The 55822-nt window shown below is 62.0% G+C and carries 55 protein-coding genes (2 of these 55 cut by a window edge); 24 read left to right on the top strand and 31 right to left on the bottom strand.

The genetic code is table 11. The annotated features are described in order from the left end of the window. The 4 genes in view from PSH57_RS25440 to PSH57_RS25455 are tightly spaced (at most 9 nt apart) and all read left to right on the top strand, a layout consistent with a single transcriptional unit that may run on beyond the window. Positions 1 to 575, top strand: the 3' portion of a protein-coding gene (locus PSH57_RS25440) for a phosphatase PAP2/dual specificity phosphatase family protein (protein WP_305386070.1). Its footprint begins 769 nt before the window's first position; the window shows 575 of its 1344 coding nt (coding positions 770-1344); its start codon lies off the left edge, out of view; its stop codon occupies positions 573 to 575. Continuing rightward, positions 565 to 1020 (top strand): hypothetical protein, encoded by a 456-nt coding sequence (locus PSH57_RS25445; RefSeq protein WP_305386071.1) that lies wholly within the window; start codon positions 565 to 567, stop codon positions 1018 to 1020. Before PSH57_RS25440 ends, PSH57_RS25445 begins: the two co-directional genes overlap by 11 nt. Before the next feature lie 9 nt (positions 1021 to 1029). Next, on the top strand, positions 1030 to 1650 hold the full coding sequence (locus PSH57_RS25450; RefSeq protein WP_305386073.1) for a lysophospholipid acyltransferase family protein: 621 nt from the start codon (positions 1030 to 1032) through the stop codon (positions 1648 to 1650). 1 nt (position 1651) lies between these two features. Further along, positions 1652 to 2584, top strand: a complete 933-nt coding sequence (locus PSH57_RS25455) for a phosphatidate cytidylyltransferase (RefSeq protein ID WP_092459493.1) — start codon at positions 1652 to 1654, stop codon at positions 2582 to 2584. A gap of 140 nt (positions 2585 to 2724) precedes the next feature. On the opposite strand, the gene PSH57_RS25460 is transcribed toward PSH57_RS25455, so the two are convergent. From PSH57_RS25460 to PSH57_RS25490, 7 genes are all read right to left on the bottom strand, one after another. Beyond that, positions 2725 to 3882 carry a glutathionylspermidine synthase family protein gene (locus tag PSH57_RS25460; RefSeq protein WP_305386076.1) on the bottom strand — a complete coding sequence of 386 codons (1158 nt, stop codon included), beginning with the start codon at positions 3880 to 3882 and terminating at the stop codon, positions 2725 to 2727. Positions 3883 to 3894: 12 nt separating this feature from the next. Next, positions 3895 to 4614 carry a DUF1190 domain-containing protein gene (locus PSH57_RS25465; protein WP_305386078.1) on the bottom strand — a complete coding sequence of 240 codons (720 nt, stop codon included), beginning with the start codon at positions 4612 to 4614 and terminating at the stop codon, positions 3895 to 3897. A gap of 18 nt (positions 4615 to 4632) precedes the next feature. Further along, on the bottom strand, positions 4633 to 5061 hold the full coding sequence (locus tag PSH57_RS25470) for a DUF350 domain-containing protein (protein ID WP_092394735.1): 429 nt from the start codon (positions 5059 to 5061) through the stop codon (positions 4633 to 4635). Positions 5062 to 5076: 15 nt separating this feature from the next. Next, positions 5077 to 5751, bottom strand: coding sequence for a DUF2491 family protein (locus tag PSH57_RS25475; protein ID WP_305386080.1), 675 nt, complete (start codon positions 5749 to 5751; stop codon positions 5077 to 5079). Continuing rightward, positions 5738 to 6775 (bottom strand): ion channel, encoded by a 1038-nt coding sequence (locus tag PSH57_RS25480; RefSeq protein WP_305386082.1) that lies wholly within the window; start codon positions 6773 to 6775, stop codon positions 5738 to 5740. The genes PSH57_RS25475 and PSH57_RS25480 overlap by 14 nt, the downstream gene beginning before the upstream one ends. A gap of 377 nt (positions 6776 to 7152) precedes the next feature. Further along, positions 7153 to 7851: a PspA/IM30 family protein gene (locus PSH57_RS25485; RefSeq protein WP_305386084.1), complete on the bottom strand. Its 699-nt coding sequence runs from the start codon at positions 7849 to 7851 to the stop codon at positions 7153 to 7155. 24 nt (positions 7852 to 7875) lie between these two features. Next, the gene (locus PSH57_RS25490; RefSeq protein ID WP_107323242.1) at positions 7876 to 8562 is read right to left on the bottom strand and encodes a YjfI family protein; all 687 of its coding nucleotides are present in this window, start codon (positions 8560 to 8562) and stop codon (positions 7876 to 7878) included. 382 nt (positions 8563 to 8944) lie between these two features. Between PSH57_RS25490 and PSH57_RS25495 the strand changes: the two genes are divergently transcribed. Continuing rightward, positions 8945 to 9184 (top strand): type II toxin-antitoxin system RelB/DinJ family antitoxin, encoded by a 240-nt coding sequence (locus PSH57_RS25495; RefSeq protein WP_212798781.1) that lies wholly within the window; start codon positions 8945 to 8947, stop codon positions 9182 to 9184. Beyond that, positions 9174 to 9467, top strand: a complete 294-nt coding sequence (locus PSH57_RS25500) for a type II toxin-antitoxin system RelE family toxin (RefSeq protein WP_305386088.1) — start codon at positions 9174 to 9176, stop codon at positions 9465 to 9467. The genes PSH57_RS25495 and PSH57_RS25500 overlap by 11 nt, the downstream gene beginning before the upstream one ends. A gap of 59 nt (positions 9468 to 9526) precedes the next feature. On the opposite strand, the gene PSH57_RS25505 is transcribed toward PSH57_RS25500, so the two are convergent. Genes PSH57_RS25505 through PSH57_RS25530 form a run of 6 tightly spaced genes read right to left on the bottom strand, consistent with a single transcriptional unit; the run spans position 9527 to position 19709 of the window. Next, a complete protein-coding gene (locus PSH57_RS25505) occupies positions 9527 to 10342 on the bottom strand; it encodes a YfaP family protein (protein WP_305386090.1) in 816 nt (271 codons plus the stop codon). Positions 10343 to 10345: 3 nt separating this feature from the next. Then, positions 10346 to 11965: a DUF2300 domain-containing protein gene (locus PSH57_RS25510; RefSeq protein ID WP_305416206.1), complete on the bottom strand. Its 1620-nt coding sequence runs from the start codon at positions 11963 to 11965 to the stop codon at positions 10346 to 10348. Position 11966: 1 nt separating this feature from the next. Further along, positions 11967 to 16535: an alpha-2-macroglobulin family protein gene (locus tag PSH57_RS25515; protein ID WP_305390474.1), complete on the bottom strand. Its 4569-nt coding sequence runs from the start codon at positions 16533 to 16535 to the stop codon at positions 11967 to 11969. Then, positions 16532 to 17191 (bottom strand): DUF1175 domain-containing protein, encoded by a 660-nt coding sequence (locus PSH57_RS25520; protein WP_422766059.1) that lies wholly within the window; start codon positions 17189 to 17191, stop codon positions 16532 to 16534. The genes PSH57_RS25515 and PSH57_RS25520 overlap by 4 nt, the downstream gene beginning before the upstream one ends. Continuing rightward, positions 17176 to 18885 carry a DUF2138 domain-containing protein gene (locus PSH57_RS25525; protein WP_305386091.1) on the bottom strand — a complete coding sequence of 570 codons (1710 nt, stop codon included), beginning with the start codon at positions 18883 to 18885 and terminating at the stop codon, positions 17176 to 17178. The genes PSH57_RS25520 and PSH57_RS25525 overlap by 16 nt, the downstream gene beginning before the upstream one ends. Before the next feature lie 35 nt (positions 18886 to 18920). After that, on the bottom strand, positions 18921 to 19709 hold the full coding sequence (locus PSH57_RS25530) for a YfaP family protein (RefSeq protein WP_305386093.1): 789 nt from the start codon (positions 19707 to 19709) through the stop codon (positions 18921 to 18923). A gap of 269 nt (positions 19710 to 19978) precedes the next feature. Here PSH57_RS25530 and PSH57_RS25535 point away from each other — a divergent pair, with 269 nt between their 5' ends. From PSH57_RS25535 to PSH57_RS25555, 5 genes are all read left to right on the top strand, one after another. Continuing rightward, entirely contained in the window at positions 19979 to 21115 is a 1137-nt protein-coding gene (locus PSH57_RS25535) for a Fic family protein (RefSeq protein ID WP_305386095.1), read from the top strand. 125 nt (positions 21116 to 21240) lie between these two features. Beyond that, on the top strand, positions 21241 to 21483 hold the full coding sequence (locus tag PSH57_RS25540) for an exodeoxyribonuclease VII small subunit (protein ID WP_047229733.1): 243 nt from the start codon (positions 21241 to 21243) through the stop codon (positions 21481 to 21483). Next, positions 21480 to 22367, top strand: a complete 888-nt coding sequence (gene ispA / locus PSH57_RS25545) for a (2E,6E)-farnesyl diphosphate synthase (protein ID WP_305386097.1) — start codon at positions 21480 to 21482, stop codon at positions 22365 to 22367. Before PSH57_RS25540 ends, ispA begins: the two co-directional genes overlap by 4 nt. 104 nt (positions 22368 to 22471) lie before the next feature. After that, positions 22472 to 24373, top strand: coding sequence for a 1-deoxy-D-xylulose-5-phosphate synthase (gene dxs, locus PSH57_RS25550; protein ID WP_305444786.1), 1902 nt, complete (start codon positions 22472 to 22474; stop codon positions 24371 to 24373). Positions 24374 to 24521: 148 nt separating this feature from the next. After that, positions 24522 to 26402, top strand: a complete 1881-nt coding sequence (locus PSH57_RS25555; RefSeq protein ID WP_305386101.1) for a TonB-dependent receptor domain-containing protein — start codon at positions 24522 to 24524, stop codon at positions 26400 to 26402. A gap of 110 nt (positions 26403 to 26512) precedes the next feature. On the opposite strand, the gene PSH57_RS25560 is transcribed toward PSH57_RS25555, so the two are convergent. From PSH57_RS25560 to nrdR, 12 genes are all read right to left on the bottom strand, one after another. After that, positions 26513 to 27310, bottom strand: coding sequence for a cobalamin-binding protein (locus PSH57_RS25560; RefSeq protein ID WP_305386103.1), 798 nt, complete (start codon positions 27308 to 27310; stop codon positions 26513 to 26515). Further along, a complete protein-coding gene (locus PSH57_RS25565) occupies positions 27310 to 27729 on the bottom strand; it encodes an MFS transporter (RefSeq protein WP_305386105.1) in 420 nt (139 codons plus the stop codon). Before PSH57_RS25565 ends, PSH57_RS25560 begins: the two co-directional genes overlap by 1 nt. Further along, positions 27726 to 28343 carry a GTP cyclohydrolase II gene (gene ribA, locus PSH57_RS25570; protein ID WP_305386106.1) on the bottom strand — a complete coding sequence of 206 codons (618 nt, stop codon included), beginning with the start codon at positions 28341 to 28343 and terminating at the stop codon, positions 27726 to 27728. Before ribA ends, PSH57_RS25565 begins: the two co-directional genes overlap by 4 nt. Before the next feature lie 109 nt (positions 28344 to 28452). Then, positions 28453 to 29211, bottom strand: coding sequence for a substrate-binding periplasmic protein (locus tag PSH57_RS25575; RefSeq protein WP_305416208.1), 759 nt, complete (start codon positions 29209 to 29211; stop codon positions 28453 to 28455). A gap of 11 nt (positions 29212 to 29222) precedes the next feature. Beyond that, on the bottom strand, positions 29223 to 29726 hold the full coding sequence (locus PSH57_RS25580; protein WP_092394784.1) for a phosphatidylglycerophosphatase A family protein: 504 nt from the start codon (positions 29724 to 29726) through the stop codon (positions 29223 to 29225). Next, a complete protein-coding gene (thiL, locus tag PSH57_RS25585; protein WP_305386109.1) occupies positions 29723 to 30688 on the bottom strand; it encodes a thiamine-phosphate kinase in 966 nt (321 codons plus the stop codon). The genes PSH57_RS25580 and thiL overlap by 4 nt, the downstream gene beginning before the upstream one ends. A gap of 18 nt (positions 30689 to 30706) precedes the next feature. Continuing rightward, on the bottom strand, positions 30707 to 31207 hold the full coding sequence (gene nusB, locus PSH57_RS25590) for a transcription antitermination factor NusB (RefSeq protein WP_047229742.1): 501 nt from the start codon (positions 31205 to 31207) through the stop codon (positions 30707 to 30709). Then, entirely contained in the window at positions 31204 to 31680 is a 477-nt protein-coding gene (gene ribH / locus PSH57_RS25595; RefSeq protein ID WP_047229743.1) for a 6,7-dimethyl-8-ribityllumazine synthase, read from the bottom strand. Before ribH ends, nusB begins: the two co-directional genes overlap by 4 nt. Positions 31681 to 31927: 247 nt before the next feature. Then, positions 31928 to 33019, bottom strand: coding sequence for a bifunctional 3,4-dihydroxy-2-butanone-4-phosphate synthase/GTP cyclohydrolase II (gene ribBA, locus PSH57_RS25600; protein WP_256231924.1), 1092 nt, complete (start codon positions 33017 to 33019; stop codon positions 31928 to 31930). A 16-nt stretch (positions 33020 to 33035) separates the two neighbouring features. Next, positions 33036 to 33698 carry a riboflavin synthase gene (locus PSH57_RS25605; protein ID WP_123343996.1) on the bottom strand — a complete coding sequence of 221 codons (663 nt, stop codon included), beginning with the start codon at positions 33696 to 33698 and terminating at the stop codon, positions 33036 to 33038. A gap of 46 nt (positions 33699 to 33744) precedes the next feature. After that, positions 33745 to 34878, bottom strand: a complete 1134-nt coding sequence (gene ribD / locus PSH57_RS25610) for a bifunctional diaminohydroxyphosphoribosylaminopyrimidine deaminase/5-amino-6-(5-phosphoribosylamino)uracil reductase RibD (RefSeq protein WP_305416210.1) — start codon at positions 34876 to 34878, stop codon at positions 33745 to 33747. Beyond that, on the bottom strand, positions 34875 to 35339 hold the full coding sequence (gene nrdR, locus PSH57_RS25615; RefSeq protein WP_013694316.1) for a transcriptional regulator NrdR: 465 nt from the start codon (positions 35337 to 35339) through the stop codon (positions 34875 to 34877). Before nrdR ends, ribD begins: the two co-directional genes overlap by 4 nt. Positions 35340 to 35466: 127 nt before the next feature. On the opposite strand from nrdR, the gene PSH57_RS25620 reads away from it, so the two are divergent. The 3 genes from PSH57_RS25620 (at position 35467) to trxA (ending at position 37665) form a co-directional block, all read left to right on the top strand. Next, positions 35467 to 35937, top strand: coding sequence for a YbaY family lipoprotein (locus PSH57_RS25620; protein WP_305386114.1), 471 nt, complete (start codon positions 35467 to 35469; stop codon positions 35935 to 35937). Beyond that, a complete protein-coding gene (locus PSH57_RS25625; RefSeq protein WP_305386115.1) occupies positions 35934 to 36590 on the top strand; it encodes a class I SAM-dependent methyltransferase in 657 nt (218 codons plus the stop codon). The genes PSH57_RS25620 and PSH57_RS25625 overlap by 4 nt, the downstream gene beginning before the upstream one ends. A 202-nt stretch (positions 36591 to 36792) precedes the next feature. Beyond that, complete coding sequence (trxA, locus tag PSH57_RS25630; RefSeq protein ID WP_076383454.1) at positions 36793 to 37665, top strand: thioredoxin; 873 nt, start codon at positions 36793 to 36795, stop codon at positions 37663 to 37665. 116 nt (positions 37666 to 37781) lie between these two features. Here the strand turns inward: trxA and PSH57_RS25635 are convergent, their stop codons facing one another. Then, positions 37782 to 38132 carry a hypothetical protein gene (locus tag PSH57_RS25635; protein ID WP_305386119.1) on the bottom strand — a complete coding sequence of 117 codons (351 nt, stop codon included), beginning with the start codon at positions 38130 to 38132 and terminating at the stop codon, positions 37782 to 37784. A 120-nt stretch (positions 38133 to 38252) separates the two neighbouring features. On the opposite strand from PSH57_RS25635, the gene PSH57_RS25640 reads away from it, so the two are divergent. The 5 genes from PSH57_RS25640 (at position 38253) to PSH57_RS25660 (ending at position 42394) form a co-directional block, all read left to right on the top strand. Then, positions 38253 to 38843, top strand: coding sequence for a DUF2796 domain-containing protein (locus PSH57_RS25640; RefSeq protein WP_305386120.1), 591 nt, complete (start codon positions 38253 to 38255; stop codon positions 38841 to 38843). A gap of 161 nt (positions 38844 to 39004) precedes the next feature. Next, positions 39005 to 39715 (top strand): ABC transporter ATP-binding protein, encoded by a 711-nt coding sequence (locus tag PSH57_RS25645; protein WP_305386122.1) that lies wholly within the window; start codon positions 39005 to 39007, stop codon positions 39713 to 39715. A gap of 1 nt (position 39716) precedes the next feature. Continuing rightward, positions 39717 to 40982 carry an ABC transporter permease gene (locus PSH57_RS25650; RefSeq protein WP_305386124.1) on the top strand — a complete coding sequence of 422 codons (1266 nt, stop codon included), beginning with the start codon at positions 39717 to 39719 and terminating at the stop codon, positions 40980 to 40982. A gap of 11 nt (positions 40983 to 40993) precedes the next feature. After that, on the top strand, positions 40994 to 41512 hold the full coding sequence (locus PSH57_RS25655) for a DUF3299 domain-containing protein (RefSeq protein WP_305386125.1): 519 nt from the start codon (positions 40994 to 40996) through the stop codon (positions 41510 to 41512). A gap of 183 nt (positions 41513 to 41695) precedes the next feature. Next, the gene (locus PSH57_RS25660) at positions 41696 to 42394 is read left to right on the top strand and encodes an OmpW/AlkL family protein (RefSeq protein ID WP_305386127.1); all 699 of its coding nucleotides are present in this window, start codon (positions 41696 to 41698) and stop codon (positions 42392 to 42394) included. Positions 42395 to 42533: 139 nt separating this feature from the next. Here the strand turns inward: PSH57_RS25660 and PSH57_RS25665 are convergent, their stop codons facing one another. Next, complete coding sequence (locus PSH57_RS25665) at positions 42534 to 43463, bottom strand: NAD-dependent epimerase/dehydratase family protein (RefSeq protein ID WP_305386128.1); 930 nt, start codon at positions 43461 to 43463, stop codon at positions 42534 to 42536. Next, complete coding sequence (locus PSH57_RS25670; RefSeq protein WP_305386130.1) at positions 43456 to 44340, bottom strand: sugar nucleotide-binding protein; 885 nt, start codon at positions 44338 to 44340, stop codon at positions 43456 to 43458. Before PSH57_RS25670 ends, PSH57_RS25665 begins: the two co-directional genes overlap by 8 nt. A gap of 299 nt (positions 44341 to 44639) precedes the next feature. On the opposite strand from PSH57_RS25670, the gene PSH57_RS25675 reads away from it, so the two are divergent. The 5 genes from PSH57_RS25675 to PSH57_RS25695 all read left to right on the top strand — a co-directional run bounded on the left by PSH57_RS25675 (position 44640) and on the right by PSH57_RS25695 (position 53179). Next, positions 44640 to 48953: an Lhr family helicase gene (locus PSH57_RS25675; RefSeq protein ID WP_305386132.1), complete on the top strand. Its 4314-nt coding sequence runs from the start codon at positions 44640 to 44642 to the stop codon at positions 48951 to 48953. Between the two features lie 207 nt (positions 48954 to 49160). Further along, positions 49161 to 50087, top strand: a complete 927-nt coding sequence (locus PSH57_RS25680) for a DUF72 domain-containing protein (protein WP_305386133.1) — start codon at positions 49161 to 49163, stop codon at positions 50085 to 50087. Continuing rightward, positions 50084 to 50896, top strand: coding sequence for an endonuclease/exonuclease/phosphatase family protein (locus PSH57_RS25685; RefSeq protein WP_305386135.1), 813 nt, complete (start codon positions 50084 to 50086; stop codon positions 50894 to 50896). Before PSH57_RS25680 ends, PSH57_RS25685 begins: the two co-directional genes overlap by 4 nt. Then, positions 50893 to 52191: a cardiolipin synthase ClsB gene (gene clsB, locus PSH57_RS25690; protein WP_305386137.1), complete on the top strand. Its 1299-nt coding sequence runs from the start codon at positions 50893 to 50895 to the stop codon at positions 52189 to 52191. Before PSH57_RS25685 ends, clsB begins: the two co-directional genes overlap by 4 nt. Further along, complete coding sequence (locus PSH57_RS25695) at positions 52178 to 53179, top strand: lysylphosphatidylglycerol synthase domain-containing protein (protein ID WP_305386138.1); 1002 nt, start codon at positions 52178 to 52180, stop codon at positions 53177 to 53179. The genes clsB and PSH57_RS25695 overlap by 14 nt, the downstream gene beginning before the upstream one ends. Positions 53180 to 53331: 152 nt before the next feature. Here PSH57_RS25695 and PSH57_RS25700 read toward each other — a convergent pair whose 3' ends face one another. The 3 genes from PSH57_RS25700 to PSH57_RS25710 form a co-directional block, all read right to left on the bottom strand. Next, entirely contained in the window at positions 53332 to 54090 is a 759-nt protein-coding gene (locus PSH57_RS25700; RefSeq protein ID WP_305386140.1) for an alpha/beta hydrolase family protein, read from the bottom strand. Next, on the bottom strand, positions 54080 to 55189 hold the full coding sequence (locus tag PSH57_RS25705) for a DUF3182 family protein (protein ID WP_305386142.1): 1110 nt from the start codon (positions 55187 to 55189) through the stop codon (positions 54080 to 54082). Before PSH57_RS25705 ends, PSH57_RS25700 begins: the two co-directional genes overlap by 11 nt. A 213-nt stretch (positions 55190 to 55402) precedes the next feature. Then, positions 55403 to 55822 carry the end of a GlxA family transcriptional regulator gene (locus PSH57_RS25710; protein WP_305416211.1) on the bottom strand. 573 nt of this gene lie beyond the right edge of the window, so the window shows 420 of its 993 coding nt (coding positions 574-993); its start codon lies off the right edge, out of view; it ends in the stop codon at positions 55403 to 55405.

Below are 55822 nucleotides of genomic sequence, written 5' to 3' on the forward strand. Positions count from 1 at the left end.
TGTGGGTGGCGCTGAATTATCTGGTGTTTGGTGCCGACGGCTTTCAGAAGCGTGCCGAGGGCCGATTGAGCCCGGCGGTTCGCTGGCTGTTGGCGCCTTATCTGGCGGCAGCGTGGATCAATTCCCGATGGTGGACGCGCAAGCATCCGCAGGCGGATCAGGTGGCCGACAACGTCTGGCTGGGGCGCATTCCCACGCCGATGGAATTAAAGGACAGTCCATTTAACGGCATGCTCGACCTTTGCGCCGAAATGTCCATGGACAGCACCGGCATCGCCTATCGCGCGTTGCCGGTGCTTGACCTGACCGCGCCCAGCGCCGAGCAGTGCCTGAAGGCTGCACGGATGATTGAGAACCTGCGTCAGCAAGGGCCGCTGCTGGTCTGCTGCGCCTTGGGTTATTCGCGCAGCGCCAGCGCCGTGGCCGCGTGGTTGTTGCACACTGGTCGGGCCGCTAGCGTCGATGCGGCCATCGTCCAAATCCAGCGGGCCCGCCCGCACGTTGTTTTGCATCCGGCGCACCGTCGCGCGTTGGAACGGTTATCCACAAATACGAGGAATGACCATGATCAGTGATATGGAACTCCACACGGTGGCGAGCCTGTTGCGCCGAGGTCACTCGCTGGATCAGCTTTCCACGGGGCTGACCCTGTTGGCGGCGCTGCTGGGGCTGGCTCAATTTTTGGTCGGTAGCGTCAATCCGTGGCTGCTGTGCTTTAGCGTCGTGATCTTCATGCTTGGCGTAATGCAAAAGTACTGGGCGCAGCGTGTAGCGTTTGATGCCGACCTGTTCCAGCGCATGGCGGACAGTACGCAATCGCTGGCCGAACGAACCTATACATTGGATCAAGCCCTCACCGCCCTCGGCCTGCAACCGGTCGAACGCAGCGGTCGGCTCTGGACCGAGCGCCGGCATGGCGCATTATTGCTGCTGCGCCGCCAGTCGTTGTTGCTGGCCACGCAAGTTGTCTTGACGCTGGGCTTGATCCTGGCCAGTCCCTGGTTAGCTTTTTCCGGATAAGGAATCCTCATGTTCGAACCCGTGGTCGCCAGCCTCATCACCTCCGCCGCCCGCATGGTCACGGGTGCTCGCAGCCTGTGGCTCGGTTGCGCGCCGCAACCGGTGCAGCGGATCTACTTCGCCAATCACAGCAGCCACGGCGATTTCGTGCTGCTCTGGGCCTCGTTGCCACCAGCGCTGCGCAAGCTCACCCGGCCGGTGGCGGGCGCCGACTATTGGCAGACCAGCCCGCTGCGGCGCTACATCATCAACCGGGTGTTCAACGGCGTGCTGGTGGACCGCGAGCGCAAGGACCCTTCGTACAACCCGTTGCAGCCGATGCTCGACGCCCTGGTAAACGGCGACTCGCTGATCATTTTCCCCGAGGGCACGCGCAACCCGGAGGAAGGTCTGTTGCCGTTCAAAAGCGGGATCTATCACTTGATGAAAAGCCACCCCGAGGTCGAGGTGATCCCGGTGTGGATCGCCAACCTCAACCGCGTCATGCCCAAGGGTCGGGTGCTGCCGCTGCCGCTGTTGTGCACCACCAGTTTCGGCGCGCCGCTGTGCATCGAAGAAGGTGAAGGCAAAGAGCAATTTCTTGAACGCAGCCGGGCCGCGCTGCTGGCACTGGCCCCGGAGCACGTCTGACATGGATAGACATACCCTGATGTTGTTTGGCGGGATCGGCGCAATCCTGCTGCTGGCCTCCGTGATTGGTTTCATTCTCAAACTGCGGACAAAAGGCGCGCCGAATTCGGTCATCGATAACCTCAACGCGCGGATCAATGCCTGGTGGGTGATGGTGCTGGTGATCGGCACGGCGTTTTGGCTGGGCAACGCGGCGGTCATCCTGTTGTTCTACGCCGTGTCGTTTTACGCCCTGCGGGAATTCCTGACCCTGACACCGACCCGGCGCAGCGACTATCCGGCCTTGGTGGCGGCGTTTTACCTGGCACTGCCGCTGCAATACCTGCTGATTTATTTTGATTGGTACGGGCTGTTTTCGATCTTTATCCCGGTGTACGTGTTCCTGCTGCTGCCGATCCTCGCGTCCCTGGGCGGCGACAGCACGCACTTTCTGGAGCGCGCTTCCAAGGTCCAGTGGGGACTGATGATCGCGGTGTTCTGCATCTCGTTCGTACCGGCGCTGCTGACGTTGGACATCGCCGGCTTTGAAGGGCGCAACCTGTTGCTGATCGCTTACCTGGTGATCGTGGTGCAGCTATCGGATGTGCTGCAGTACGTGTGCGGCAAGTTGTTCGGCAAACACAAGATCGCTCCGAACCTGTCGCCGTCGAAAACCGTCGAGGGTTTTGTCGGCGGCATTCTGCTGGCCTCGCTGATCGGTGGCGCGTTGTGGTGGATCACGCCGTTCAATCCGTGGCAATCGTTCCTCATTGCCTTGCTGATCAACTTGCTGGGGTTTGCCGGTGGGATTGTCATGTCGGCGATCAAACGCGACCGTGGTGTGAAGGATTGGGGGCACATGATCGAAGGCCACGGCGGCATGCTCGACCGACTGGACTCGGTCTGCTTCGCCGCGCCGATCTTCTTTCATCTGGTGCGGTACTGGTGGACCTGAAAACGTCGGGGCACACGCATTAACCTGTGGGAGCGGGCTTGCTCGCGAAGACGGCGGCACAGTCAACATTGATGTCGCTTGATGCACCGCCTTCGCGAGCAAGCCCGCTCCCACAAGGGTTCAGTGCTTGACCCAGAGATTCAGTCAAGGATCAGATGCGGCAGGAACCGGCTCGAATCCTTGGTGATCAGGCTGTTGTCTTCCCGCACGCCAATGCCGGCGGCCTGGTCGCCGATGACCCAGGAGCCGATCAGCGTGTAGCTGTCGCCAAACTTCGGCAACGGGGCGAATTCCTGGAGGATGAAGGGAGCGTCGGTGTAAGGGCCGTCTTCTCTGACGATCAGGCCATCAGCGGTTTGCAGCTCGATGTTGGCGCCTTCCCGGGAAAAGAACGGCTTGCGTACCCAGCCCTTGGGCACGGCTTTGCTCGAGTCGCTGTCGAGATGGGCTGCGAGCAGGTTCGGGTGACCTTTGTTGGACTCCCACAGCAACGGCAGGATGCCTTTGTTGGAGATGATCGATTTCCAGGCCGGCTCGAAAAACTGCGTGTCGCTCTGGGCAATCGCCGCACCAAAAGGCTCGTGGAAGATGAACTCCCAGGCATGCAGCTTGAACAGGTGAGGGATCCAGCGATCTTCCAGATCGACGAAACGGCCTTCACTGTTAAGGCCGATGTCCTCGATATCGATGTGCCGCGATTCGATGCCGACTTTTTCCGCGATCAGGCGCAAGTAGTCGGTGGTGCCCTTGTCTTCAATCGAGTCTTTCATCGACGCAAAGTAAAAGGGTTGCTCGAGTTGAAGTTGGGCAAAGACCTGATGCAGCTTGGTGTCGATGCTGTTGAACTGGTCGGCATGCCCGGGCAACAGTCCGCGCTCGATGCATTGCTCCAGCCAGCCCCACTGAAACGCTGACGCTTCGTACAGGCTGGTCGGCGTGTCGTAGTTCAGTTCCAGCAGCTTGGCGGGGCCGCTGCCGTTGTAGGAGAAGTCCATGCGCCCATACAGGTGCGGATGCCCTTCGAGCCATGAGGTGCGAACCATGTCGAAGAACGGCGCAGGAATGCTCAGGCGCTCCAGCAGTTCCTCGCTCTGCACCACTCGGGCCACCAGGTCCATGCACATCTCATGGATCTCGGTGGTCGGGTCTTCGAGATCGTCTTCGATTTGCTTGAGCGTGAACTGGTAGTACGCGCTCTCGTCCCAATAGGGTTCGTCGTCGATGGTGTGGAACAGAAAGCCGAGACTCTCGGCGGTCTGTTTCCAGTCATGACGTTCGGCGCAATGGACTTTCTTCATGACGCGCGTTCCTTAACTGCTCGATCGCCCGAAGCTGCTCGAACCGCCCCAACCGCTGCGGGCGCTGGCTTTACTGCCGAAACCGCCACGGGAGGTGGACGAAGCAACAGAGATCGGTTTGCTGGCGGACCGGACCGTATCGCTGTAGTTGCCATACCTCGCCTGATTGGACTTGGTGAAGGTCGAGCCTTTGGAAATCCGCTGGGCGAGTGTTGAGGACCCGTAGTTGCCGCGATCATCGCGATAGCGGTAGACCGGTTGGGAGTAATAGCTGTTGCGGTTGCTGCTCAACATGTTGCCGATCAGCAACCCGGTCAGCAGGCCGGTGCCGGAGAACCCTGAGCCTTGCGCGTTGGCTTCGGAGGCCGGCAGTTGCGCCTTGGCTGCGTCCACCTGGGCTTGGGTGACCTGGCCATCGGCGGTCAGTTCGAAACCACCCAGCCTGGGGATGAACTGGCCGGTGGAATCCTGTTGGCACCAATCGGCAACAAAGTCGGCATCGCAATCGGCCTGGTTGCTGTACGTCGGTGCGATGCGGCGATGCTCGGCCATGGCGGCCATGTAGGCGTCGGAGCAAACGTCTACCGGGAGTTTTTCATCGGCACATTGCTGAACGGACTGGAAGTTGTACTTCTTCTGTACCGGGTAGGTTTTTTCCGTCGGGCCGCAGCCTGATATCGCCATCGCGACCGACGCTGCCAGCGAGAGCTGAACGTACTTGCTTCGTTTCATGGGATCTCCGTAGCGCAATCAGTTCTGGGAAGGCGTCATGCACGCGGCGTTCAACATGCCGACGCTGATGGCCACTGCCGCGATATAAATGCCCGCGGCGATTTCACCCTTTTTAATGCGTTCAGAGGCGCCTTTGAGCACCAGACTGGTCACCAGAAATGCCAGCAGTTGCACGAACGCGGCAATCACCGCCCAGACGACGAAGTCCAGAAGGCTGATGGAATAGGCAATCACATTGCTGGCCGGGATGGCAAAACCGATGATGGCGCCGCCCAGCGCGATGGCGGCGGCCACGTTGCCCGAACGGATCAGTTCGAACTCCTTGTGCGGCGTGATCCGGGTGTAGATGAACTGGTACAGCGCGAACAGCACGGCCGCACCGAGGATGTACAACACAAACCCGAGCACGGCGGCTTTGTTCAGGGAAATGGAGAGCGCTTCAAGCATGGACTTCTTCCTTTTTTAAAAAGTGTTCAGGTCAGTGGTATACAGCGAAATGCCCAGCGACGTGCTCAAGCTGATGGCGCCTTCGGCATCTTCTTCGACGGAAAACAGCAGGAATTCCCGGCGATCGGTCAGGCCGGTTTCGCGGGCATACAGCATTGAGCGGTGTTCGATGCTGTAGGACTCATCCGGATTGCTCACGCGCTCGCTCAACGCAACCAGTTCTGTCTGACCTTCCTCGGTGCCCCATTCGCGGCTGTACTCGACACCGTCATGAGTGTAGGTCGGCAGGCCGATCAAGCTTTGCGGCCCGGCCAGCCGCCGCAACTCCGCTTCACTGTTGAGGGTGACGTAACTGAGGTAATTGAACAGGATCACCGACTCGACCTGCCCGGCGACGTCGCCGCTGGTGTGCACTTGCAGCCAGTAGTCCTCGTCGTTCATGTAACAACGCGTCAGCCAGTTCGATTGCCCGAGATCGACGATGCCGGTGCTCCAGATCTGCTGGGCATCCGGGATGACCACGCTGGTGTTGCCGTCGAGCAACAGTTTCAGCGTGCTATCGAACCTGAGCTCTTTTCCAGATGCCAGGCCCAGCGGCCCGACGGCGGCCGGGATTGGGTTAGCGACCCATTTGGAGTCTGTGCCCGAGTTCGGCGCCTCGATGCCCATCAACCGTTTAAACCAGCCCATTGGAGATTTCCTTGAGACGCGCGGAGGCGATATAGAAGAGGTCGCCGCCGCCCCCGACGCGCGTGTCGCAGGGCGGGTTGATCGACGGGTGCCGGGCGCCTTTGGCACGGTAGCCGATGAGAATAGCGTTGTGGTGCTCTTTCATCTGCACATACAGATCGCCGAACGCGGCATCAAACGCTTCGGGCAGCTTCATCAGATACTGAGTAGCGCCCTCGCCCACGCACAGCAATTCATTGATGACCACCGACGAACCCGGATCCTGTGAAGCACGTACCAACATCTCGATGGCCATGCTGGAAGTGCACTCCAGGCTGGGTGCGTAGGCGCTGGCGAGCGCGGCCACTTCACTGTCATTGAAGTGGGCGACCACATGCCCGACAGGGTTCAGTTGATTGACCGCCAGCACGGTGGACAGGGTCAGGTCGTCTGAGTGAGTGCGCACCAGGACGCGTTCGGCACCCGGCACGCCAGCGCGCTGCAAAAGTGCGACAGAGGACAGGCTTTCGCCTTTGATAAAAGTCGTCTTGCCGGGCATGGGGTTTTCTTCAAGCACGCAATCGCAGATGACAATCAGATTGTCATTGGACGTCTCGTCCTGCAGGAGCAACTCGATGACCCGCTCGCTGGAGGCGCCCTCCCAGCCGATGAGAACGGTGTGACCGGTCTTGCCGGTGAAATCGCCTTTGCCCTTCATGCCTTTTCTCCATACATCAATGACGCTGCTGGTGGTTTTGCCGATGACCGTCGTCAACAGGGCAATGCCCCCGAGCATGATCCAGGTTGCCACGAAAATTCGCCCGGCGGATGTCTGTGGCAACAGATCGCCATAACCGACGGTGAGCGTGGTGGTGAGATAGAAGTAGATGAACGTGGCGGCGGCGATGAGGTGCTGTTCGCCCAGAAGCACCAGGCCGATCCAGGCGATGGCCAGGTGCACGCCCATCGCAATCGCCAGTCCCGCCCAGCCGAACCGATGGAAGAAGGACGAGGCGTAGGTTCGCAGTAAAAGGAAAATCGACATTTCGTCCCTGACTCCGTGGGGGTTCGCTCCTGGCGACGTCATCGCCCTGGCGTCTGAGTGCGTAAGTGCGGTTACGGGGCAGCATTAAACCTGCTGCGGGGATTGGATAGAAGAGCTTTGGTGACAATAAATCCGGGATTTTTCAGGAAAACAGGACTAAGACACAAACCTGAAGCTGAACACAAAACCTGTGGCGAGGGGATTTATCCCCGCTGGGCTGCGGAGCAGCCCCAATAACAGCGAACTCGACCCAGCTGACACACCGAGGGTGTCAGGTTTCAGGGCTGCTTCGCAGCCCAGCGGGGATAAATCCCCTCGCCACAAGGTCTGTGCCTGGCTTGCCTTGGCCGGTCCTCACCAAGGCAAAGCCCAGCCGATTACTCCGCCGATTTTTTCTTCAGGCGTTCCAGAATCGCATTGGCGCTGCCTTCGTTCGGCGTGATGCCGGCATCGCGCAGTTTGCGCTCCAGGTCGTTGCCGGTCGAAGCCTCGGCCAGTTCGTCCTGGGCTTGCAGTTCAGCGGCACGTTGCTGTTGCTTGGCCTGCAGGCGGTTCAGCGTACCGACGGCGGTTTCCAGCTTGCCATTGGCGCCGCCGCTGGCAATCGAAGCACTGACCTGGGCTTTCTGCACGCTCTCACGGGCCTTGGCCATGTCCACTTGCTGACGCAGGCTTTTGATGCGGCTCTCGGACTTGACGATGTCCTTGCGCATGTTTTCAGCGTAACCACCGAACTCGGTCGCGTGCTTTTGCTCGGCGTCCAGTTCAGAGGTCAGGGTCGAAATGGCTTCGGCCACTTCCAGGGCCAGGTCTTCGCGGTTGGCCTGGATGGCGGCCAACGCCTTGGACTCCAGGTCCTGGATCTTGGCGTTGTACTCGCTAACGCGGTCAGTCGACAGTTTGTGCTTGGCCATGATGGTGACCAGCTCACGCTTGGCGTTGGCCAGCGCGCTGTCAGCATCGCGAATTTCCTGGTCGAGGATGCGCAGGGCCTGTTGGTCGACAATCGACTCGCCGACTTCGTTGGCACCGCCACGCAGCGCGGTGAACAATTTGCTCCAGATGGACTGAGTCATTGGATATTTCCTGTTCCCGAAAAATTAGATGAAGAAACGTTCGAAGGCTTCGCTGGCGCGCTGGACGTTGTCGACGAGGGTTTTGACCTCGGTCACGACGTTGGTCAGGCTGGAGTCGGAACTCAGTGCGCCAAACATGTTGTAGACAATCTGCCCGTTAGGCATGGACTCAATACCGATGGAGGACAGCGGGAACATTTCCCGGCTGCGCAGCACGGCATCATTGAAGGCCGCTACGTCGTTGATCGATTCGACATCCACCAGAACAGTGTCGACTATGATCTGATCACCCACCACGGCGATGTAAATCGGCAAGCCGCCAAAATCGTTCATTTCCAGCTTGATACTGGACTCCGAGCCTTGAACGAGGGAAAGCGTGATGTCGTTCGCCACCACTTCATCGAGGGCCTGAAGGGCACTGAAGAGGCGATCAATGTTCCAGTTATTACCTGCGCTCATGTAATTCTCCGACATGAATGAGCCAGCCAGAATCGGTTGGCGTAGCTGTTTCTCCATCTGCTTGAGCAGGCTCCGGTTTTCGGGAAGCACCCAAGTTTCGTGTTTCACATACCCGGCGGCACTCAAGCCCGCGCGCATCTGCTTCATATAAAAGCTGGATGGTTTTTTCACGGACGGTTTCGAGCGCTCTCCCTTGCGGCTCGCTGAATCGGTAACAGACCCCGCAGGATCTGTTGGAGAGCGGCTGTTCATGGTACTGACCTCACTGCGAAAAAACTCACGCGTGAGAAACACTACAGGGAACGCCCAATGCCCTCAATAGCGCACGCGTGAGATTTTTTAATTGTCACAAACGATGAATAACCCTGTGGGAGCGAGCCTGCTCGCGATAACGGCAGCACGTTCAGCATCAGGGTGTCTGACATACCGCTATCGCGAGCAGGCTCGCTCCCACACTGTTTTGTGGTGTTCACAGCGGCGAAGTCGATCAAAACTCCCCGGCTCCCGGATGAATTTTGTCTCACTCGACAAGGGGCCGACTCGTCTGGAAACAGCGAAACCCGCAAACCAAAGGTTGCCGGACGGGAGGAGTAGTTGCTAACGTAACGCCAAACGTCATTACAGGTATTACTCCATGGCTTCCATCAACATCCGCATTGACGATGACCTTAAGCAGCGGTCATTTGCCGAACTGGAAAAGCTCGGTGTTACGCCTTCCGAACTGCTACGCCAGACACTTCAATACGTGGCGGAGCGAGGCAAGTTGCCTTTCAAGGCTGCGTTAATCAGTGAGGAAGATGAAGCGCTCATTGCGGTGGTCACAGAGCGCCTCGCCAACCCTCAACGAGTGAAGGTCAGCCTGGATGACCTATAGCCTTGAATTTGATCGACGTGCATTGAAGGAGTGGAACAAGCTAGGCGAAACACTGCGACAGCAGTTCAAAAAGAAGCTCATCGAAATTCTTGAAAATCCTCGCGTCGAAGCCAACCGACTCCGACAACTCCCCGACTGCTACAAGTTGAAACTGCGCAGCGCCGGGTATCGCTTGATCTATCAGGTTATTGATCGAGAAGTCGTGGTGTTTGTAGTTGCTATAGGAAAACGCGAGCGTGAGGCGGTTTATCAGGATGCGCAGGAGCGCATCTCTTCCTGCTGAGAACTTTTACTACACGGGTTGCTTGCTGAATTGTCCAACAGCCGTTGGACAATTAGCCCTCACGGATAGCTGAAGCTCTTGACCAACATCAACTCCCCCGCCGTGCGCATCGGTACCACGAAGGTTTCCATCTTCTCGCTTGGCGTGCCCTCTTCGGTGATGACGGTGATCTGCGCCGTGGTCAGGGCTTGTGCCGCTTGTTGCTCGCCGTCCTCGTCACTGCGATAACCGCCGCCGTAGTAGTTCACGTACACCAGGTACTGGCCTTTGATCGGCGCGGGCATGGCGATGATTTCCGGGCCGTAGCCGGTGGTGACATCGACGTCGAGCGCGGCGCCGTTGGGGACGACACGGTCGCCGTACCAGATGTGGGCGCCGTCCGGGGTGATGAGGTGCAGGTCCAGGTCGGTGCCGTCGCTGTCCCAGGTCAGCAAGACCCGCAACTTGGCCGGGGTGGCGCCGCCGCTGGTGTTGAGGAACTGGGTGCGGTGACGCTGCTGGCCGTCAGGGCTGCGCACTTCGACGCTGTTGCTGCCGTTGGGGAACGAGAACGGTCGGTCGAAGCGCCCTTCAGGGTCGAGTTTCAGCGGTAGGGTCACACCGTTGATGACGAGTTTGCCCGGCTCGTTGCTGTCCTTGGGCGCACCTTTGATCTGGCCGCTGATGCGGGCGGTATTGGCCTGGCCCTGGGGTGTGTTGACCGAAGAAGCCGGGTAGTTGACGGTCTGGCGAAAGCGCTCCCCTTCGCCCCCCGGCGCGCCGCTGCGCCAGCCGCCGACCGGGGTGTCGAGTTTGATGCCCTCACCCGCAATGGCCGGCGGCAACACGGCCAAAGCGCAGAGCAACAGCAAGGCCTGTGGATAACGGAGTGTCATGGTCTATTCCAGCAAGAGGTGACGGGCGAGCCCTTCGATGTAGGTTTCGTCCTGGCCGTTGGGGTGGGCTTCAAAGGCCAGGTGCAAATATTCGTGGGTCAGGTCGAGGCGGTCTTGCAGCGACAGCACACCGCGCACGTAAATGCGCCGGCGTTCGCGGTCGACATAGGGCCGGCCGAAGGCGACTCGGCAGACAGCGAAAGCGCTGACTTCGTTGTAACCCACTTCACCTGCCAAACGGGGGCGCCAGCCGCGCCGCTGTTTCAACAGCCAGTCCTGGGCGGCGGGCAGCGCCTCACAGGACGCCACCGGATTGTCCCAGCGACTGAGGCTGGCGCGCGGGTAGGCATGCAGCAGGATGGCGTCGTAGCGCTGGCCGGCGCTGGCTTGCTCCACGGCTTGCGCCCAGGACAGTTTGTCCGGGGCGGATTGGTCAGAGTGATAGGTCACGTCAGTGCCCGCCAGCACCAGATCGCTGGTCCAGGCGGCGATGGCGCGGGTTTGCGGCGTCGCCGGACGTGGGGCGACGCGCTGGCGATGGCTGCTGTCGTCGATGCTCAGGCAATCGCCCTTACGCTGGGCGTTTTGCAGCAGGTAGCTACGGATCGCCACGGCCAGGGCCTTGGCCGCTTCGGCGGGTTCAGCCTTGGCTTCGCGCTGCAGGACCCGGGCGACGTACTCTTCCCGATCCAGTCGCGCCACCAGCTTGCCGGGCAGCAGGAACAGCTCGCCGTCGCTGTGGATATCCAGTTGGTTGCCATTGGCGAATTCGACACGGTAATCGCCGCGCAACGGGCCCGGCGTGGCTGGCCGATCACCCGCCATTACCCGTTGCAAGGGATACCGGGCGAACAGGTCCACTTCCACGCATCGCCCCGTTTCCGCCGGCCAACGGGACGGCAGCGCCGCAGCCAATCCATCACCGTATGCCTTCAATATCTGCTCGCTGGTGCCACGTCCACCGGCCCACAGCGGCGTGCCGTCGGCCAGCCAACCGGCGAAGCCGCCCTGGCGCGATGAAGGATCCTGTTCACCCAGCCAACTCCAGGTCTTGACCCGCAGATGACTGCCCAACTGACCGACGAGACGCCCATCCGCCGCGTTGAGCACCACGTCCAGCAGCACCCGACGGGCCTGGTCCTGGGCCGGCAGCATCGCCAGTGCCTTGAGCAGTTCAGCCACGCGAACTTGCTTTTGCGGCTGCAGGCTCTGCAGGTCCAGCAACCACGACGGAGCCTGGCGGGCCTGCCAGTACTCGCGCCAGTGGGTAGCCGAGAGCCCGAGCCGCTGCGGCTCGAAATACAGGCCGCAGGACTTCACCAGCGCCTGATCGCGACCGATGCTCTGCCCGGCGCTACAGCAATAAACCTCTTCTTTCGACTGACCGCGACATTCATAAACCGGTTCGCGGGCGCCAGTGTCCACCAGCCATGCGTAGACAAACAGCTTCCACACACTGCCCAGCGGCGCCTGCACGGAGTCGGGCAAGGGCTGGCGGTCCAGCACCTGGGTCTGGCTCACCCGCAGCAACTGACCGTCGAAAGCCAGGCGCAACGGCTCCTCCTGCGCTATGGCCAGCGCAGGGATCAAGCACAACAACCACCCAAGCCGCGGCCAGCGCATGTCAGTTGACCGTGACCTGACCAAGCGCCGGTTTCTGTTCCCGAGCCTGATGCTGCGGCGCATAGACCTGGGTGAAACGCACCGGCGGCAAGGTGAACTCGCCCTTCTGGGAGAAGCGCACCAGATGCCGCAGGCGCAGCTCGCCACTGAGGGCGTCCAGCGGCACTGCGTAACCCATCTGGCCCGGCTCGAAGCGCGCCTTCTCCAAGGAAGTCGGTTCGCTGCCGGCCTTGCCCAGCAACTGGATGCCCCAAGTGGTGCGCTCCACATCGGCGCCCGGCGGCAGCGGCACTTCGAGCATGCCGTAGCGCAGCGGCGTGGAGGCCTTGCTGTTGATGATCACTTCATCCAGATAAAGGCTGTCGCTGGACAGCGGCTTGCTGCCCACCGCTTCGAGCTTGAAGGTGAAGGCCTGGTCGCCCGGCACCAGACGGGACAAGCGCCGGGTAATGGTCACCGCCATCGGCGCTGCCGGCGCTTGCTGGCTCTGGTAGCTCAGTGCCGCTTGCAGCGGGCGTTCCTCGGCACCGCTGAGGCTCAGCAGGGTCGGTTGCTGCGCTCCCTGCCATTGCCAGTAGGTTTCACCGGTGACGCCTTTCCGGGCCTTCCAGCCTTCGCCCGGGGTCAGCGCCACCGCTGGCGCGGCCTGTTCGATGCTGCGTTGCAGCCAGGTCAAGGCCAGGGCCCGTTCAAGGGTGGATTGCTGCGGCAGCAGACGTTCGAGCAATGCCTTGGCACGCGCCTGGTCGAAGCTTTGCAATGACAGGCTCAAGGCCTCGACGAACGGCTGGGAGCTGACATCCAGTTGCTGCTGCGCGGCGTCCAGTTGGTTGCTGAAGGCCTCCGGCAACGGCACCTTCACCTGCCTGGCGAGGGACGCAGTCAGCATGCGGGCGCTGGCCAGGCCCAGGGCCGAATCCGGCGCGTTCATGACCAGGCTGTCTTCGCCACTGTCCATCACGCTCAAAGCGCTGCCCTCGCCGGCTTTCGCCAGGTCGTCCATCAAGCCGCTGAGCAAGGTGTTCACCGGCAGTTGCATCTGTTTGGCAAACGACAGGATCAACGCACGCTGCAACAACGGTGTATCGCCGGCCTGCTTGGCGTAGACCTCCAGCACCCGCTGCCAGTGTTCCGGCGGCAGGCTCAGGTCCAGGGCTTTGCTGGCGTGCCAGTCAGCGTAATAGGCGTAGGCTGTGAGGAACGCATCCGGCTCGCCAACCTGGCCCCACCAGGTGAAGCTCGCCGCAGGCCCGGCCATTTGCACCAGGCGCAGGCGACTGTTTTGCATGATCAGCCGCAAGCGATCACGAATCTGCGGGTTCGCCGCCAGGGTCGGGTAAGCGATGCTCAACGGCAGCAGACGACTGGCGGTTTGCTCGACGCCACCGTAGGGGTAGCTCAACAAGTCATCCAGGGCCGAACGGAACAGCGCTTGCGGGCTGTCGTCCAGGCGCAGGCGGATATCGCTGGCATCAAGCGGCAGGCTCAGCGGTGTGTCACCGCTCGCCACGTCAAGCCGCTGGCTCTGGGTGACTTGCCAACCGTTGCCAATGGTATTCAGTTGCACGGCCAGGGTGTCCTGGGTTTCGCCGTTGACCTGCAACTGCACGTTCAAGTCACCGTTGTTCAGCTCCAGAGATGGTAGCGCCACATAATTGATGCCGTGCTTCAGGTCCGCGACCACGCGTTGCTCAGTACCGGCGTAGCGGATCAGCAGTTCGGCTTTCAACGGCTTTTCGGATTGGCTGAAGGCGAACAGGCCCATTTGTGGTTTGTCACCGCTGCGGAACCGGGTCGGGCCGCTCCACTTCAGGTACAGCGGTTTCTCTGAACCGATAAATTGCTTTTTCTGCCCCACCTGACCGTCGTCGGCGATGGCCCGGGCCGTGATGCGCCAGCGAGTCAGGGAGTCCGGCATCTTGAAGGTGAAGCGGGCCTTGCCGTTGGCGTCGGTGACCAGCTCCGGTTGCCACGCGGCAGTGTCAACATCTTCACGACGAGGCCGCTCCAGCACTTTGACACCGCGCTCGCTGCGGTTGGCCTTACCCGGCGCCCCCGGGCTGCCCGGCAGGGCCACGTCGTAGCTGATGAACGACAGGCTGGCGCTGGTGCGCACGTTGTTGCGGCGTGGATGGTAGAAAAACTGATCGATGGTGGGCGCCACTTCCGGTTGCAGGGCGTAGACCATTTCATCCACGACACTGACGGTCAGGTGCGCCGGGATCGCCTTGCCGACAAACTGAGTGCTCAGATCCACGGTCACCGTGTCGCCTGGCTGATAGGTCGTTTTGTCAGTGACGATGGCGACGTCGATCTGCGGCGCGACCACTTTGATACCGGCGTTCTGGAAGCTGTACTGGCCGCCCTTGGTGTACAGCACCGAGAAGGTCAGGTTTGGCGCGAAGGCCTCCTTCACCGGAATACGCGCGCGGTATTGAGTGTCGCTGAGCTTTTCCATCTTCAGCCAGTCGCCGCCCTTGGACAGCAGCGCCGTGGCCTCAACCTTGTCCCGCTCAAGCGACAGCAGCGCATCGCTGACCGGCTCCGGGAAGGTGATCAGCGCCAGGGCTTCGTCACCGGTCTTGTATTGGGCTTTATCGAGAACGATCTCAACGGTGCCCGGCACGGCCTTGATGCCTTCGCCGGTTACCGAATGGCCAGTGGCGCCAATGACCCGACCGTGATCGTCCTTGAGGGTCAGGTTGTAGGTGCCCGGACGCTCGAACGTCAGGCTGAAGCCCTTGTCCTGGGCCGTCAGTTTGCCTTCGCCCGTAGTCTGGTCTTCCAGCCGCACCCAGGCGTAGCTGCCCGGCGTCACGGCGTTGCTTTGCGCGTTGCCACCTTCGTTGGTGTAGCTGAACGAGACGTCCTCGCCGGCTGCGCTGAAACGCTGGGGCGCGCTCAGGCGAAAGTTCGCCGCGCCACGGTCGATGAGAATTTCCTTGGTGGTCTTGACCCGATACGCCGCGCCATCGCTGGCAAACACAGTGAGTGTATAGCGGCTCGGCTTGTCGGCGGCCGGCAGCTCGAGGCTGGCGTTGCCCTTGGCATCGGTGGTCACTTCACTGCTGGTCAATTCCACCGGGAATTGCCCCAGGTATTGCAGCTCGTTATCCACCATCGACAGTTGCTGGGCCCGCAGGCTCAGGCTCACCTTGGCGTTGGCCACCGGCTTGCCGTCCGGGTAGAGCAGCACGAGAGCGCCCTTGACCGGCTCGCCGGTGCGGTAATCCTGCTTGGCGAGGTTCAGCGCGATCTCGAAGTGCGGCTTGATGTATTCGGCCACGCGAAAGGCACTGCTGTAGAGCTGGTCCTTGTAGCTAAAGCGCAGCTCATACCCACCGGCCACGGCGTTTTCCGGCAGCTGGAAACGGCCCTGGGTACCGGCCTTGGAATCCAGTTTCAGGGCCAGGGTTTGCAATGCGGTGCCGGTGGCATCCAGCACGCTGACATTGACGTCGGCGGCTGTCGGCTGCACCGAGTCCCGGGCATTCTTGAATTCACGGCCGACGATTTTCAGCGACACCCAATCCCCCGGCCGATACAGCGGCCGGTCGGTGAAGGCGAACAGCTTGGTGTCGTAGATTTCGCTGTCGTAGTAGAAGTTTTCCGAGACAAATACCCCGCCCTCCTCGTCCTCGCCGATGACGAACGAACGCTCCGGGCTGACGTGTTTGAGGCGTAGCAAGCCGTCTTCGTCGGTGGCGCCGCTGCTCATCACGCCAAGGCCGTCGGTCCACAGTACGTTGACCTTGGGCACCGAACGACCTTCGTGTTTACGTGCGGCCCAGACCAGCAGCTCGTCCCCGGCGATCTTGCTCACCGCCACGGTGTTGGAAACAAAGACCATGGTGGTGGCCCGGTATTTACCGATCAGCGCTTCGACCAGATACAGCCCCGGCTTCAACTGGCCCAGCGGCACGTAGACGTTGCCTGGCGCGACGCTGATGAACGCACTCGACGAACCCGCCAGGTTGACCCCCGCTGGCGGCTGGATCGGCTTGGCCTGCCAGAGCGGATAACGGAACTGGCTGACCACCGGCAGACCCGGAATCAAGGCGAATTGTGGTTGCGCGTCGTACGGCGTCGGCGCGGCGATGGCGCTGCCCATTTTCAGTTCCGGCACTTGCTCGGTGACTTGCTGGCGCGACTCGTAGGAAAACGCCCGCTGCATCACCCGACGGGATTTGCGGTACCAGTTGTCCCACAGGTACGCCAGGGTGTTCGACAGCCCTTCGCCCTTGAACTGACCATCGCTGACCACCCGGTGCAGGTTCTTCTGGCGTTTGAGGAAATCCAACGGTTTTTCGATGCGATAAACGCGGATATCGGCACCGCCGTACGGCTCCATGCGGAATTTCCGATAATCGCGACCCGGCGCTTCGAGGCGGACCATGGCTTGCTCATCACTGGCAAAACTGCTGTCGGCCAGCAGGAAGAAGCTTTCACCGGCCAACGGCGTGTAGCCGCTGGGCTCCACGGTGTCTTCGGCATGAACGATCGGCGCCAGCAACAGGGCCAACAGCAGGGGCAATTTTGAACACAAGCGCAGCATGCGGGCACCGGTCATTGGGAGAGAAAGTTGAGTCGATAGACGCCGATGAAGTTGGGGTTCGCTGCGTCGGGTATCCATCGGGTGTCCTTCCAGTTCATGAGTTGCTGCAGGCTTGCCGAGCGCATGCCGTTGTCGGTTGGGGTGGTGGTGCCAGTGTGATAGGCGATGTTGCGGCCCATCCAGATCATCAGGTGCTGGTCATCGCCTTGATCGAAGAACATCAGATCGCCTGGGCGGGCTTGGGTGACGTCACGGCTCACCAGGTGGCTGTTGAACTGGATCAGCTTGATGGCGTTAACGTAGGGCCCGACCTTGCCGCCGCCCTGTTGCCATTGCTGGGCCAGACGTCGTTGGGCGTCGCTCAGCTCAAGCTCTGGCGGCAGGTAGCGATTGGACAGGCCATTGCTGCGCAACCATTTCTGGTCATGGACCTTCAGCGCTTCATTGGCCGCAAAGCGCACCAGCCCGGCGCAGTCCTGCTGGTACCAGCGCGGGCTCGGGCCTTTGGTCAGTTGTTCCTGGGCAATACGCACGAACCAGGCACGAAAGACCTTCGATTGCTGCACATCCAGCGAGGGTGCCTGAGCGGCAAACGCCTGCCCGCCCAGCAGCAGCGCCAGCATCAACACCCATACCGGGCGGCGGATCGACCCGGTCACAGCGCTTTCCATTCCAGTGGCAACCACTGCCAGGGGCCGTCCGGCTCGCTGCCTTCGGGCAATGTCAGGGCGTATTTACCGTAGCCGCCAAGGGTGCGCAGCTTCGGAATCAGGTAGGTTTGCGCGGCGTTGTAGAACACCGGTTCCATGTCCTGGGGCAAGCTGTCGAGGGTTTCGCGCTGCATCAGTTGCGCCATGGCATCCGGACCGAAGTAGACCGGCATCAACAGGTCCTTGGGCACCACGTCGGCCATGGGCGGGAAGCGCTTGTCGAGGGTGCCGAGGGCCTTGTCCAGCAGTTTGTCGTCGAGGGAAAACAGCAGGGTCGAACCGTGCCGCGCCAGGCTGACTTGCATGAACGCCTTGCCGGTGATCGCCTCCGGCTGCGCGGCGTCCTTGGCCGGGTAAGGGCCGAAGTTGGAGCTGACCTGGCGTTGCCAGCGGTGCATCGGGCCTTCCTGTGTTTCAACCACAGGAAACGCATGTTCGGCCACGTTGTTTTCGTAGGCGCCCACCATCGAACCGAACAGGTTGCCCAGGTCGGCATCGAGCTGGCCGCCGTCATCGTTCAGGTTCGCCACCAGCAGTGGCGTGTACAGCCGCGAATCGGCGTACCAGCACAGCCCCGCCGCGCCGGCCATGTGCTCGATCATGGCCTGGGCCGCGTTGTCGTCGGCACCGAGTTTCACCAGCAATGGCTTCTGTTGTTCAGCCGCCAGGGGCAAGGCGACGCAGGCGCTGGCGCCCATGGGCATGGCTTGCCAGATGGGCTTGAAGTCGAAGTCTGGTTGGTTCTCCAACTCGTCCATGGCCAGGAAGCTGTGCCAGCCGTTGTCGTCCATGTCGAAACGCAACCCGGCGAAGTTCGGGATGAAACGCTGATAGCCCATGGCGAGCACGCTGGCATTGACCGAGATGCGTTGCTTGACCTCAGGCCCCTTGGGCAGCAGGCCAAAGGCTTCGGGGAAGAGTTTTTCACCGGCCAGCAGCGCTTCGAGGGCCTGGGTCGAGACCATGCCGGGTTCGTCGGTGGAACCACTTCCCAGGTCGTAGAGCCTGGTCGGGTTGGACAACACCACCAGCTTATCGCCATGGGAAGCGAACACCAGGGCTTTGCTGGCGTTATAGGTGAGTTGATAGACCGGCACCACGTCGCCGGCCACTTTCATCTCACCGAGCTGGCTGAGCTGTGAATCATCCAGCGCCACTTTTGCCAGCGGCTCCAGGACCTTGGCCAGGCCACCACGATCCATCACCAGCAAAAAATCCCTGAGCCGCCCGTCGGCGCCGCGCCATAGCGCTACATCGGCTGGCTGGTCGAAAAGCTGCTCGATCAGGCTGTCCTGCAGTTTGAGGTCATGCTCGTAGATGATCCGTCGCAGGCTACCGACCAGCCCGAGGCGGTCGGCATGGGTTTGGTAATAGAAGACGAAATCTTCGGTGAGCGTGGCCTTGAGGAACGGCACCGCCAGCAAGTCCTTGGGCAACTGGCTCAGGGAGTGGGCCTCGAGCAGGCCATCGGGGCGGCTCAGACCGAGCTTTTCCAGCGCCAGTGCCAGGGGCGGCGCCTTGGGCTTGGTCATGAACCAACCCAGTCCGGCGGCGACACCGGCCACCAGGCACAGCCCGATCAGCAACGCCGGCCAGCGGCGCACAGGTTTGGCAACAGGAGTCGGCGCGGTCGGGGAAGCAGTGTTGTCGCTCATATTCAAAAGGGCCTATTGATCGGTGGAGCGCTTACTTAGTAGTTGAACGTCTTGACCAACAACAGATCGCCGATGGCGCGCAGGGGCACGACAAAGGTTTCGCGTTTTTCATCGACGGTGTTTTCGTTGAGCACCAGGTTGATCTGCGAGGTGATCACCTCGTTCTGGTTGCTGGTTTCTTCAAAGTTGTAGCCACCGTTGCCGTAGTTGCCCCAGTAGTTCACGTAGACCAGGTAGGTGCCGTGCATCGGCGCGGTCATGGTGAACATCTCGGGACCGGGGCCATCGACGCCATCAGGGTCGAGGCCGCCGCCGTTGCTCAACGCCGGCCGGCCGAAGAACGCATGCTGACCGTCGGGGGTGACGATGTGCAGATCCAGCTCGGCCTTGGGATCGTCCCAGCCCAGCACCACGCGGATCTGCGCCGGGGTTCGCTGATTGTTGGCTTCATAGAACTGCACGCGCTTGAGGGACTGGCCTGCGGAGCTGCGCACTTCGACGCTGTTGGAGCCAGCGCCAAAGGCATACGGCCGGGCGAAACGCCCTTCATCGTCGGTATAAAGATTCAGAGGATTGCCGTTGACCGCCAGGCTGTGGGGCGCTCGGGCCGTACCCATGGCCTTGAGCCGGCCCTCGATCATCGTGCGATTGCGCTGCACGCCTCGGTCGATGGGTGGCGTGGGATAGGCCACGCGCGGGTGTTCAGTACGATCGAGCAAGCCGCTGTAGCGCCAGCCGCCCACCGGTTCCGACAGCTCGGCCGCAGGCTCGGCCCACGCCAGTGGCGCGCCCGCCAGCACGATCAACAATGAAAGAAAACGCATGTATGCCTCCTGCCATGCATGACGCAACCCGGCGCCCTTCCTCGGCGCTGCCTGTCATTATTCGGGTTACGTCTGAAGGCCCCGCCACAAGGGGCCCATAGATGCCGCGAAGGTTAGCGATTCGGCGGATTATTCACAATCAGGGAACGCGCGATTCTGTGTGGGAAATCACGTACTGAGGAGTGCGTGAGCCGATTAGCATGGTTATTCGGCTCACGAAATGAGCCGAATAGCGTTATTATTCGGCTCATTCAACCTTGGACAGGCTTATGGCACCTCACTGGATCTGGCAGCAGCCCGACTGGCCCGGTTTTCGCTGGCAGGCAGATGCGTTGGCGCCGCTGCTGCGCGAATGCGTGCAAACTCAGGGTCAACTGCTTGGCATGACTGGCGCGGTGACCGCCTCGCTCAGTGCCCAGAATGAACTGGATGCCCTTCTGCAAAACATCGTGACCTCTTCGGCCATTGAAGGAGAGCAGTTGAATGTGGGCTCGGTCCGCTCGTCTCTGGCACGACGCCTGGGCCTCGAGCAAGCCGGCGAAAACCCTGTCAGCCCGCGCAGTGAAGGCTTGGCGAACCTGTTGCTGGACGCCACCCGGCACTTCAATCAACCACTGACTGTCGAGCGATTGCTGGAATGGCACAAGTGGCTTTTTCCTGATCAGACAGGCGACCTTGCCCATCGTGAGATCCGCGTGGGTTCGCTGCGCGGCGATGATCCTATGCAGGTGGTCTCAGGCAGGCTGGACCGTCCCACCGTTCACTTCCAAGCGCCACCTCGCCAGGGTCTTGAGCACCAGTTGCAAGCATTCATCGACTGGTTCGAGTCCAGCCGCCATCAAGCCGAGTTCGATCCATTGCTACGCGCCGGCATCGCTCATTTCTGGTTTGTCACCTTGCATCCATTCGACGATGGCAATGGTCGCCTGACTCGCACGCTTACCGATCTGGCACTGGCCCAAGGAGAAGCTCAGGCGATCCGTTTCTACGCCATGTCCGTAAGCATCCTGGACGACCGCGCTGGCTATTACCGGATCCTTGAAAGCAGCCAAAAAGCGACACTGGACATCACTGACTGGCTAACCTGGTTTCTGCAAACCCTGTCGCGCAGCCTGCACAAAGCGATGACGCAGATCGAAAGTGTATTGGGCAAGACACGGTTCTGGCAGGCTCATCGAGCCTCAGCATTCACGCCCGAACAGACCAAAGTGCTGAACCGGTTGCTCGATGGTGGTGAACGCGGTTTTGAGCACGGCATCAGCGCAGCTCAATATCAGACCGTGGCCAAGGTCTCCAAGGCAACGGCAACGCGGCACCTTGCAGAGTTGCGGGAAAAAGGTTGTCTGGAGCGATTGCCCGGCGGGGGGCGCAGTACCCGGTACCGAATCCATTACCCAGCTGACTGAATACCCCATAGCACCCTCGCCACCAAACGATGCCTCACAGGCCGCGCTGGTCCTGCTCTGATTTGCCCCAATACCCCATGTCTGCTAGTGTCGCGCCCGTTTAACAGTCAACCGGAATCGCCGCCATGGCCCGCAAAAAAGCTGCACTGGACTTCGAACAATCGCTGGCCGACCTGCAAACGCTGGTCGAGCGGCTGGAGAACGGCGAGTTGTCGCTGGAAGACTCGCTGACCGCCTTCGAGCAGGGTATCGGCTTGACTCGCGACTGCCAGGCGGCGCTGGCCCAGGCCGAGCAAAAGGTGCAATTGTTGCTCGAGCGCGATGGTGAGCTGACCGAAGAGCCTTTCGACGCGGACCAGCCTGAATGATCGGCGCCTATCAGGCCGGCAGCCAGGCCCGGGTCAACGCGGCGCTGGATACCCTGTTCACCGCCCCAGGTCCTGAGCTGGCGCGTTTGTACGAGGCCATGCGCTACAGCGTGATGAACGGCGGCAAGCGTGTGCGTCCGCTGCTGGCTTATGCGGCGTGCGAAGCCTTGGGCGGTGCGCCTGAACAGGCCAATGGCGCGGCCTGTGCGGTGGAACTGATCCACGCGTATTCGCTGGTCCATGATGATTTGCCGGCCATGGACGACGACGATTTGCGTCGCGGTCAACCCACCACCCACAAGAAATTCGACGAAGCCTGCGCGATCCTGGCCGGTGACGGCTTGCAAAGCCTGGCCTTCAGCGCCCTGCTGGAGCCGGCGCTGAACGATTGCCCGGCACAGATTCGCCTGGACATGGTCAGCGCCCTGGCGCTGGCGGCCGGTCCGGCCGGGATGGTCGGCGGCCAGGCCATTGACCTCGGCTCGGTGGGCCTCAAGCTGGATCAGAGCGCACTGGAATACATGCATCGGCACAAGACCGGCGCCTTGATCGAGGCCAGCGTCAAACTCGGTGCCCTGGCCAGCGGCAGGGCCACGCCTGACCAACTGCAAGCCTTGCAGACCTACGCCCGGGCCATTGGCCTGGCGTTTCAGGTGCAGGACGACATACTCGACGTCGAAAGCGATACCCAGACCCTGGGCAAACGCCAGGGCGCCGATATCGCTCGCGACAAACCGACCTACCCGGCCCTGCTCGGCCTCGACGCCGCCAAGGCCTATGCCCTGGAGTTGCGCGACCAGGCCCTGAGCGCGCTGCGACCCTTTGACGCGGCAGCCGAACCGTTGCGCGAGCTGGCGCGATATATCGTCGAACGCCGCAGCTGATACGGGTCAGACTGCGTATCGGCCAAGTTCCAGCCTACGCGTGGGCAGCTTGCGATGCATAAGGTAAACTGCCGCCTCTTTCTATACCTATAACGATTCGCCTGATGCCCACGACGTTTCAAGAGATTCCCCGCAAACGCCCGACCACGCCGCTGCTGGACCGGGCCAACACGCCGGACGGCTTGCGTCGCCTGGGTGAAGCCGAGCTGGAAACCCTGGCCGATGAGTTGCGCCTGGAGCTGCTCTACACAGTCGGCCAGACCGGCGGACACTTCGGTGCCGGCCTTGGCGTCATCGAGCTGACGATCGCGCTGCATTACGTGTTCGACACTCCGGACGACCGGCTGGTGTGGGACGTCGGTCATCAGGCCTATCCGCATAAAATCCTCACTGGCCGTCGCGAGCGCATGGGCACGCTGCGCCAGAAGGACGGCGTGGCAGCGTTCCCACGGCGCTCCGAGAGCGAATACGACACTTTTGGTGTCGGCCATTCCAGCACCTCCATCAGCGCCGCCCTGGGCATGGCGATTGCCGCCGCCCGTCTGCAAAACAGCGAGCGCAAGGCGATTGCCGTGATCGGCGATGGCGCACTGACGGCAGGCATGGCTTTCGAGGCGCTGAACCACGCGCCGGAAGTCAATGCCAACATGCTGGTGATCCTCAACGACAACGACATGTCGATCTCCCGCAACGTCGGTGGGTTGTCCAACTACCTGGCGAAGATTCTTTCCAGCCGCACCTACGCCAGCATGCGCGAAGGCAGCAAGAAGGTGCTCTCGCGCCTGCCTGGCGCCTGGGAAATCGCCCGCCGCACCGAGGAATACGCCAAGGGCATGCTGGTGCCCGGCACGCTGTTCGAAGAGCTGGGCTGGAACTACATCGGCCCCATCGACGGCCATGACCTGCCCACACTGATCGCGACCCTGCGCAACATGCGCGATCTCAAAGGCCCACAGTTCCTGCACGTGGTGACCAAGAAAGGCAAAGGCTTCGCCCCGGCGGAAGTCGACCCGATCGGTTACCACGCCATCACCAAGCTCGAACCGGTGGATGCCCCGGCCGCCGCCCCGAAAAAGGCCGGCGGACCGAAATATTCAGCGGTGTTTGGCCAATGGCTGTGCGACATGGCCGCCGCTGACCCGCGTCTGGTGGGCATCACCCCGGCGATGAAGGAAGGCTCGGACCTGGTGGCCTTCAGCGAACGCTACCCGCAGCGCTACTTCGACGTGGCGATTGCCGAGCAGCACGCCGTCACCCTCGCCGCCGGCATGGCGTGCGAAGGCGCAAAACCGGTGGTGGCGATTTATTCGACCTTCCTGCAACGCGGCTACGACCAGCTTGTTCATGACGTCGCGGTGCAGAACCTCGATGTGCTGTTCGCCATCGACCGCGCAGGTTTGGTAGGCGAAGACGGCCCGACCCACGCCGGCAGCTTCGATCTTTCGTTCCTGCGCTGCATCCCTGGCATGCTGCTGATGACGCCGAGCGATGAAAACGAGTTGCGCAAAATGCTCACCACCGGGCACCTGTTCAATGGCCCGGCGGCGGTGCGCTACCCTCGCGGCAGCGGCCCGAACGCGACCATTGAAGCTGATCTTGAACCGATCGAAATCGGCAAGGGCGTGATCCGCCGCCAGGGCAAGCAGACCGCCCTGCTGGTGTTTGGCGTACAACTGGCCGAGGCCCTGAAGGTCGCCGAAACCCTGGACGCCACCGTGGTGGACATGCGTTTCGTCAAACCCCTGGACGAAACCCTGGTGCGCGAGATGGCCGGCAGTCACGAACTGCTGGTGACCGTTGAGGAAAACGCCATCATGGGCGGCGCCGGGGCGGCGGTCAGCGAATTCCTGGCCCGGGAAAACATCCTCAAGTCGGTGCTGCACCTGGGCCTGCCGGACATCTACGTCGAACACGCCAAACCGGCGCAGATGCTGGCCGAATGCGGGCTGGACGAGGCCGGGATCGAAGGGGCGGTGCGCCAGCGGTTGCAACTGCTGGGCCGGTAATTCAGACCGCACAAATCCCTTGTGGGAGCGAGCCTGCTCGCGATGGCGTAAGACCAGTCGATACCGACATTGACTGGCACACCGCTATCGCGAGCAGGCTCGCTCCCACACTGGTTTTGGCGTGGAGCCAAATATTTTCGGAACATCCATGAAACCGCATCTCGCCCTCAGCCTTTCCCTACTGCCGGCCACCAACCTGCTGGCCGACACCTTCGAACGCGACCAAGCCCTCAAGCTCCCCGACGTGGTGATCAGCGCCAACCGTCAGGTCGAGGCCCGAAACGACAGCAGCGCCGCCAACACGGTGTTCACCCGTGACGACATCGAACGCCTGCAACCGGCCAGCGTGACCGACCTGCTCAGTCGTGTGCCGGGGGTGCAGGTGGCGCCCCTGGGCGGGCGTGGCAGCCTGCCAGGGATTTACATTCGCGGCACCAAATCGGCCCAGAGCCTGGTGTTGGTGGACGGCCAGCGCATTGGCAACTCCACCTCCGGCGACAGCAACCTGCAACGCCTGAACATCAACCAGATCGAACGGGTGGAAGTGCTGCGTGGTTCGCGCTCGGTGATCTACGGCGCCGACGCGGTGGGCGGAGTGATCCAGATCTTCACCCGTCGCGGCAACGAACAAGGCCTGCAACCGCGCTTGCATCTGGGTTTTGGCAGCCACCAGACCTGGGAGCGCAGCCTGGGGCTGTCCGGCGGTGATGATCGGACACGCTTCAACCTCGGCGCCAGCCTGGATGAAAGCGACGGAACCAATCGCACCCATGAGTCCTACGCCAGCGACCGGGACCTTGATGCCAACCGCAACCAGTCCTTGAGCCTGAGCCTGAGCCATGGGTTCAACGATGACTTGGAAGTCGGCCTGAACCTGCTGGATAACCGCGGCAAAAGCGAATACGACAACCCGTTCGGCCGCTTCGACCCGAACACCTTCGAGTCGCTGCCCCAGCAGCCCTACAGTGACTTCGCGGTGAGCAGTTTTAGCACTTATGTCGATGGACGCATCAACGAGGCGTGGAAATCGCGTCTGGAACTGGGCCACAGCGAGAACCGCGAAAAAACCTTCGACAAGCTCAGCGATGTCCGGGAAGTGTTCAACACCTACCGCGACTCGCTGACCTGGCAGAACGATGTGACGCTGGACGATCGCAACAGCCTGATCGTCGGTGGTGATTGGTATGAGGATCGGATCAACAGCAGCACACCGTATGACGAAGACAGCCGCTGGAACCGTGCAGCGTTTATCCAGCATCGCTTCCGGGGCGAAACGTTCTCCACCGAACTGGGCGTGCGGCGCGACCAGAACCAGCAGTTCGGTGCCCGGAATAGCTGGAGCGGCACGTTCACCCTGCCGGTGAATCCGGACAATGATGTGCTGCTGACCTACAGCGAAAGCTTCCGCGCACCGACCTTCAACGACCTGTACTACCCGGATTTCAGCAACCCGGACCTCGCGCCGGAAACCGCCAAAAGCTACGAACTGCAATGGCGCAACCAACTGAGCGATAGCGCCCGCCTGGAAGCTTCGCTGTACCGCACGGACCTGGAAGACGCGATCATCTTTGGCAGCAACTCACGCCCACAAAACGTCGCCTCGGCGCGAATCAACGGTTTCGAAGCAGCCCTGAGCCAGGAGTTATTCGGCTGGCAGAGCAATCTGGGCCTGGCCATCATCGACCCACGGGACCGTGACAGCGGCCACACCCTGGCCCGGCGCGCCCGCCGGACCTTGAGCCTGGACCTGGACCGCCAATTTGACCGTTTGAGCCTGGGCGCCACCTGGCAAGCAGTGAGCAACAGCTACGACGATGAAAACAACCGCAATGCCCTGGGCGGATATGCACTGCTCGGGTTGCGCGGCAGTTGGGCGTTGAACCGCGAGGTGAAGCTGGAGATGAAGGTCGATAACCTGCTGGACAAGGGCTATAGCCGGGCACTGTATAGCCATGAAGGTGGGCAGTATGGGTATCGTGAGGAAGGCCGGGCCTGGTTGTTTGGGGTGACCTGGACGCCGGAGCTCTGATCCAGAGATTGTGGTGCCGGGACTGACCTCATCTCGCGAGCAGGCTCGCCCACAGTTGCAATGCACACCCCTGTGGGAGCGAGCCTGCTCGCGATTGGAGGTGCCGCGGTTTATCTGTCCGGCGCAATTAGCCCGCACAACCGCGCCGTCGCCTCGATCATCTGCCCACTGGGCCGTTCCAGCCCCTTGTCAGTGACTAACAACAACCGTTCCTGCGCCACCGCCGCCAACTGCGGCCAGGCTTTCCAGGCGTCGAGCTGGGCCTGGTCCGTGGCCAGGATGATCTGCGGATTGCGCTGCAACACTGACTCAACGCTCACCTGCGGTGCCGGTAGGGTGAGGTCGGCAAACACACTGCGCGCCCCGCAAACCGCCAACGCATCGCTGATGATCTGTTCGCCGCCAACGGTGTACAGCGGCCGGTCCCAGACCTGATAGAACACCGGCAACGGCGTGTCACGCCGGTAGCGCTGACGCAACGCCTCAAGGCGCCCGCGCAACTGCGCTGCTCGCTTCACACCCCGTTCCGGACGGCCGAGTTGCGTGGCGATGTCTTCAATTTGGGTGATGAGTTGGTCGAGACTGTGGGGCTCGGCAACGTAGACGGGAATCTTCAACCCCTTGAGCTGCTGGCGTTGGGCGTTGCCAACGCTGCCCGGCCAGAGCAGGAGCAGATCGGGCCTGAGACTGAGCAAGCGCTCCATATCCAATTGCCCATAACGGCCCACAGAAGGCAGGTCTTTCAACGCCAAGGGCCGATCGCCGCCATCCAGCACGCCCACCAGCAGGTCGGCGGAATCCAGCTCAGCCACGATTTCAGACAAAGAAGGAGCCAGGCTGACCACACGCTGGGCCGCCATCGTCGAGGCGCTGACGGCCAACAGCAGGACCGCCAGCCAGCGGGTCATCAACCGAGCTGACGCGGGATGCGATACAGGTAGAACAATACCGCCGTGGACAACGCCAGCAGCATCAGCGGCACCGCCTCCAGCCCCACGAACACCGCCAGGGCGCCGATCCATGCCGGCAGGCACGCAGCGAGAAAGGCCACACGCCGCCGGGCTGCCAGGGCGATCCAGGCTTGAGGCTCTTCGGGGGTGTCGAGGGCTTTTTGGGTGGCGATCAAGGCGTGTTTGTAAGCGCCAAAGAAACGCAGGCTGACAAACATCGATGCCACGCCAGCGATGAACAGTGGCATCGCCAGCACCGGCAGAATCGCTTCACCCTGGCCAAATACCGCATTGATCACAAACAGTGGCAGCAAGGCCAAAGCCAGGTATTGCCACCAACTGACGGACAGTCGCCGCCGGACCTGACCGCGCGTCACGCCCGGTCGACCTCGCCCTGGTGCTCGTTACCCATCATGTGGTCGAGCTTGCTGGCCTTGGTCGCCAGGTAAAGTTTGTTGTGGGGGTTGTGGCCGGTGTGCAGCGGCACGCGCTCGGCCACCACGATGCCCATATCGGTCATCGCCTTGACCTTGCGCGGGTTGTTGGTCATCAAGCGCAACGACTTGATGCCCAGATGCTCGAGCATCGGCAGGCAGATGCTGTAGTCACGCAGGTCGGCGGCAAACCCCAGGCGTTCGTTGGCTTCGACGGTATCGGCGCCGCCATCTTGCAGCTCATAGGCGCGAATCTTGTTCAACAAGCCAATGCCGCGACCTTCCTGGCGCAGGTAAAGCAGCACGCCGCGGCCTTCGCGGGCAATGGCCTGCAGCGCGGCTTCAAGTTGCGAACCGCAATCGCAGCGCTGGCTGAACAAGGCATCGCCCGTTAGGCATTCGGAGTGCAGGCGGCCCAGTACCGGGGCTCCGTCGGCGAAATCACCCAGGCTCAGCACAACGTGCTCGCGGCCGGTGGCTTCATCGAGAAAACCATGCATGGTGAATTGCGCAAAGGGCGTTGGCAGCTTGGAAGCGGCAACAAAAACGACAGGCACCGGTGTGCTCCTGATCTATTACTGGAGATTCGCAGAGGCGAGCATTGTAACAGCACGTCCCGACCGACGCTCAGGCTGAATTATCGGCCATAAACATCGAAAAGATTGATTACGGCTTCGCCGGTTTGCCGTTTTCATCGAAAGGATAGGGTTGTTTCCAGCGTTCAAAAATCGGCTTCAGTCGACCGTTCTTCACCAGCTCCGTCATGCGCCGGTCAAACAGGTCCCGTAGCACCCGACCGTTTTCGGTGTCGGCAAAGCCCAGGTAAAGCGGCAGGTTGATCAACGATGAAAGCTTGAATTGCTGGGGATTCTCAGACTTGGCCAGTAAGTCCTCGATCTCCGTCAACGCATCGATATAAAAATCAGCCCGATCATGGACCAGCATCGGCAGGATACCTACTGCGCGGTGAATTTCGTTGAAACTGCGGATACCTGGCAGGTAGCTGTCGTATTCATAGCCACGCATCCATACCAGCCGATAGTTGCCGACCGTCGCCAATGTAGGAGACGGTTTGGAGGCCAGCCCCAAGGCATAGATGTGGTCCACATCGTAGTGCCATTGGGGATAAAGCACCCCTTCCGACTCATCGAGATAAGCACCGACCTGTACATCGACTTCACCGCGCTGCACCAGCCCGATTGAACGGGTGTACGGCACGCTGCGGGTTTCCAGCCTCACGCCTGCTGGCTCGAACACCTCGCGCAAAATGTCCCACGCCATGCCCTTGCCGTCAGCCTGGGAGTAATCCACCCATTCCTCGCTGGCCGCGCGCACCTTGCCGGGCAGCGTCGTCGGCTCGGCCGCCCGCGCGCCGAAGCAGATCCCCAGACACAACAACAGTAACAGTGCGCGGCTTGCGCCCATGCCTGAATCCCTCAGGTGAAACACCACACCAATCCTTGCATAGCCAGCCAGGCAAAAACCCCGGCCAATACATCGTCAAGCATGATGCCTACGCCTCCATGCACCTTCCGGTCGATCCAGCGGATCGGCCAAGGCTTGAGGATATCGAAGAAGCGGAACATCAGAAAACCCGCCAACAGCCAATACCATCCCTCAGGCACCAGCCACAGGGTGATCCACATGCCGACCATTTCGTCCCAGACGATACCCTCATGATCATGCACCCGCAGGTCATCTGCCACCTTGCCGCACAGCCAGAAGCCGAACAGCATGGTGATGCCAAGCATCAGCCAATAGCCCCAGTCCGGCAACATTTGCCACAACGGTATAAAGGGTAGCGCAACCAGCGAACCCCAGGTGCCCGGAGCTTTAGGTAAAGTGCCCGAACCGAAGCCAAACGCCAGGAAGTGCCAGGGATTGCGCCAGACCGAGGGCGGAACGAATTCTGCCGGGACCTGGTTGGGATGATCTGTCACGGTGTCTCCCGAAAATGTTGATAGCCCCGGATTTGCGGGGTGATGTCGTGCCCATCGCCGTCGAGCAGCACGACACCTTGCCCGGCCACGACGCGGCCGATCACGTGGATCGGCCAGCCTTCGGCCTGCAACGCCACCAGTCGAACAGGTGGCAAGGTGAACAGCAGCACGTAATCGTCACCACCGCTCAATGCGGCGTGCGCAGCATTCGCGCGGCCCAGAAACGTTACCAAAGCCTTGGACAGTGGCAAGCGGTCGCGTTCAACGTGTAACGCCACACCGGACGCCAGGGCGATATGCCCGCAATCGGCCAGCAGGCCATCGGAGATATCCATCGCCGCACTAGCCTTGCCCCGCAGTGCCAGACCGAGGTCGGTCTGCGGACGTGGCGACCAATAATGCGCCAGCAGCGGCTCGGCGATATCAGGTTCGACGGTACGCTGACCCAGGACGAGCGGCAATGCGCCAGCGGCATTGCCCAGCTCGCCGCCGACACATAACCAATCACCGGGTTGCGCGCCGCCGCGAGTCAGGGCCTGGCCGGACGGCACGCGACCGAACACGGTCAGGGTCATGCTCAGCGGCCCACGCGTAGTATCACCGCCCACCAGCGCGACATCACACGCCCGGGCCATCTGGTTTAAACCGCGGGCATAGGCTTGCAACCAATCGGCGGTCACCGTCGGCAAAGTCAGGGCCAGGGTAAATGCAAAAGGAGTCGCGCCCATGGCGGCCAGGTCACTGACCGCCACGGCCAGCGAGCGCTGGCCGAGCAGGAACGGGTCGCAGGGATCAGGAAAATGCACACCGGCCACAAGGGTATCGGTGGACACCGCCAGCTGCTCCCCGGGAGGAACGGCCAGCAAGGCGCAGTCGTCGCCGATCCCGAGCGCAACGCCCTCGCCGCCCTGCGCGCAAGACGCGGCGGCGAAGTAATGATGGATCAGCTCAAATTCACCCATAGTCGCTGCAAGCGCCAATCAGCGCTTGAACGCCTTCACTTCAGCTTCACGCAGACGCGGGGCCAGTTTATCGAGTACACCGTTGACGAATTTGTGCCCATCGGTGGATCCGAAGACTTTCGCCAGCTCGATCCCTTCGTTGATCACTACGCGGTACGGAACATCGACGCGCTGCATCAGCTCCCAGGTCGACAAGCGCAACACCGCCAGTTCAACCGGGTCCAGCTCTTCGATGGTCAGGTCCAGGCAAGGCGCCAGGGCAATGTCGATCTCGGTCTTGTGGGCCGGTACGCCGTGCAGGATCTCGCGGAAATACGCGCCATCAACGTCACTGAAATCGTTGTCGACCCGAAACTGCGCTTCGATCTCGTTCAGCGATTGCTTGGCCATGTGCCATTGATACAGCGCCTGGGTCGCGAGCTGACGGGCTTCGCGACGCTTGACGCTCTTCGAAGGCTTGCCGGCATCGGCTGGCTTGGGATCGCGCGGGTTGAAACGATCGCTTTCGTCGCTAATCACTTGGCCTCCAACTGCGCCAGCAGGCTGACCATTTCCAGGGCGGACAGGGCCGCTTCGGCGCCTTTGTTACCGGCCTTGGTGCCGGAACGTTCAATGGCTTGCTCGATGGAATCAACAGTCAGCACGCCGAAGGCGACCGGTACGCCGAACTCCATGGACACCTGGGCCAGGCCCTTGGTGCATTCGCCGGCCACGTATTCGAAGTGCGGAGTACCGCCACGAATGACCGCGCCCAGAGCGATGATCGCCGCATATTCGCCCTTTTGAGCGACTTTCTGCGCAACCAGCGGAATTTCGAAGGCGCCAGGCGCACGGATGATGGTGATGTCGCTTTCGCTCACGCCATGGCGAACCAGGGCATCGACTGCACCGCCAACCAGGCTCTCAACCACAAAGCTGTTGAAACGGCCCACTACCAGAGCGTAGCGGCCTTGAGGGGCGATGAAGGTACCTTCGATGGTCTTCAGGGTCATTCGTCAGATCTCTTAAAGAGCCAGAGCGCGTTCGAATACGCGCTCCTTCAGTGATATTAGCCACGAATACTGCACCGCAAATCCCGGACTGCCATTCACTTGCACATCTTTTGTGGTGAGGGGATTTATCCCCGTGGGGCTGCGAAGCAACCCTTTTTTTGGGACTGCTGCGCAGTCCAGCGGGGATAAATCCCCTCGCCACAATAATCTGACAAGTCTGAACAACAATGCCGAAATCTCCGGGCCATTATTCGGAGGGCACGTATTCTACAACTTCCAGGTCGAAACCGGATATCGCATTAAATTTCATTGGTGCGCTCATCAGGCGCATTTTTCGCACGCCCAGGTCCCGCAGGATCTGCGAACCGGCGCCGACGATGCTGTAGGTGGTCGGTTTTTTCACGGCGGTGTTATCACCGGTTTCCCGGATGTGCGCCAGCAACACGTCGCCATCGAGGGGGTGGCCGAGCAGCAGCACCACGCCGCTGCCGGCCTCGGCCACCGCAGCCATGGCGGCGCGCAGGCTCCAGCGACCGGGCTGCTTGACCATCAGCAAGTCGCGCAGCGGGTCCATGTTATGCACCCGAACCAGGGTCGGTTCTTCGGCGCATACGGTGCCCAGGGTCAGTGCCATGTGCACGTCACCTTCCACCGAGTCGCGGTAGGTCACCAGGTTGAACTGGCCCAGTTCGCTGTCCAGCGGCTGCTCGGCAATCCGCTGAACGGTACGTTCGTGGATCATCCGGTAGTGGATCAAGTCGGCGATGGTGCCGATCTTGATGTTGTGTTCGGCGGCAAAGGCTTCCAGTTCCGCGCGACGAGACATGGTGCCGTCGTCGTTCATGACTTCGCAGATCACGCCGCTGGCCTCGAAACCGGCCATGCGCGCCAGGTCGCACGCTGCTTCGGTGTGGCCGGCACGGGCCAGAGTGCCGCCGGCCTGGGCCATCAGCGGGAAGATGTGACCGGGGCTGACAATGTCTTCGGCCTTGGCGTCTTTCGCGGCGGCGGCCTGCACGGTGCGGGCACGGTCAGCAGCGGAGATACCGGTGGTCACGCCCTCGGCGGCCTCGATGGACACGGTGAACTTGGTGCCAAAGCCGGAGCCATTGCGCGGCGCCATCAGCGGCAGCTTCAAGAGCTCGCAGCGTTCACGGGTCATGGGCATGCAGATCAGGCCACGGGCATGCTTGGCCATGAAGTTGATGTGCTCGGCCTTGCAGCACTCGGCGGCCATGATCAGGTCGCCTTCATTCTCGCGGTCTTCGTCATCCATGAGGATGACCATCTTGCCTTGGCGGATGTCTTCAACCAGCTCTTCGATGCTATTGAGCGCCACGCGGCACCCCCTTGGGTCAGGATTTGAGGTAGCCGTTGGCGGCCAGAAAACTTTCAGTGATGTTACCCGCTGCAGGCTCTGCGGCCTTGTCGCCCAACAGCAGGCGCTCCAGGTAACGGGCCAGCAAGTCGACTTCCAGGTTGACCCGGCGCCCAGGCCGGTATGAGGCCATGATGGTTTCGCTCAGGGTATGCGGAATGATCGTCAGCAGGAACTCGGCGCCATCCACCGCATTGACCGTCAGACTGGTGCCATCGACGGTGATCGAGCCTTTATGGGCAATGTACTTGGCCAGCTCCTTCGGGGCGCGGATGCGAAACTCCACGGCCCGGGCGTTATCGCTGCGCGAAACCACTTCGCCGACGCCGTCCACATGGCCGCTGACCAGGTGCCCGCCCAAGCGAGTGGTGGGGGTCAGGGCTTTTTCCAGGTTGACCGGGCTGCCGCTCTTGAGATCATTCATGGCGGTGCAGTCGAGGGTTTCGCGGCTGACGTCCGCCAGGAAACCATTGCCCGGCAGTTCGACGGCGGTCAGGCACACGCCGTTTACCGCGATGCTGTCGCCCAGTTTGACGTCGCTCAGGTCGAGCTTGCCGGTTTCGACATGGACCCGCACATCGCCGCCCTTGGGGGTCAGTGCACGGATGCTGCCGATGGATTCGATGATGCCGGTAAACATGGAGTCCTCCTCGAGAACGGGCCGCCGCTTGAGCGAAAGCCGGGAATTATACGCGGGCCGGGGAAACGGGAATGGCAATGACTCGCCAGTCATCGCCCACGGCGCGAATTTCGGTAATTTTCAGTTCCGGGGCATCTTTCATCTGCGCCAGCGGCCAGTCCAGTAGCGGCCGCGCGGAAGATCCGAGGAACTTGCCGGCGATGAAAATCTGGAATTCATCCACCAGCCCCTGCCGGGCGAACGCCCCTGCCAGACGCGGACCGGCCTCCACCAGCACTTCATTGACGTCACGGGCCGCCAGTTCCACCAGCAGGCGATGCAAGTCGACCTGGCCATCGGCGCCCGCCACGATCATGCATTCAGGACCGTTGGCGTATTGTTCTTCCACCGCCATGCAGGTAGCGACCAGCGCCGGGCCGGCCTTGAAGAAAGGTGCGTCCAACGGCACGCGCAGACGACCGTCCACCAGTACCCGCAACGGCGGGCGACTCATGATCAGCGCGGTCTGCTGCGCATCCAGCCCGAGTTCATCGGCGCGCACGGTCAGCCGGGCGTTGTCGGCCAGCACCGTATCGGCACCGGTCAGCACCACACTGGCCTGGGCGCGCAGGCGTTGCACCGCCGAACGTGCGGCGGGACCGGTAATCCATTGGCTTTCACCACTTTCCATGGCGGTACGGCCATCGAGGCTCATGGCGAGCTTGACCCGCACGAACGGCAAGCCGTGCTCCATACGCTTAAGGAAACCTTGGTTGAGCTGGCGCGCCTCGCCCTCCAGCACACCGCTTTGGGTGGCGATCCCGGCCTGCCTCAGGCGTTGCAAGCCGCGACCGGCCACTTCCGGGTTCGGGTCCTGCATCGCCGCCACCACTCGCGCCACACCGGCATTGACCAACGCATCGGCGCAGGGCGGCGTGCGCCCGTGGTGGCTGCAGGGTTCGAGGGTCACGTAAGCCGTGGCGCCCCGGGCCTGTTCACCGGCGGCGCGCAGGGCATGGACTTCGGCATGGGGTTCGCCGGCACGAATGTGCCAGCCTTCGCCAACAATCTGATCGTCGCGCACGATCACGCAACCTACCCGGGGATTGGGGTGCGTGGTGTAGTGACCGCGCCGCGCCAGTTCCAGGGCACGGGCCATGTACTGGGCGTCAAGGACGGCCTGCTGCATCGGGCTGGTCATTCTTTCACCGGTTCGCGGGCCAGGCGGTCGATTTCTTCGCGAAATTCGTTCAGGTCCTGGAAACGGCGGTATACCGAGGCGAAGCGGATGTAGGCGACTTCATCGAGCTTCTGCAGCTCGGCCATCACCAGCTCACCGACCACCAGGGATTTAACCTCGCGTTCGCCAGTGGCCCGCAGCTTGTGCTTGATGTGCACCAGCGCCGCCTCCAGGCGTTCGACGCTCACCGGGCGTTTTTCCAGGGCGCGCTGCATGCCCGCGCGCAGTTTTTCTTCGTCGAACGGCTGACGGCTGCCGTCGGTTTTGATCAGGCGCGGCAACACCAGTTCAGCGGTCTCGAACGTCGTGAAACGCTCGCCGCAGGCCAGGCATTCGCGCCGGCGGCGGACCTGTTCGCCCTCGGCGACCAGTCGCGAGTCGATGACCTTGGTGTCGTTGGCACCGCAGAAGGGACAGTGCATGGTGGCAGGCAACAAAAAAAGGGAGGGCCATGGTAGCGCATCCCACTGGCAAGACAAGCCATAGGGTTTACGGTATACAGACGGGCTTACCGTCAGATCCATGGAATTCACCTTGCTGGAGCCACACATGTCGCTACGATCACTCGTTTTGCTCAGTCTGTTCAGCCTGCTGATGGCGTGCAGCAGCGACACCCCCCAACCCGACGCCCCCGCCCCGGCAAAGCCCCCTGCGCCCAAACAGGCCCAAGAAAAAGCCCGCCAGGCCGCCGAACTGGGTCCGCTGCCGGCGCACCAGCGGGAACTGAGCGGCACTCTGCAGGGAATACCGGCCGGGGCTGAGGTCGAACTGGCGCTGCTGGTGATCGACGACAAGGACCGCCCGCAGCAATTGCTCGCCAGCTCCAGCCTGATCGGCAATAACCAGGCCCTGCCCTTTCGCCTGCGTTTCAACCCCGAAGCCTTCCCGGTTGGCGCCCGTGTGGAACTGCGCGGCCGCGCCAGTCAGTCGGGTCAGTTGATCCTGCATTTGCCGGAGCAACGCATCAGCCAGCCGACCACTCAGGCGCTGGGCGCGCTGCAATTTGTCAAAGCGCCATGAATTCACCGCAAGACCTGCAACACGCGTTGGGCCAGTTGCTTGGAGACGCGCACTTGGTGGCCTGCCCGCTGCCCGGTACTGAGCTGAAATTGTGGCTGATCGACGGCGATAACATGGACCGTGCTTTCAGCCCGGAAGAAACCCGGCGCATTCTCCACGAGCCACCTTACTGGAGCTTTTGCTGGGCCAGCGGCCTGGCGATGGCACGCTATCTGGTTGAACAGCCACATTGGGTCGAAGGCAAGCGAGTGCTGGACTTCGGCGCCGGTTCCGGCGTCGCGGGTATCGCGGCGCTCAAGGCCGGGGCGCTTGAGGTGGTGGCCTGTGATCTGGATCCTCTGGCGCTTGCTGCGTGCCAGGCCAATGCCCTGCTCAATGGCGTAGAGCTTGGGTACTCGGAGGATTTTTTCGCCGAGGACGATCGCTTCGACCTGATCCTGGTCGCGGATGTGCTTTACGACCGCGCCAATCTACCGTTGCTCGACCAGTTTCTCAGTCGCGGCCGCGAGGCTCTGGTAGCCGACTCCCGGGTGCGGGATTTCCAGCATCCGCTTTATCGGCGCATCGAAATGCTCGAGGCCATGACCTTGCCAGATCTGGCCGAGCCCGAAGAGTTTCGGCATGTGAGCCTGTACCACGCGCGGCGCGACTAGATAAAAGCTTCGCGAGCAGGCTCGCTCCCACAGTCGATCTTCTGTGGATACAAAACTCGTGTACACCGTAGATCCCATGTGGGAGCGGGCTTGCTCGCGAAAGCGTCCTATCAGACACCACAAGACGAAAGGCCTCGCCGCTTTCAGCCACCCCCCACCAAGCCTTATAGTTGCCCCATTCAAGCGTTCTACGAGATTCCCCATGACCCAGGACACCCCGTACATCTTCGACGCCACCACCGCCGATTTCGACCAGTCGGTGATCGCCAACTCTTTTCACAAACCGGTGCTGGTGGATTTCTGGGCCGAGTGGTGCGCGCCGTGCAAGGCGCTGATGCCGATGTTGCAGGGCATCGCCGAGAGCTATCAAGGCGAACTGCTGCTGGCCAAGGTCAACTGCGACATCGAGCAAGACATCGTCGCCCGCTTCGGCATTCGCAGCTTGCCTACCGTGGTGCTGTTCAAGGACGGCCAGCCCGTCGACGGTTTCGCCGGAGCCCAACCGGAGTCCGCCGTGCGGGCGATGCTCGAACCGCATGTACAGATGCCGCCTCCGGCCGCCGCCGACCCGTTTGAACAGGCCCAGGCGCTGTTCGACGAGGGTCGCTTCGCTGATGCCGAAGCGGTGCTCACTGCGCTGCTGGGGGAAGACAATACCAACGCCAAGGCCTTGATCCTGTATGCCCGCTGCCTGACCGAACGCGGCGAGCTGACTGAAGCGCAGACCGTGCTCGACGCGGTGAAAAGCGACGAGCACAAGGCCGCACTGGCCGGCGCCAAGGCGCAAATCCAGTTCCTCGGCCTGGCCAAGGATCTGCCGGACGCCGCCGATCTCAAGGCCCGCCTGGCGAAAGACCCGCAGGACGACGAAGCGGTGTATCAACTGGCAATCCAGCAATTGGCCCGCCAGCAGTACGAACCGGCCCTCGATGCGCTGCTCAAGCTGTTCATCCGCAACCGCAGCTACAGCGAAGGCCTGCCCCACAAGACCTTGCTGCAAGTGTTCGAATTGTTGGGCAACGATCATCCGCTGGTGACGACCTATCGCCGCAAGCTGTTCGCGGCGTTGTACTGACGCCTACCGGTAGGAGCTGCCGAAGGCTCGGGCCGCGCTCGGACGATCTTTTGATCTTTCGCTTGAAACTCAAGCGTCAGGGGTAAAGATCGCAGCCTCGGTTCGCTCGTCAGTTCCTACGCGGTTTCGTGCCAGCTATAGAGCGGTGTGTCGCCGCCGCTGATGACTTTTACGTCCGGGCTATGGCGCAAGCGCACCAACAGGCGTTTGCCGGCCGGGGCGCTGCCAGTCAGGCCTTCGAGCTGCTCCAGCAGGTCCGGACCGCTCAATTGCCCGGCCTTGCGCAGCAGCTCCCTGGCGATCTGCCACAAGGCATCGTCCTGATTGACCGACCTGGTCGCAGGCGTCGCCGTGTTATCGGGCTTGACCGTTTGCAACTGCGCGCCGAGCTGCGCCCAGTCGCTCTCATCCATGTCGATCGACAAGTCCACCGGCCAATCACCGACGGTTCCGCGTATCCGCAACATCACCGTACTCCTGAAAATTTCATGTGCCCATGCTCCCATGGGCCTTGCGCGACGCCAAGCGGGCGGTCAAACTCTCCGCACTTTCGTTATAAGATTACATAACCTTTTCGGAGACTCATCATGCGTCGTCTGCTTCTCGCCCTGCCGTTCGCCCTGTTGCCATTGGCCGTCGCTCACGCGGCTGTCGAGCATGATCACGACCATAATCACGAGCATGGCAGCCTCGGTGCCCATGAGCACGGTGTCGGCCGACTGAACGCCGCTCTGGACGGCCAGACCCTGGAACTGGAACTGGAAAGCCCGGCGATGAACCTGGTGGGCTTCGAACACGCCGCCACCAGCGATGCCGACAAGGCCAAAGTCGCCGCCGTTCGTGCGCAACTGGACAAGCCGCTGGCGCTGTTCAGCCTGCCCGCCGCCGCCAAATGCACCGTGGCCCAGCAGGAACTGGAGAGTCCGCTGTTTGGCAACGCACCGGCCCACGATGACCATGACGAGGATGAGCATGGCGACGAACACCACGGCGAGCACAGTGAAATCCATGCTCACTACCAGTTCACCTGCGCCGCCCCGGGCGCGTTGAAAAACCTGGACTTGGCGACCCTGTTCAAAACCTTCCCGGCCACCCAGAAAATTCAGGTACAACTGATCAGCCCAAGCGGCCAGCAAGGCGTGGAAGTAACGGCCAAGGCACCCACGCTGAAATTCTGATTGACCGCAAAACCCCATGTGAGAGCGAGCCTGGTGAGAGCAAAGCTTGCTCGCGATGGCGGTTCGACTGTCGACACCCAAGTTGAATGTGACGGCCTCATCGCGAGCAAGCTTCGCTCCCACCGGTATTCCACAGGTATTCATCTTTTGAACCCGCAAACATGACTCAAGCACTCATCGAACTGTCCGACCTGGGCTTCAGTTGGCCCGGACATCCACCCTTGCTGGATATCCCGGCCTTTCGCCTGGAGGCCGGGGAGACGCTGTTTCTCAAAGGCCCCAGTGGTAGCGGCAAAACCACGTTGCTGGGGCTGCTGGGCGGCGTGCAGACACCGGATCGTGGCAGCATTCGCCTGCTTGGCCATGAACTTACCGAACTGGGCGCTGGCAGCCGCGACCGCTTTCGCGTCGACCACACAGGCTACATCTTCCAGCAATTCAACCTGCTGCCATTTCTCTCGGTACGCGAGAACGTTGAACTGCCCTGCCACTTCTCAAAACTTCGTGCACAACGGGCGATTCAGCGTCACGGCAGCGTCGATCAAGCCGCCGCCACGCTGCTGGCGCACCTGGGCTTGACCGACACGAATCTGCTTGGGCGCCGCGCCGACTCACTGTCCATCGGCCAGCAGCAACGGGTCGCCGCCGCCCGGGCGTTGATCGGACAACCAGAATTAGTGATCGCCGACGAGCCCACCTCCGCCCTGGACTACGACGCCCGGGAAAACTTCCTGCGGCTGCTGTTCGCTGAATGCCGCGAGGCCGGATCGAGCCTGCTGTTCGTCAGCCATGACCAGAGCCTGGCGCCGCTGTTCGACCGCAACCTCTCGCTGGCCGATCTCAATCGCGCCGCCACGCCACTCGAGGTCTGAGATGTATTTGTTCCGTCTTGCCATGGCCAGCCTGGCGAACCGCCGTTTCACCGCGATCCTCACCGCATTCGCCATCGCTCTTTCGGTGTGCCTGCTGCTGGCGGTAGAGCGGGTACGCACCGAGGCGCGGGCCAGTTTCGCCAGCACCATCAGCGGCACCGATCTGATCGTCGGTGCTCGCTCAGGTTCGGTGAATCTGCTGCTGTATTCGGTGTTTCGCATCGGCAACGCCACTAACAACATTCGCTGGGACAGCTTCGAGCAGTTCGCCAGCAACCCGAAAGTGAAGTGGGCGATCCCCATGTCCCTGGGCGATTCCCATCGCGGTTACCGCGTGATGGGCACCACCGAGGCCTACTTCGAGCATTACCAATACGGTCGCCGGCAACACCTGGCGCTGGCCGAGGGCCGGGCCTTCGCCACCGATCCATTCGAAGTGGTGCTCGGCGCCGAAGTGGCCGAGGCGCTGCATTACAAGCTGGGCGACAAACTGGTGCTGGCCCACGGTGTGGCGTTGGTCAGCCTGGTCAAGCACGATGACAAGCCCTTCACCGTGGTCGGTATTCTCAAGCGCACCGGCACCCCGGTGGACCGCACGCTGCACATTAGCCTCGGCGGCATGGAAGCGATCCACATCGACTGGAAAAACGGCGTACCGGCCCAGGGCAAGGGCCGCATCAGCGCTGACCAGGCCCGCAACATGGACCTGACGCCCAAGGCGATCACCGCGTTCATGCTCGGCCTCAACAGCAAGATTTCCACCTTCGCCTTGCAGCGCCAGATCAACGAGTTCCGCGGCGAGCCGCTGCTGGCGATCCTGCCCGGTGTGGCGTTGCAGGAGTTATGGAGCCTGATGGGCACGGCGGAAAAAGCCCTGTTCGTGATTTCGCTGTTCGTGGTGCTGACCGGTCTGATTGGCATGCTCACGGCGATCCTCACCAGCCTCAACGAGCGGCGTCGGGAGATGGCGATCCTGCGCTCGGTGGGCGCGCGGCCGTGGCACATCGCAACCCTGCTGGTGCTCGAAGCCTTCGCCCTGGCGCTGGCCGGGGTGGCCGCCGGGCTGGCCCTGCTGTACATCAGCATCGCCGCCGCGCAGGGTTATGTGCAGTCGGCCTACGGTTTGTATCTGCCATTGGCCTGGCCAAGCGAATATGAATGGACGCTGATGGCTGGCATTCTGCTCGCCGCTCTGCTGATGGGCAGCGTGCCGGCCTGGCGCGCCTATCGCCAATCGTTGGCCGATGGCCTGTCGATCCGCTTATGAGGACGTTGAAGATGCCCCGCGCTTTGCTTGCGCTGTTGATGACGGTCGCCCTGCCACTGTGGGCGGCCGAACCGAGGGACCTGGCCTGGTCGGAAATGATCCCGCCGGACGCACCGCCGGAAGTGCCGAACATGACGCCGCTGCACGACCTGTCGCAGATGAGCGATGCCCTGGCCGCAGAAGCAGCCCCGGCGGCCAAGCAGGACTTGCCCAACGCGCCGGTGGTCAAGGAACTCGACGGCCAGCAGATTCGTTTGCCGGGTTATATCGTGCCGCTGGAAGTCAGCGAGGAAGGCCGCACCACGGACTTTTTGCTGGTGCCGTATTTCGGCGCCTGCATCCATGTACCGCCGCCGCCGTCGAATCAGATCGTGCATGTGAAAAGCGAAATCGGGGTCAAGCTCGACGAGTTGTACCAACCGTACTGGGTCGAAGGGCCGATGCAAGTCAAGCCGTCCACCAGTGAGTTGGCCGATGCCGGGTATCAGATGCAGGCGCAGAAGATTTATGTGTATGAACTGCCGGAGTGAATCCGCTAGTGATGTGTTGCCTGTGAGATAGCTTGCTCGCGAAGGGGCTCTCGAAATTTACGCTTCATCATTTTATTGAGCTGAGTCAATTAATAGACCCAAACTCATTGAGCTGAGTCAAAAGACCGGCCTAGAGCGCTCCGTACCATGGGACATCAATTTTAGATGCCCTCTGGAGCCCCCATGCAAAAGTCTCTGCTCAGCGCTTCCCTCGTCGCCCTTGCCCTCACCTCTCCGCTCGCCCAGGCTCATACGGCTGGCGACATCATCGTTCGCGCCGGCGCCATCACCGTCAATCCGGAAGCCGACAGCTCCAGCGTCAAGGTCGACCGTGGCCCACTGGCCGGTGCCGACCTGGGCGGCAAGGCAACCATGAGCAGCGACACCCAGCTAGGCCTGAACTTCGCCTACATGATCACCAACAACCTGGGCATCGAACTGCTGGCGGCGTCTCCGTTCGAGCACGATGTGAAGATCAAAGGCACCGCTCTGGGCGCGGCCAACAACAAGCTCGGTAGCCTCAAGCACCTGCCGCCGACCCTGAGCCTGGTCTACTACCCGCTCGACGCCAAGTCGGCCTTCCAGCCTTACGTCGGTGCCGGCATCAACTACACCTGGATCTACGATGAACACGTCGGCAGCGAAGCCAGCGCCAACGGCTTCAGCAACTTCCGGGCGAGCAACAGTTGGGGCATGGCGTGGCAAGTGGGCGCCGACTACATGCTGACCGACAACATCATGGTCAACGGCCAGATTCGCTACATCGACATCGACACCACCGCCTATGTGGACAACAACGCCGTGGCCAGCGGAACCCGGGCCAAGGTGAATGTCGATGTGGACCCTTGGATCTACATGGTGGGGTTGGGTTACAAGTTCTGACGCGAACTTAAAGGTACGCAAATCCCTGTGGGAGCGAGCCTGCTCGCGATTACGGTGGATCAGCCAGCAATCATGTTGACTGACCTACCGCTATCGCGAGCAGGCTCGCTCCCACATCAGGTTTGGGGTGGCTGAAAATTCAGCGCCCCAACAAGCGCGCCAACCCCACACTCATCGGCGTTTGTTGTGGCAAGCTGAAGCGCGCCAACAACCGACGATTGTCAGCCCGGGAATGGCGGATGTCGCCGGAGCGCGCCGGGCCGTAGCCGATCGGCGGCAGATCGCCCACTACCGCGGCCAGGGCCTGGAGCAATTGCTTGAGGGTCGTGGCCTGGTTCCAGCCGACGTTCACCGCGCCCACTTGCACCTCAGGTGTTTCGATGGCCTGCACCAGCAGGTCCACCAGGTCTTCGACGTAGACAAAATCCCGGGTTTGCTCGCCATCGCCGAACACAGTGATCGGCAGGCCTTTCTGCGCCCGCTCGCTGAAGATGCTGATGACTCCGGAATAGGGCGACGACGGATCCTGGCGCGGGCCGTAGATGTTGAAGAACCGGAACACCGCCGGCTCCAGCGCGTGCTGGCGGCGGTAGAAGTCCAGATAGAACTCGCTGGCCAGCTTGTCCGAGGCATACGGCGTGAGCGGGGCCTTGGGCGTGTCTTCGTCGATGGACTCACCCTCGCCGTTGTTACCGTAGACCGCTGCGCTGGAGGCGAACAGCACCCGTTTTACCCCGGCCTGGCGCATGGCTTCGCAGACATTCAAAGTGCCGATGAAATTGCTCTGGTGCGTACGCACCGGGTCATCCACCGAGGCTTGCACCGAAGCCACTGCGGCCAAGTGCGCCACAGCACTGCAACCGGCCACGGCCCGGGCTACCAGCGCCGCATTGGCCACGTCGCCTTCGATCAATTCAACCAGAGGGTTGTCCAGCGGCAGGTTACTGCGCTTGCCGGTGGACAAGTCATCGAGGATGCGTACCGAATGCCCCTTGGCGAGCAAGGCGTCGGTCAGGTGCGAACCAATGAAACCAGCGCCGCCGGTGATTAAAACAGGACCTTCAGCCATGGCGATAAAACCTATCCAGTAAGCCCGGGAGTGCAGCGCGCCAGGCGCGGGGCTTGATCCCGAAAGTGTGCAGTATTTTCTTGCAGGCCAGCACCGCGTGCTGCGGTTCTTCCGTGGCGTCCGGCCGTGCGGCGTGTGCCTGGGGGGTAGGCGATTCGATTGCCAGAGGATGCAGCGCCCGGGCTTCGGTGAGGATCGCCTGACCCAACGCCAGCGGTGTGGTCGCCTCATGCCCGGCGTAATGGTAGGTGCCCCACAGCGGTGCCGCGCAATCGAGTTGCTTGAGCACTGAGATGATCACCCGCGCCGCGTCGTCCACTGGCGTCGGATTACCCCGACGGTCGTCGGCCAACAGCAACTCCTCGGGTTGTTCGGCCCGGGCCAGGAAACGCCCCAGGATACCGTCGGTGCTGTCGTCCAGCAGCCAGCCAAATCGCAGCAGTACATGCTGTGGACAGGTGGCGCGCACGCTTTGCTCGATCCGCCATAACGCCTGGCCGCGCAGGCCCAGGGGTACGGGTTCATCCTTCTCGCTGTACGCCGTGGCGCGGGAGCCGTCGAACACGCGATAGCTCGACGGTTGCAGCAAAATGATGTTGTGATGCTGGCACAGCTCGGCCAGGCGCTCGACGGCGCGCTCCTGGCTGGCCAGGCGCTGCTCGCTGACGGTTTCGGCCTGAAACCAGTCGAAGTAGTACGCCAGGTTGATCAAGGCGTCCGGCCGAGTGTCGTCCAGTAGCTGCGTCAGGCTCGCGGCATCCCATCCGTCTTCGGGGGGGCGGGGGGCAAGAAAACCGATGTCTTCTTCCGCACCGAGGCGAATCAGCGCCTGCCCAAGGGCATTTCCGCCGCCCAGTAACATAAGGCGCATTCGCATAAAGTCAGCAGGCCCGGTCTGTTGGCAAAAGAAATAGGTCGACAACGCCCGCAGGCGTTGTCGGAATCGTTGCATTTTGCGGGTTTAGTACGCAACCGTCATCCGTAAAGTGCAGATCCGGTATTTTGTACTGTTCTTTAGGGCCCCTTCGCGAGCAAGCCCGCTCCCACATGGGAATGCATTCCAAATGTGGGAGCGGCGGTGCGGCGATCCGACTTGCTCGCGAAGGGGCCTCATCTGGCGATAGAGATCCCGGACGGTACTTGCATCTTCCCCATCCCACCCGCATAACTGCCCACATGAATCTGCCCCTCCCAGCCGACCACGCCATGGCAGGCTTTCATCCCGCCGTTCGCGCCTGGTTCAGCCAGACATTCCCGGCGGTCACGGCCGCCCAGGCCCGGGCGTGGCCGTTGATCGGGCAGCACCGTTCGACCCTGGTGGCCGCACCCACGGGATCGGGCAAGACCCTGACGGCGTTTCTTGCCGTTCTGGATGACCTGGTACACCGGGGCCTGGAACAGGGCGGCCTGCCGGACCAGACCCTGGTGGTTTACGTCTCGCCGCTCAAGGCACTGAGCAACGATATCCAGATCAACCTGCAAAACCCACTGGCCGGCATCACCGAACAGTTGCGACAAATGGGCTTGCCGCCCTTGCACATCACCACCGCCGTGCGCACCGGCGACACGCCACAAAAAGACCGTACGGCGATGCGCAAGACCGCGCCGCATATTCTGGTGACCACCCCCGAATCGCTTTACGTGCTACTGGGCTCCGATTCCGGCCGGCAGATGCTCGCCAGCACCCGCACCGTGATTGTCGACGAAATCCACGCCATCGCCGCCAGCAAACGCGGCAGTCACCTGGCCTTGAGCCTGGAGCGTCTGCAAGCGCTTTGCGCCGAACCGCTGATGCGCATCGGACTGTCCGCCACGCAAAAACCCATCGAAGCGGTGTCGCGCTTTCTCGTTGGCCAGGGGCTCAGCTGTGAAATCGTCGACATCGGCCACGCCCGCCCGCGGGACCTGGACATAGAAGTGCCACCGGTGCCGCTCTCGGCGGTGATGGCCAATGATGTGTGGGAGCTGGTCTACAACCGCCTCGCCGACCTGGCCCGGGAACACCGCACCACGCTGGTGTTCGTCAACACCCGGCGGCTGGCCGAGCGCCTGAGCCGTCATTTGAGCGAACGCCTGGGCAAGCACGCCGTGGCCGCCCACCACGGCAGCCTCGCCAAGGAGTTTCGCCTCGACGCCGAACAACGGCTCAAGCGCGGCGAGTTGCAGGTGTTGATCGCCACCGCGTCCCTGGAACTGGGCATCGATATCGGCGATGTCGACCTGGTGTGTCAGATCGCCTCGCCGCGGTCGATCTCGGCGTTTTTGCAACGGGTCGGCCGCTCGGGCCATCAGGTTGGCGGCACGCCCAAGGGCCGCCTGTTCGCCACCACCCGCGACGACTTGATCGAATGCGCCGCCCTGCTCGACTGCGTACGCCGTGGCGAGCTGGACATTCTGCACATCCCCAAGGCGCCGCTGGATGTACTGGCCCAGCAGATCGTCGCCGAGGTCAGTTGCCAGGAATGGCAGGAGCAGGCGCTGCTGGAAACCTTTCGCCGTGCCGCGCCCTATGCCGAGCTGGACGACGGCCACTATCAGGCGCTGCTGCAAATGCTCGCCGAGGGCCTCAATGGTCGTCAGGGCGTGCGCAGTGCGTACCTGCATCGCGACGCCGTCACCCGCACCCTGCGCGGGCGCCGGGGCAGCAAGCTGACCGCCGTGACCAGCGGCGGCACCATCCCGGACAACGCCGACTACAGCGTGCTGCTCGAACCCCAGGGGTTGAACATCGGCAGCGTCAACGAAGACTTCGCCGTGGAGAGCATTGCCGGTGACGTGTTCCAGCTGGGCAATACCTCCTACCGCATCATTCGCGTCGAGACCGGTCGGGTCCGAGTCGAGGACGCCCAGGGCCAGCCGCCGACCATTCCGTTCTGGCTTGGCGAAGCCCCCGGGCGCAGCGCCGAGCTGTCCCTGGCGGTCGCTCGTCTGCAGGCCCAACTGGACCAACTGCTCGGTGCCACACCGGGCAACTTGCAACCGGCCCTCGACTGGCTGACCGGCACCTTGCAACTGAACCTGGCCAGTGCCGAACAATTGGTGGATTACCTGGCCCCGGCACGCCTGGCCTTCGGCGCCCTGCCGTCCCAGGACACACTGGTGATGGAGCGTTTTTTCGACGAGTCCGGCGGCACGCAACTGATCATCCATTCCCCATTCGGCAGCCGCATCAACCGCGCCTGGGGCCTGGCCCTGCGCAAGCGGTTCTGCCGCACCTTCAATTTCGAATTGCAGGCCGCCGCCAGCGAAGACGCCATCGTGCTGTCGCTGTCCACCAGCCACAGCTTCGAGCTGGACGAGGTCTGGCGCTATCTCAACAGCCATAGTGCCGAACAGATATTGATCCAGGCCGTGCTGGATGCGCCGCTGTTCGGCGTGCGCTGGCGCTGGAATGCCAGTGTCGCCCTGGCCTTGCCACGCTATTCGGGCGGGCGCAAAGTCGCCCCACAGATCCAGCGTATGAAAAGCGAAGACCTGATCGCCAGCGTATTCCCGGACCAGATCGCCTGCCTGGAGAACCTCGCCGGCGAACGGGAAATCCCCAATCACCCACTGGTGGAACAGACCCTCGACGACTGCCTGCACGAAGCCATGGACAGCGAAGGCTGGCTGACGCTATTGCGGCGCATGGAAGCCGGCGAGATTCGTCTGATCAGCCGCGACTTACCGGCGCCCTCGCCGCTGGCGGCGGAAATCCTCAGCGCGCGGCCCTACACCTTTCTCGACGACGCCCCGCTGGAAGAACGCCGCACCCAAGCGGTGATCAACCGGCGCTGGAGCGACCCACAGTCCACCGATGACCTCGGCGCCCTCGACGCCGAAGCCATCCACGCGGTCCGGGACGAAGCCTGGCCGGCCCCCACCAACCTCGATGAAATGCACGAAGCACTGATGAGCCTGGCCTGCATCGCCGACAGCGAGGCAAGTACCCAAGGGCCGTGGCTGGACTGGCTGCAGGCCCTGGCCGAGCGCGGCCGCGCCAGTCATGTGCAGATCAGCGCCGAACGAGGTCTGTGGGTGGCACTGGAACGGCTGACCTGCCTGCAAGCCATTTATCCACAGGCTCAATGGCGACCGCCGCTGACGCCGCTGGCGGGTTTTGATGAACCTTGGGACCGCGACGAAGCCGTGGTGGAGGTACTGCGCGCACGGCTCAGCGCCTTCGGTCCGCTGCCGTTGAAGGCCATCGCCTATCCGCTGGGGCTATCGACCCCGACAATCACCCAGGCCCTGGCGCAACTGGAACAGCAAGGCTATGTGCTGCGTGGCCGATTCACCCCCGGCAGCGGGCAGGAAGAATGGTGCGAGCGGCATTTGCTGGCGCGTATCCACCGCTACACGGTCAAGCGCCTGCGCCGGGAAATCGAACCGGTGATGTTGCAGGATTTCATGCGGTTCCTGTTCGACTGGCAGCATCTGTCGCCGTCCACTCAGGGCCGGGGTAGCGCGGTGCTGCCGTCAATCATCAGTCAGTTCGAAGGCTACCCGGCCGCGGCTTCGGCGTGGGACAGCGACCTGTTGCCGGCGCGAATCAAAGACTATTCCCCGAGCTGGCTCGATGAGCTGTGCCGCAGTGGCAAGCTGGTGTGGACTCGCCTGAGTGCTCGCCAGACGTTCTCTTCCAGCGCCTTGCGCAGCACGCCGGTGGTGTTGCTGCCGCGCAATCAGGTCGCCCTTTGGCGCAGCCTGACCGAACAGCCCCCACCCAGCGAACTGTCGCCCAAGACGCAAAAAGTCCATAAGGCCCTCAGCGAACACGGCGCGCTGTTTTTTGATGAGTTGTTGCACGAGGCGCACTTGCTGCGCAGCGAACTGGAAATCGCGCTACAGGAACTGGTAGGCGCCGGGCTGGTGAATGCCGACAGCTTCGCCGGGTTGCGCGCGTTGATCACCCCTGCCAGTAAACGCCAGGCGCGCAGCAGTCGGCGCGGGCGCGGGGCATTCGTTGGCGGCATGGACGATGCCGGGCGCTGGGCCTTGTTACGCCGCAGCGCCCCAATGCCCGAGGAAGGAAACCGGCCAGCGCCCCTATCGCCCGACACCCTGGAGCACATTGCGATGACCTTGCTGCGCCGTTATGGCGTGGTGTTCTGGCGCCTGCTGGAGCGGGAGGCGGATTGGTTGCCGAGCTGGCGCGAGTTACTGCGCACTTTTCATCGCCTGGAGGCGCGGGGAGAGATTCGCGGCGGACGTTTTGTCAGCGGCCTGGCGGGCGAGCAATTCGCCCTGCCCGAAGCCATTCCATTGCTACGGGAAGTGCGCCGCCGCCCCAGCGATGGCGCCCTGGTCGCGGTGTGCGGCGTCGACCCGCTGAACCTGGCCGGCACCTTGTTGCCGGGAGCGAAAGTGCCGGCACTGGCGAGCAATCGGCTGGTGTATCGCGATGGCCTGCCGGCGGCGGCGCAGATCGCTGGCAAACAGCATGTGTGGCTGGAGCTGGATGCGCAGGGCATGGCTGAGGTGAGGAACAAGCTGATCCAGAGAAGTTGAGGGTGTCTGGACGGACCTCATCGTGAGCAGGCTCGCTCCCACATGTGATCTGCGACGGGGTCAATTCAGCAACTACTGAAACACAGTGAACAAGACTGCAAGACTTCACCTGCCCTCACCGCCGGTAACTCCATCGAAACTTTCTACCCCGCGCAACAGTCATCACAAGACACAGGCGGTACGAGGTCATTGGCACGGGAGGGACACATGACGGCGATCCACATTGGCATTTCCGGTTGGCGTTATACGCCTTGGCGGGGGGATTTCTACCCCAAGGGGCTGACCCAGAAACGGGAATTGCAATTCGCCTCGCGAGCGGTCAACAGCATCGAAATCAATGGATCGTTCTACGCCCTGCAACGCCCCGAACGGTATGCCCAGTGGTATGCCGAGACACCGCCCGGCTTCGTCTTCAGCGTCAAGGCACCGCGTTTCATCACCCACATCAAGCGTCTTCGGGACATTCACAAGCCGTTGGCCAATTTCTTCGCCTCCGGCGTGCTGGAACTCAAGGAAAAACTCGGGGCGATCCTCTGGCAATTTCCGCCGAGTTTCAAATTCGACCCTGAGCTGTTCGAAGATTTCCTCAAGCAACTGCCCCATAACACCGAAGATGCCGCCGCCCTGGCCCGGGAGCACGAGCCACGCCTGAACGGTCACGCCAGCACCCAGACCGACAAGAAGCGGGCGCTGCGCCACGCGGTGGAGATCCGGCATGAAAGCTTCATCGATCCCCACTTCATCACCCTGCTCAAACGCTACGACGTGGCGCTGGTGATCGCCGACACCGCTGGGAAATGGCCGTATCGCGAAGACGTCACCAGCGACTTTGTGTACTTGCGCCTGCACGGTGCCGAGCAGCTGTACGCCAGCGGCTACACCGACGCGGCCTTGAAACGCTGGGGTGAGCGGATCGAGGCCTGGAGCCACGGCACACAACCGCGCGATGCCCATTTGATCGACCCGAAAAAGAAACCCCGCGCCCGCAAGAGCCGGGAGGTGTTCTGCTATTTCGACAACGACATCAAAGTCCGTGCGCCCTATGACGCGCGTCACCTGCTGGAGCACTTCGACCTGGACAAGGACCTCGCCACCGCCCCCGGCGAGCGCCCGGCCGAGGGGGTATTGCCATGAGCATCCCGGAATCCACCGAAACGACTCGCGACCCGACCCACAATCAGTTGCAAGACATCGATCGGGTCAGCCACTTCACCGTCCTGACGGTCAACACCCATAAAGGTTTCACCGCCCTGAACCGGCGCTTCATCCTGCCGGAACTGCGTGAGGCGGTGCGCAGTGTGTCCGCCGACGTGGTGTTCTTGCAGGAAGTCCACGGCACCCACGAGCATCATCCGCAGCGCTACACCAATTGGCCGAGCATGCCGCAATACGAGTTCCTCGCCGACAGCCTCTGGCCGCAGTTCGCCTACGGGCGCAACGCGGTGTACCCGGCAGGCGACCACGGCAACGCGCTGCTGTCCAAATTCCAGATCATTCGCCACGACAACCTGGACGTGTCCATCAGCGGCCATGAAAGCCGCGGCATGCTCCACAGCGTGCTGCGCCTGCCGGGCGGCGATGAGCGGGAAATCCACGCCATTTGCGTCCACCTGGGGTTGCGCGAAGGTCATCGAGTCGAGCAATTGAAACTGCTTTGCCAGCGCTTGAGCGAACTGCCGCCCGAGGCGCCGGTCATCGTCGCTGGGGACTTCAATGACTGGCGCGGCAAAGCCAGCGAGCTGCTCGAGCCCAGCGGTCTGCGTGAGGTGTTCGCCGAACAATGGGGCAAACCGGCCCGCAGCTTTCCGGCGCGCCTGCCAGTCCTGCGTCTGGACCGCATCTACGTACGCAACCTCAAGGCCCGTCATCCCAAGGTATTGAACGTACGTCCCTGGTCGCACCTTTCCGACCATGCACCGCTTTCGGTGGAGATCGAATTATGAGCGCGACGATGAACAAGGCGACGGTGGAACAGGTGCAGGTTCCGCCGACCGAGCGCAATCCGGCGCTGGTGGACATCGAGTACGGTTGGCACGGCAATAATCGGGTCACGCTTTTGGAAAACGGCGAGGAGTATTTCCCCAGGGTCTTCGAGGCCATACGCCGGGCCGAAAAGGAAATTCTCCTTGAGACCTTCATTCTGTTCGAGGACAAAGTCGGTATCGAGCTACGGGACCTGTTGGTGGACGCGGCCAGGCGCGGCGTGCGTATCACCGTTAATCTGGACGGTTTTGGCTGCGGTGAGCTGACGCCGGAGTTTCTGGCCACGTTGAGCGATGCCGGGGTGCGTTTGCAGATATTCGATCCGGCGCCTCGGCACCTGGGGATCCGCACCAATTGGTTCCGCCGCCTGCATCGCAAGATCGTGGTGGTGGACGGTGTGATCGCGTTTATCGGCGGGATCAATTTTTCCGCGGACCATCTGGGCGACTTCGGCCCCGAGGCCAAGCAGGATTACTCCGTGGAGGTCAAAGGCCCGGCGGTGGTGGATATCCATCACTTCGCGCTGTTGCAGAGCGGTCGACCCAGACGGGCCAAATTTTGGTGGCAACGCCGCCGAAGCCGCCGCAACGAATTGGCCTTCAACGATCATGATGGTCAGGTGCGGCTGGTCTATCGCGACAACCATGAGCATCAGACCGACATCGAAGAGGTGTACCTGCAAGTATTGCGCAGCGCCCAGCGGCGCGTGGTCATTGCCAATGCCTATTTCTTCCCCGGTTTCCGCCTGCTGCGCGAGATCCGCAATGCGGCGCGGCGCGGCGTGGAAGTACGACTGATCCTGCAAGGCCAGCCGGACATGATGATCGCCAAGCTCGCGGCGCGGATGCTTTACAACTATCTGCTCAAGGCCGGCGTGGTGATCTACGAGTATTGCGAACGGCCGCTGCACGGCAAAGTCGCGCTGGTGGATGAGGATTGGAGCACGGTGGGCTCAAGCAACCTCGACCCCCTGAGCCTGTCCCTGAATCTGGAAGCCAATGTGCTGATCCGCGACCGAGCCTTCAACCGTGAATTGTTCGAGCGCCTCGATCATCTGAGCCGCAACCATTGCACCGCCATGCCGGCCAACCCTGCTCCTCGGGGCCTGCTGTGGCGCATGACCATTGGTTTCATGGTGTTCCACTTTCTGCGCCACTTTCCGGCCTGGGCCGGCTGGCTGCCAGCCCATAAACCGCGTCTGAAACCTTTTTCGCCGCCCACGGCGGTTCGGAGCGAACCCCATGAACCACTCTGACGCGCACCCGGCGCCCAGTGATGCCCAAGCGGCCGAACACAGCACACCCAAATCACGCTGGAGCCGCTGGAAACGCCCGCTGACCCTGGCCTTCTTCCTGCTGCTGATCGTGTTGTTCACGGCCCTGGCCCGGCGCATCGACTGGGCCGAAGTGTTCGCGACCCTGGCGGACTTCAAACTGCGCACATTGCTCATCGCCGCGGCGCTGACCGTTACCAGTTTCATCACTTACGCCTGCTTCGACCTGATCGGCCGCACCTACATACGGCAGAAACTGGGGTGGCGGCAAATATTGCCGGTAGGTGTGATCAGTTATGCCTTCAATCTGAACCTCAGTGCCTGGGTCGGCGGCATCGCCATGCGCTACCGGCTGTATTCGCGGCTGGGGGTGAGCAACGGGAACATCGCCAAGATTCTCGGTCTCAGCCTGGCCACCAATTGGTTCGGCTACATGACCCTGGCTGGGGTGGTGTTCAGCAGCGGCCTGGTCACGATGCCGCCGGGCTGGAAACTGAGCAGCACTGCGCTGCAAGGCGTGGGCGTGCTGCTGCTGTGTATCAGTGCCGGTTATCTGGTGGCCTGCCGGTTCTCCAAGCGTCGGGCCTGGACGATCCGCGGTATGGAAATCAACCTGCCGTCGCTGCGCATGGCGGGGCTGCAACTGGCGCTGGGTGCGTTGAACTGGTCGCTGATGGCGGCGGTGATCTTTACCCTGCTGCCGGGCAAGCTGGATTATCCGGTGGTGCTGGGGGTGTTGATGATCAGCAGCATTGCCGGAGTCATCACGCACATTCCGGCGGGATTGGGGGTGTTGGAGGCGGTGTTTATCGCGCTGCTGCAGCACGAGGTTTCTCGCGGCAGCCTGCTGGCGGGGCTGATTGCCTATCGGGCGATCTATTTCATCTTGCCGTTGTTGATCACGGTGCTGATGTACCTGGTGATCGAGGCGAAGGCCAGGGCGTTGCGGGTCAAACCGGGGCCTAAGTGACAGGTTCGGAGCTATAGGTTGGCTGAGCGGGCCCCATCGCGAGCAGGCTCGCTCCCACAGTAGATTTGTGGTGGACATCAACTCTGCGTTCACCATAGATCAATTGTAGGAGCGAGCCTGCTCGCGATGGGGCCCGTATGAACACAGCGCAATCAACGCGACTGGATAATGCTCAATCGCTCGCCCACCACCATCTCGGTGATCCAGTCCACCAGAATCGAGGTGTAGGCCTGCTGGGACACCGGGTCGCTCAAGGCATGGTCGGCGCCGTCGATGATCCGGTGCGTCAGCGAATGGGTCTGCTGGCACGCCGCTCGGTAGCTCATGATCGTCGCGTGGGGCACATGCTCGTCGGTCTCCGACTCCACCAGCAATACATCACCCGTGAACTGCGAACATGCGTGCAAGGCGCGGTTGGTGTCGGCGTGCACCGGGGTACTGCGGTAATCCAGCAGGTCCGTCTTGTCCAGGTCACGCTTGGGCGTGTGCCATTGCTCGTCGCGGTACAGCGCCGGCACCCGCAGTGCCAGCCAGCGCACCGGCCGCAGCAACGTCAGGATCGCGGCCAGGTAACCGCCGTAGCTGGTGCCCACCACGGCGATCGCCGAGGTATCCAAGGCTGGATGGGCGAGCAGCCGATCATAGGCGGTGAGCAAATCCCGCAGGTTATCTTCCCGGGTTACCCGGGATAACGGAATGCCCGCTCCGCCGGTATGCCCGCGCAAGTCAAAGGTCAGGCAGACGCAGCCCAGGCCGGCGATGCCTTTGGCCCGTTCCAGGTCACGCTCCTGGCTACCGCCCCAACCGTGGACGAACAACACCCCCGGAACCTTCGACTTGGGACTCAGGAAGGTCCCGTTCATGAGTTCGTCGTCGATCTCGATCTGAATGGTTTCGCTTCTAGCCGTCATAGGAATGAACCGTTACGTATTTAAGAAGAAAGTCTCCATTGTGCGCCGGGCCGCGATACACCTCCCTGGCTCCGGGAGGCAGCGGCTGGTCCGTGTAGGTCTCCACCGAGGACACACGGACCGCGCTGGAGGAAGGGTCCTCAATGAACGCCTGTAACGCTGCAAGCTCAGCACTGCTGGCCCCACCCATGCGCCATGACTGCTCCAGCACTCCACCACGAGGCTGACCACCGACGTCGATGCCCTGGGCGATGTCGTAATTGCGTCGCGAGGCAAAAAACCTTGGAAATGCCTGATTGGCGGCATCGTCAAACACCTGCGCCAACCGCACCGCCTCACGCACATCGTCGGGCAGCTCAAGTTTGAGCAATTCAATATAGCCGCCCTGCACCGCCAACAGGTCCGAGCCGCCGTAAACCTCCAGCCCTTCACTGTCCCGCGTCAGATGTTGCACACCGCAGTAACTCAATATTTTGCCGTTGATGAAGCTCTGGCCGACGCTCTGGGTCTTGACCTGTTCGAGATTCTGCTCAAGCACCACACCGTCGCGAAACAGCGCTTGGGCCTCGGGGCCGGCGGCGACTTCATCGAACTGCGCCAGACTCTTGATCACCCGCTGATCGCGTCCGGCACAGGCATGGATAGGCTTGAAGCGGATCGCTCCGGTGTACAGCAGATGCTCGGCAGCCTGGCGCGCATCCTGGAGCGCAAACACAGTCACGCCATCGAGCACCGCACCCCGGGTCAACTTGGCGAACAGCGGTGACCAGCCCACGGGCGCGACCGCGTGCCTGTTCAGCAGACCGTGGGTGATTGCCTTGGTGCAGATAAAATCATGCTCGACATAACCGCCCCATAGATCCTCTGGCCCTTTGACGCCCAAGCGCAGCGCTGCCTCGGCACCTATTACGGTTTGCGTGGGTAGCACGTACAGATCATGCCCACCATGGTGCTGTTCGTCATAACTGCCGCCGTATTCAAGCCCCAGAATCTGCGCCAGCCAACGGGCCAACGCCCGATTGGTTTCAACTTCATGAAGCGGTGCGTGGGGGTTGGTCGAATGGTCCACTACCAGTTTGTTGCGATTGACCGTCGTCATGCGGTGCCCTTTTAACTGCGCTCGATGGCTTTAGGTAAAGGGGTGCAGAGATCAGGCCAACGGTGTTGCGAGCCAGGACGAACAACGAAACGGGTGTTTCAGGGAGAATTGATAGCACCGGGCCTGTTTCATTCTGCACGACACCCTGAGGACATCCGGCAAATTGCACGACAACTGCGCCGGTCTCAGCCCCTGTGGCGAGGGGATTGATGACTACTTTGGAGCATTCATCGGGCTTACCCCAAACCTCGCCCGATAATCACTGGGCGCCAACCCGGTGATCTTCTTGAACGTCGTGCGAAAAGCCCCCGGGTCCTGATAACCCACCGTCCAGGCAATGTGGTCGATGGTGCCATTGGTGAATTCCAGCATTTCCCGGGCCTTGCCGACGCGCAGGTGCTGGCAGTATTCGGTGGGTTTGAGCCCGGTGGCGGCGCGAAACCTGCGCAGGAAGGTGCGTTCCTCCAGCCCGGCCCGTTCGGCCATGGCGCCGAGGGAAACGTCCACCGCGCCGCTGCCTTGCAGCCAGTGCTGGACCTTGAGAATGGCCGAGTCACCGTGTCCGAGGATGGGCGCAAAGTTGCTGCCGCATTGGCTAGCGCTGTCGCTGTGTTCGATCACCAGAAACTGCGC

The sequence above is a fragment of the Pseudomonas hefeiensis genome (assembly GCF_030687835.1).
Classification (GTDB): domain Bacteria; phylum Pseudomonadota; class Gammaproteobacteria; order Pseudomonadales; family Pseudomonadaceae; genus Aquipseudomonas; species Aquipseudomonas hefeiensis.

What these genes read in the sequence shown, in the direction of transcription:
- clsB (WP_305386137.1), top strand. Translation starts at nt 50,893, where the DNA reads ATGAGCGCGACGATGAACAAGGCGACGGTGGAACAGGTGCAGGTTCCG.
- PSH57_RS25485 (WP_305386084.1), bottom strand. Translation starts at nt 7,851, where the DNA reads ATGACTCAGTCCATCTGGAGCAAATTGTTCACCGCGCTGCGTGGCGGT.
- PSH57_RS25510 (WP_305416206.1), bottom strand. Translation starts at nt 11,965, where the DNA reads ATGCGCTGGCCGCGGCTTGGGTGGTTGTTGTGCTTGATCCCTGCGCTG.
- PSH57_RS25535 (WP_305386095.1), top strand. Translation starts at nt 19,979, where the DNA reads ATGGCACCTCACTGGATCTGGCAGCAGCCCGACTGGCCCGGTTTTCGC.
- PSH57_RS25675 (WP_305386132.1), top strand. Translation starts at nt 44,640, where the DNA reads ATGAATCTGCCCCTCCCAGCCGACCACGCCATGGCAGGCTTTCATCCC.
- PSH57_RS25555 (WP_305386101.1), top strand. Translation starts at nt 24,522, where the DNA reads ATGAAACCGCATCTCGCCCTCAGCCTTTCCCTACTGCCGGCCACCAAC.
- PSH57_RS25450 (WP_305386073.1), top strand. Translation starts at nt 1,030, where the DNA reads ATGTTCGAACCCGTGGTCGCCAGCCTCATCACCTCCGCCGCCCGCATG.
- PSH57_RS25620 (WP_305386114.1), top strand. Translation starts at nt 35,467, where the DNA reads ATGTCGCTACGATCACTCGTTTTGCTCAGTCTGTTCAGCCTGCTGATG.
- ribH (WP_047229743.1), bottom strand. Translation starts at nt 31,680, where the DNA reads ATGACCCTGAAGACCATCGAAGGTACCTTCATCGCCCCTCAAGGCCGC.
- PSH57_RS25500 (WP_305386088.1), top strand. Translation starts at nt 9,174, where the DNA reads ATGACCTATAGCCTTGAATTTGATCGACGTGCATTGAAGGAGTGGAAC.
- PSH57_RS25625 (WP_305386115.1), top strand. Translation starts at nt 35,934, where the DNA reads ATGAATTCACCGCAAGACCTGCAACACGCGTTGGGCCAGTTGCTTGGA.
- thiL (WP_305386109.1), bottom strand. Translation starts at nt 30,688, where the DNA reads ATGGGTGAATTTGAGCTGATCCATCATTACTTCGCCGCCGCGTCTTGC.
- PSH57_RS25645 (WP_305386122.1), top strand. Translation starts at nt 39,005, where the DNA reads ATGACTCAAGCACTCATCGAACTGTCCGACCTGGGCTTCAGTTGGCCC.
- PSH57_RS25505 (WP_305386090.1), bottom strand. Translation starts at nt 10,342, where the DNA reads ATGACACTCCGTTATCCACAGGCCTTGCTGTTGCTCTGCGCTTTGGCC.
- dxs (WP_305444786.1), top strand. Translation starts at nt 22,472, where the DNA reads ATGCCCACGACGTTTCAAGAGATTCCCCGCAAACGCCCGACCACGCCG.
- PSH57_RS25575 (WP_305416208.1), bottom strand. Translation starts at nt 29,211, where the DNA reads ATGGGCGCAAGCCGCGCACTGTTACTGTTGTTGTGTCTGGGGATCTGC.
- nrdR (WP_013694316.1), bottom strand. Translation starts at nt 35,339, where the DNA reads ATGCACTGTCCCTTCTGCGGTGCCAACGACACCAAGGTCATCGACTCG.
- PSH57_RS25460 (WP_305386076.1), bottom strand. Translation starts at nt 3,882, where the DNA reads ATGAAGAAAGTCCATTGCGCCGAACGTCATGACTGGAAACAGACCGCC.
- PSH57_RS25640 (WP_305386120.1), top strand. Translation starts at nt 38,253, where the DNA reads ATGCGTCGTCTGCTTCTCGCCCTGCCGTTCGCCCTGTTGCCATTGGCC.
- PSH57_RS25475 (WP_305386080.1), bottom strand. Translation starts at nt 5,751, where the DNA reads ATGGGCTGGTTTAAACGGTTGATGGGCATCGAGGCGCCGAACTCGGGC.
- PSH57_RS25480 (WP_305386082.1), bottom strand. Translation starts at nt 6,775, where the DNA reads ATGTCGATTTTCCTTTTACTGCGAACCTACGCCTCGTCCTTCTTCCAT.
- PSH57_RS25685 (WP_305386135.1), top strand. Translation starts at nt 50,084, where the DNA reads ATGAGCATCCCGGAATCCACCGAAACGACTCGCGACCCGACCCACAAT.
- PSH57_RS25530 (WP_305386093.1), bottom strand. Translation starts at nt 19,709, where the DNA reads ATGCGTTTTCTTTCATTGTTGATCGTGCTGGCGGGCGCGCCACTGGCG.
- PSH57_RS25495 (WP_212798781.1), top strand. Translation starts at nt 8,945, where the DNA reads ATGGCTTCCATCAACATCCGCATTGACGATGACCTTAAGCAGCGGTCA.
- PSH57_RS25540 (WP_047229733.1), top strand. Translation starts at nt 21,241, where the DNA reads ATGGCCCGCAAAAAAGCTGCACTGGACTTCGAACAATCGCTGGCCGAC.
- trxA (WP_076383454.1), top strand. Translation starts at nt 36,793, where the DNA reads ATGACCCAGGACACCCCGTACATCTTCGACGCCACCACCGCCGATTTC.
- PSH57_RS25560 (WP_305386103.1), bottom strand. Translation starts at nt 27,310, where the DNA reads ATGACCCGCTGGCTGGCGGTCCTGCTGTTGGCCGTCAGCGCCTCGACG.
- PSH57_RS25605 (WP_123343996.1), bottom strand. Translation starts at nt 33,698, where the DNA reads ATGTTTACCGGCATCATCGAATCCATCGGCAGCATCCGTGCACTGACC.
- PSH57_RS25655 (WP_305386125.1), top strand. Translation starts at nt 40,994, where the DNA reads ATGCCCCGCGCTTTGCTTGCGCTGTTGATGACGGTCGCCCTGCCACTG.
- PSH57_RS25680 (WP_305386133.1), top strand. Translation starts at nt 49,161, where the DNA reads ATGACGGCGATCCACATTGGCATTTCCGGTTGGCGTTATACGCCTTGG.
- PSH57_RS25445 (WP_305386071.1), top strand. Translation starts at nt 565, where the DNA reads ATGATCAGTGATATGGAACTCCACACGGTGGCGAGCCTGTTGCGCCGA.
- PSH57_RS25660 (WP_305386127.1), top strand. Translation starts at nt 41,696, where the DNA reads ATGCAAAAGTCTCTGCTCAGCGCTTCCCTCGTCGCCCTTGCCCTCACC.
- PSH57_RS25465 (WP_305386078.1), bottom strand. Translation starts at nt 4,614, where the DNA reads ATGAAACGAAGCAAGTACGTTCAGCTCTCGCTGGCAGCGTCGGTCGCG.
- PSH57_RS25635 (WP_305386119.1), bottom strand. Translation starts at nt 38,132, where the DNA reads ATGTTGCGGATACGCGGAACCGTCGGTGATTGGCCGGTGGACTTGTCG.
- PSH57_RS25705 (WP_305386142.1), bottom strand. Translation starts at nt 55,189, where the DNA reads ATGACGACGGTCAATCGCAACAAACTGGTAGTGGACCATTCGACCAAC.
- PSH57_RS25700 (WP_305386140.1), bottom strand. Translation starts at nt 54,090, where the DNA reads ATGACGGCTAGAAGCGAAACCATTCAGATCGAGATCGACGACGAACTC.
- PSH57_RS25665 (WP_305386128.1), bottom strand. Translation starts at nt 43,463, where the DNA reads ATGGCTGAAGGTCCTGTTTTAATCACCGGCGGCGCTGGTTTCATTGGT.
- PSH57_RS25515 (WP_305390474.1), bottom strand. Translation starts at nt 16,535, where the DNA reads ATGACCGGTGCCCGCATGCTGCGCTTGTGTTCAAAATTGCCCCTGCTG.
- PSH57_RS25470 (WP_092394735.1), bottom strand. Translation starts at nt 5,061, where the DNA reads ATGCTTGAAGCGCTCTCCATTTCCCTGAACAAAGCCGCCGTGCTCGGG.
- PSH57_RS25525 (WP_305386091.1), bottom strand. Translation starts at nt 18,885, where the DNA reads ATGAGCGACAACACTGCTTCCCCGACCGCGCCGACTCCTGTTGCCAAA.
- ispA (WP_305386097.1), top strand. Translation starts at nt 21,480, where the DNA reads ATGATCGGCGCCTATCAGGCCGGCAGCCAGGCCCGGGTCAACGCGGCG.
- PSH57_RS25520 (WP_422766059.1), bottom strand. Translation starts at nt 17,191, where the DNA reads ATGGAAAGCGCTGTGACCGGGTCGATCCGCCGCCCGGTATGGGTGTTG.
- PSH57_RS25650 (WP_305386124.1), top strand. Translation starts at nt 39,717, where the DNA reads ATGTATTTGTTCCGTCTTGCCATGGCCAGCCTGGCGAACCGCCGTTTC.
- PSH57_RS25455 (WP_092459493.1), top strand. Translation starts at nt 1,652, where the DNA reads ATGGATAGACATACCCTGATGTTGTTTGGCGGGATCGGCGCAATCCTG.
- PSH57_RS25670 (WP_305386130.1), bottom strand. Translation starts at nt 44,340, where the DNA reads ATGCGAATGCGCCTTATGTTACTGGGCGGCGGAAATGCCCTTGGGCAG.
- ribD (WP_305416210.1), bottom strand. Translation starts at nt 34,878, where the DNA reads ATGACCAGCCCGATGCAGCAGGCCGTCCTTGACGCCCAGTACATGGCC.
- PSH57_RS25490 (WP_107323242.1), bottom strand. Translation starts at nt 8,562, where the DNA reads ATGAACAGCCGCTCTCCAACAGATCCTGCGGGGTCTGTTACCGATTCA.
- PSH57_RS25695 (WP_305386138.1), top strand. Translation starts at nt 52,178, where the DNA reads ATGAACCACTCTGACGCGCACCCGGCGCCCAGTGATGCCCAAGCGGCC.